The following is a 55,629-nucleotide window of genomic DNA, read 5'->3' as shown; positions in this document are numbered from 1 at the left end:
ATGTCGGGAAGTCGAAGGTCGGTGAGAACCACATCAAAAGGGTTTGCCTGCATCGCCTGAAAAAAGGGACTCGCTGCAAGAAAGGATTCCACTTGGTAGCCTTCCTTACTCAGGGCGTGCGTGATCCTCTTGCAAACCATGGACTCATCGTCAATGATGGCCAGGCGCCACGCCTTCTCCATGCAGGGAAACCTCGTTGTCCTGCGTTTCGGGATCCAGGGCTGGCAAAAAGACGGAAAAGGTCGTGCCGACCCCCACTTCGCTCTGGACCTCTATATACCCCCCGTGCTTTTGAATCAAGGAATAGGTAACGGAAAGGCCCAGGCCTGTGCCACGGCCGACCCCCTTGGTGGTGTAAAAGGGTTCGAAGATGTGTTCCAGGTTTTCTGGACAAATGCCTACGCCAGTATCGGTTACGTCGATGCGCACTAGCGTGCCTGAGGTTGACAACCGAATCCTGATTTCCCCGCCGTTGGGCATGGCCTGAATTGCATTGAGAAAAAGGTTCAGAAACACTTGCTCCAGGTTTCGTCGATGACCTTGAATAAGCGGAATGGAATTCTCGGTCTTCACCTCCGCATGGATTCCCGCCAAGAGCAGTTGGTTCTTCACAAGTTTCAGGGTTTGATGAATGACGGATGTAATGTCCAGTTTTTCCAATTTAGGCCGGTCTGTGCGCGAAAAATCGAGCAAGTTCTTGACAATCTCGGCAGCTCGTTCGGCCTGGTTGAGAATGTCAAGCACCAATTCGCGCGCTTCCGGTTCCAAGGAAGACCCATGGTCTTCAAGCAGGGCCTCGGCGGTCAGGTAGACATTGTTCAGAGGATTGTTTAATTCATGGGCAATGCCCGCCGTGAAGGTGCCCAAGGCAGCAATTTTGCGAGAATGCAGAAGAGCTTCCTGGTTGGCTTCCAGTTCCTGAGCCATGCTGTTAAACGCGTTGATGAGAAGAGAGATTTCATCCTCGGCCTTGCTTTCATATTCAATGGGACGAAAATCCCCCTGGGCGACGCGCGCCGTCGTCTCTCTCAGAATCGCCAGAGGCTTCAACAGCTGCGTGTTCACGAACCGAAAGACACCGACCAGAACCAGGGTGATCAGAACCAGCGTGGCCAGTGGAAAGCGATAGGCCTGTTTGAGGGCCTTATGAATGCTCTCACGTTTTTTGGTTAGCAACCGTTCGGTGAAGTCCACCAACAGCTTCCCATGGTTTCTGACTTCCTCGAGACCTTCTTTGTCAGCGGACGAGGGCGCGGCACTGTAGCGAGCGATCAGATCTTTGTAAGCCATAAATTCGCTCAGAAACCTACGGGAGGCCTCCTGTCCCATGACCTTTTGAATGGTCGGCCAAAGCGTTTTCATGGTCTGCTCGGCACGTTGCAGGTAAACGTGACCCTCCTCAAGGCTTGTGGGGTTCGAGTAGAGCAGAAAGTTTTTTTCGAAACGGCGAATCTCCAACATGTCATTAAAAAGATCTTCGAACTGCTCGCTTAAGATAAGTTTGTTACCGATTGTATTCATCCAATACCAGTAGTGCACGCCGAGACTGGCCACGAGAATCAGGCTGATGGCGGATATGGCCAGAATCCGAGCCTGGATGGTTTTCAACATGGTCGCATCCTCCCTGTTGCGGCACCGAGTGGCGTTCTGTTTGTTCAGGAATTACCGTTTCTTCATATGCAAGAGATGGGCCAGTTTGTTGGGCGTGGTTGATCAAAGCCTGCACCGTCGGAATGCGAAAACACAGGGGGATTTGTTCGAGAGACCATGTGCCGCAATGTTTTCCCGCGTCTTCTCACCCTGGGTTGATAACTGGACCAAGGTGAGGCACAATCGATGCGTTAGATCAACCCATTCGGTGCAGCGGCATTCGGCAGGTTTTGTGAGAGCCAACGGTTTTTTTGGAAAAGTTTTCACACGGAGAGAGAATGCAATGAGGGACACGTTTTATCCACCCAGAGGTGGGCACGGTGGGTGCGGACGCATGCACGACGGGGTTGCCGAAGGGCGCGGTGCCGTGAGCCTGAGGCCGGGCCTGGTTGCCTACAAAGGAATCGTTCCCACATTGGGCCAAGACGTTTATATCGCACCCGGAGCTTGGGTTGTGGGGGATGTGCACATCGGAGATCGGACAAGTATTTGGTTTAATACGGTCGTGCGCGGCGATGTGCACTTCATTCGCATCGGCAGCGACACCAACATTCAGGATAACGTCACCCTGCACGTGACCGGGAAAAGGTTTCCCCTACTCATTGGAAATGGCGTGACCGTGGGGCATCAGGCTGTGGTCCATGGCTGTGTTGTGGAAGACGACTGCCTTATTGGCATGGGAGCCATCGTCCTGGATGGGGCTCGGATCGGCAAAGGATCCCTTGTGGCGGCTGGCGCGGTGGTGAGTCCTGGGACCGAAGTGCCGCCGGGAAGCGTGGTCATGGGTATTCCGGCCGAGGTCAAGAAGACGCTCACCGAAGAGGAAAAGGAAAGAATTCGGGAAACGGCCGAACACTATGTCAAGCTGGCTCGGCGCTATCGGCACGACGAGGCCATGTCAAGGGATCGTCCCATTCGAGGATTTTTGAGATGACGCGTTCCTCAGGGCCTGCACTGCGTGATGCAATCCTAAGTCGATGATTCGTTCCGCGTCTCTCAACTCTTCCAAGGATTGAAAAGCGGAGCCGAGAGCCAGAAGTATGCGGTGATAAAACGATGGTTGCACTCCCCAGCGCTCGTAGGGAATCTGCAATTCTTCGTAATGATCCCCTATGAAAAGGTACTTTCCGAACCCGTCGCATCCCGGCCTGCAATAGGGCCAGCGAAGCTTCCATTGCCAGAGCCGTCGCAGCGCCCTTTGCACGGGCGGATGCGTGAGCATTCTGGGCTGCACGGCCTCGCCCAATCGGTCCGAAAGGGCTTGGTACACGCCTTTAACCAGATCGATGTCCGTGATGACAAGGCCGTAAAGATACCAGTCGTCCAGGGTTTTCACCACCAACGCCTGTTCGTTCATGGTCAGCTCATAGTAACTAGGGCAGAAATGCCCATCGCAGAGTTCCTGTCCGTAAAAGGAGCTGTGCCGGAGGTCTTTGCCCTTATGCCGCAGGGGATGGAGAAGGCAGCCGACACGCCGATGAGCCTCATCTAGAAACCCTACGAACTCACAGTTAAAGACCGCTTCAAACCTCTTGGCAAACCCGTTGTATCGGCTTCGCCACTTCTGACTGTGCAACGCGAGTGCGTCCGGCGTTACCTTGCGGCCTTCGTTGCCAAGAAGAACACGGTTGCGATGAAGCCTCAAGCTGACGGCTCGGCGCGAATTGTCTTTGAAGTTGTAAATGCCGCAGCAGGCCGCACAGGATTTGTGGTAATCCGGCTGGCACAAATGAATAGGAAAACGAGGCGACGGGGCCATCGAGCCATTGCTCACTTCAAATCCATTCGTGGGAAGGCTGCACCCAAAAGCGGCCTGATGATTCGCTTTCCATCTCGATGCGAAGAACTTTATGTCGCTCCAATTCCTTGGCAGCCGTCCACAGGGCGTCTTCCGAAGCGGTCCACTGGCCACGCACGGCCTCAAGGGTGGAATCCCGCCCTTCGTCCGCCAACGCACAAATCAAGATGTACAATGACACGGCATGTACGCTCATTCCAAGATCAAACACGGCACGGTCCATCTGCATCATCGCGTATCCTTTGCCTTATTAGGGCATGTGTCGATGATTTTCACGATTCTCCCTAAAGCTAACAGCCCTTGCCATGGGCGTCAATGAGCGGCTTTTCTCGGTCCTTCGTGTGGAGGCGTCCGCGAGCTTCGTGTGCAAGAGAAGGCTGTTTAGGACAAGTTGCTGAAGAGGCGGCTGGGAAGGGTGTATTGCAACAGCCTTGACATGGCTCGATCGTCCATTGCGTCACAGTTCCTGAACATGATAGGAACATGGGCGGCCATCGTCACTTCACGAAAAGGACCGAACTATGGACAAGAAAATCACCCTAGACGTGGAAGACTGGAAGGCTTTCTTGGAAAGGTCCTGGCGCGCTGTGCCCAAGGCGTTTCAATCGAACAAGGCTCTTCGCCGCACCCTTCAGTGCGCCCTTTACGCCAAACTCACTGCGGAAGGCTTGCTGGTCGTTGCCGATTACCAGCCTCCTCGAGCCGAGCGGCCCGTGGATTTGATTGTTGTGAGCGGCACACCACCGACCATTGCCTGCGCCATCTGCTTCGACGAGGTGGTGACCCTCTACGCCGTGAAGAGCCTCAGTTCCTTGGATGCCGGCGAAAAGCTGATTTTCACCACGGGACTGCTCAAGAAAAAGGTGGAGGAAAGCCGGTTCTTTTTGAAACCGGACATTCGCCACGTCCACCTGGAATGGTGATGGGAACCCACACCACCTTCAATGAGTGAGCCCAGAAAAATCGTCGGGAATGCTTTGTGCATTTCTTAACAATTTAAAAATAAAAACTTTTTTCTTGACCGCGCCCCAGGGGGTGTGGATAAAAAGACATAGAATTTGTGGAAGGTTTTTTGTGGGTCTTCAAAAGGAGGTGCAGGCAAATACCTTGACGAAAGGGGGTGAGGCACGAGAACGTAGTTTATTTCTGTTCATGCGCGTGGACCACGAATGTTCCCTCAGCCGTCCAGTGTCGTCGAAAATCGGTTGCCACGTCGTGGAGTGAGTCCTTTCCCCATTCGATGGTTTTTCTGCAGCAGTCTTCTCAGCGCCAGTATCGTGCTGCAAAGACATCCTCTCGTTAGAAGCGCGTTTCGCTAATTTCTCGGTCTTTTTTGTCATTTTTCTCGCGCATCCCGCGTCAGCTCCCTCTTTTTCGGCAGGAGCACGGGGGAGGGGTGAAGGGTCCGTTCTCAAACGGCGGCAATGCTCTTTGAGAACGGACGAAGGTCATGGCGTTGAACGACGAGAAGGAGATTAACCATGACAGCGCCGCAAGCAACCGTGGACAAGGTTCCAGGCAAGGCCTGGCAGGTGGTGGTGGCTGGGATCGTGGTGAATTTGTGTCTCGGCTGTCTTTATGCTTGGAGTGTCTGGGTAAAATATCTGACCGACAAGAATTTGATGGAATCGCAAGGTTGGGTGCCCCTTACGGCGGAACAAGCTTCCAACCCGGCGTCTTTGTGTATTCTGATCTTTGCATTGCTCATGATTCCCGGCGGGCGCATTCAGGACCGTTATGGCCCGACCATCGCCGCTTCCATCGGCGGCCTGGCCATTGGCTTGGGGCTTCTTGTGGCGGGCCTGATGAAAAGCTACACGGGAATCCTTTTGGGTTTCGGCATTGGCGGCGGCATTGGCATGGGTGTAGGTTACGCGGCCCCGACGCCAGCGGCACTCAAGTGGTTCGGCCCGCATAAACGAGGTCTCATAGCCGGTCTGGTGGTTAGCGGGTATGGGCTGGCCGCCTTTTATGTGGCGCCTTTGGCCAACTGGCTCATCACCACCTACAGTATGAGTGCTTCCTTTTATGTTCTTGGAGTAGCCTACTTGGTGGTGATCTTAGTTGCGGCTCAGTTCCTGGCGTGGCCGGAACCCGGCTATGTCCCTCCGCAGCCTTCTGTGGCGGCGGTAGCCGCCAAGGCCCCGACCCAGACGCGGGCAGATTGGACCGCTGCAGAAATGCTCAAGACCTGGCAGTTTTATGCCCTGGTCATTATGTTCTGCATCAACACGCAAGCGGGTCTTCTGCTCATCGGCCATGTGAACAAGATGATCGCAGGCATCATGAAAGCCGGATATCTTTTGGTGTCCTGGGGAGCCATCTTCAATTCCATCGGCCGAATCGGTACGGGGATCATTTCCGACAAGATCGGGCGCACCAATGGCCTCATCGTCAACTACATCGCTGCGGCTGTGATCATGTTCCTGCTACCCTATTTGTTTGGGATTAAAAACATCCCGCTTCTTTTTATCGCCTGTGCCGTGGGGTTCTGGTGCTACGGCGGCGGGTTGTCTTTGTTCCCATCCTTTACGGCGGACTTTTACGGTCCCAAGAACCTGGGGTTCAATTACGGCCTGGTGTTCATCGGCTGGGGCTTGGGCGCCTTTATGCCCAAATTGGCCGGGCGCATTTATGACAAGTACCAGTCCTACGATTATGCCTTCTACATTGCCGGAGTTTTGCTCATTGCGGGCATCATTCTGGCTCTTGTGACCAGGCGGCCGAGATATGCGACGGATTGAGGCAAACCACATGCCATGAGGCTTTCTATGGCCCATTGAGGATCTGAGAGGAGCAGGCCGCGACGCCTGCTCCTTTCTTATGTGCGCCGGCTCCCCTCCCGGCTGTGTGGCAGACCAAGGAGCGAGGTGCGGGGCCCACAAGGAAGAGGCGTGGTGTTGCGATCGGGAACAGTCTTGATTGTAGGCTGTCGAGAAGACGAGTTCGGGCTTCTCAAGGACATGATCGTTCAAGCGGACCCGACCCTGCTTGTTCAGCATCTCGGCGGGGCGAATGAGCAGGCCGTGCGCGGCAGTCCCGATCTGCGTCTGGTGATCGTGCGCGTGGGCCGACGCGACAGCCGACCGGATGTGGAGGTACAAAAATTGCGCAACCTGTTGGGCCGATCCGTGCCCCTCATGGTCCTGGTGCCTCAGGGCCGAGGGCAAAGAGTGCGGGACATTCTTCGTGCGGGTGCCGATGATTATTGGATTCTGCCTGTGGACGAGAGCGCCTTGCCCATTCGATTGCAGGTGTTGCTGGAATGGGGGCATCGCATTCGGGAAACCATGCGCACAACGAGTCCCGGGCACGACGGTGTGTGGCATCGCTTTGTCACGCGCCTTCGAGCCGCGTGGCATCGCCTTGTGGGGCGTGGGCGTGCTGCCGAAGAGTGGCAGCAAAAGGAATCGGTGGATACCGCACGTTTTCTCGACCGCTGGGAGAAGATACGGAGACTGGGTTTCGGCAGTTTTGGAGAGGTGTGGTTGCTTCGGGAAAAAAGTGGTCACCATCTGGCCGTGGCCAAAATCCCTCACGAAGAAAAACTCAACCGCAAATTCCTTGTGGAAGCGGCCATTCTCGGACGCCTCAAGGACCACCCCAACGCCGTGAAACTGCTGGATGTGGTCAAATCCGGCGGCAAGGTGGTTCTGATTCAAGAATATGTTTCGGGCAAATCTTTGCAAGAACTCCTGGACGAGGGCCTGGATGCCCTACGCAAGGAAAAATATTATTTGCAACTTTTGGATGTGGTGGCCTATGCTCATCGCCACCACATCATGCATCGCGACATCAAACCGGATAATATTGTGATTACCCCGGAAGGGGTCTTGAAGCTATTGGATTTCGGCACAGCAAAAGATGTGATGCGGCGGAGTATCAGCAGCACGGTCATCGGGTCCCGTCCTTATATGGCTCCCGAACAGATCATGGGACGCAGCCGCCTGGCCAGCGACGTTTGGGCTCTCGGTGTGATCCTCTACGCCTTAACCACCGAATTCTTGCCCTTTTACTCGGAAAACGAAAAGGAACTCATGGACCTCATTTTGGAATCCCCTCCACAGCCCCTTCGAGAACTGGTTTCCGAGGTTCCTGAGGCCTTGGAACACATCATCGGGCGCTGCTTGGAAAAGGACTGGAAAAATCGCTACCACAACGCCGGCGTGCTGCAACAGGCTTTACTGGAGGCCTTTCCGGAATTTGGAAGCGGCCACATTCTGCCCTGACGGAAGAATTCACAGGGGTTCCAGGGACTTGATGGTCCCCCATCGAGGGTCGTAGTAGGCGGTCACGTCGCAGACCATGATGAGAATGTCCACATTGCGTTGGTGAATGTCCTTGACCAACCCTTCGATGACCGCCTTGCAGCCGAATCCGGCGTTTCGAAAAGCGCGAATGGCTGCTGGGGAATCCAGAGGAATCTCGGCCCAGAGTTTTTCCAAGCCAATTTCGGATGCCAGGGCAACGAGTTCGTTGAGCATGAGGGTGGCAAGCCCTTTGTTCTGGTATTTGGGTGAGACGACGGTGCGCACTTCGCCGATGTGCCGTTTCCAGCCATGGGGAATCAGATGCAGTGTCACGTCGGCCACAATTTCGTTTTTAACCCAAGCTAGCAAAGGTAAAACGCGGCGGTAATCCAGATTGTTGACCCACTGTTGCACCACGTGAGGGTCCCGAACGTTATGGCGAACGTAGAGAAGCTCATCGTCGGTCAGATTGTGAAAGAACCGGTAGAGGGCGTCGCCGTCCTCTCGGGTCATCAAGCGGACGTTGACCGGCGTGCCGTCTTTGAGCAAAACCTCTTTCTTTCCAAACATCGTCTTTCCCCTCGCTCCATTGGGTCCTTCTTACCGGTTCCCTCTCTTTTTCACACACCGTCTTGCAGACGCAAGGCCAGGTACTCGGGAAGACCTGCTCGAAGAATTTTTTCCTGAGCTCGCTGCACATCGTAAGGTACGGCGCGGAAGTCGATGGCTTGAAGGTCGGTGTCAAAAATCAGGAATCGGGCTCGACTGTCGCGCTGTCTCGGTTGGCCCACACTTCCCGGGTTGATGAGGTAGAGGTTCTCGGTGCTGAGCCTAAAGGACGTGCTATTAGGGGTGTCCACGGTCATCACTTTGCCGCGTGGATCTTGTACCCAAATTTTCTGGTGGTGTGTGTGGCCGAAGAAGCACACGGAAATGTCGGGGAATCTTTTCCGCATGAGGTTAAAGATGCGCCGAGCCTGGTACAGGTTCAGGATGTAGGAATGGGGGGTCTCCGGGGTTCCGTGGCACAGCAGCGCCCCTTCCAGGGTGCGGCACAGAGGCAGAGCATGCAACTGGGCCAGGTGGCCGCTGTTGAGTTGTTGTATGGTGTAATGAATGGCTTCATAGGCAAGGATGTTAAAGGATTCGGCGATTTGAGGGTCCAGGGCCGCGAGATCGTGGTTGCCTTGCACGCCGCGCGCGCCGCATTCCCTCAGCATTTCCAGGCAAGCCGTGGGATCGGCATTGTAGCCCACCACGTCGCCAAGATGCCAGAAACCATCCACGCCTTCGGCCCGGGCGGCACGCACCACGCTTTTCAGAGCTTCCAGGTTGCCGTGAATGTCCGAAACAATGGCGACTCGAGCCATAAAGAGGCCTCGTGAACCCTTTCGCCCTGCCTACTCGCGCGGGTTATGGCACCAGAACAGGTTCCCGCAAAATGCTTTCGATGGCGTCGCGTGCCGAGGCGGCAAGACGCGGATGGGTTTCCGTCAACGATTCCACCTGTCGCAGGTGGTCCGCAGTTCTCAAGATCACCATGGTCAAGTCTCCCTCATCGATGGTCGTGAGGTTCTTGACCACGTTCCAGCTTTCGCCTCTGGCCCAGTGGTAAACCGTGACCACGGTCCAAAAAGGCAAAGGCGGCGTCTCAAAGCCCTCCGCATGCAGCCTTTGCCTCAAGGGGTGTAGCGTTTGCAGGACGTCAAAATACGGCCGGGCCAAATCGGGATATTTCCAGATGAGCGACGACAGCTGAGATTCTCCCGGCCGATCGCGATCTACCACAAAAGGCGCCATAAGCGCGGCCAGCATGGGCGGATCCGATTCCGGAAGGACCCTTTTGCGAATCACTTCGGAAACCAGGAGCGGTTGGTCCAGGCGCAGCTTGGACGCCCACAGGCCGTCTTCAGTGAGATGTCCCTGAGGGGTCACGTAACCCTCGTGCTGCAGAATTTTTAGATGCTGTACAAAAGATCGCCAAAGGGCTTCCTGCACGGTGAGAATGTGGGAACGATGGGTGAAGTACGTGTGCAAAAGCTTTGAAAAAGGGTGTTTGGAGCCTTTATGGCACGGCCCGTACAGTTGGCAGCGAGCGCACGGCAGGGCGTTTTTGGCAAGCGCACGCTGTGCCATGTCGTGGGCGATGGAGGTGAGGGTGTGCGGTTGATCGCCGTCATATTGAGGGCCGAACAGGGAAGGAAAAGGAGCTTCGCCCATGCGGCGTGCCAGCTTTTCCCAGGCCTGCCGATCGGACAGGGGTGGCAGCGGATCCAGCCTCTTGCCCAATTCTCGAATCTGGCGAACGCGCACCCAATGCGGCTTCAACCTTTGGTCGCTCCAGGCCAAGGGGAGTCGTAGCCGCGCTGCCAGAACCCGTTCGTCCCTTTTGTCAACCCGTTCCAGCACCACGTAGGGTGTGCCTCGACGGTTCAAAAACAATCGACCGCGCACCAAAAGGCCCTGCGTCACCCAGGCCAGGGCTTGATTTCGCGCGGCCCGATGCGCTCTTCTTTGTTCTTCTTCCATGCGCATGAACAAGGGCCGAATCTCGGCCACAGCATCCATGGAACCGCAGGCCATGAGGGGTTTCCATGGGGCCAGATCCTTTTGAAAGGCTTCCACCAAAGCCGCCACGGAGGCTTCCTTGCCCAGGTGCTGATAGGTGGCCAGACTGCGGGCAAAAAGGTCTCGAATTTCTTCGGGTTCATGGGACAAAAGCAGGTTCAGGACCATGGAAAAATTGACGCGAATCTGGCTCTCTATGGAATCCGGTGGCGACTTTAAAAGATCGTAAATCAATGGCACGTTCTGGTATCGGCCCGGTATGACGAGCACGAACCCAATTTTGTCCATGCCGCGCCGTCCTGCCCGGCCCGTCATTTGCAAAAGGTCCGTAGCGGTCAGGTCCACGAATTCTCGGCCGTTGAACCGATCGCTTTGAGGAATGACCACGGTGCGTGCGGGAAAATTAACTCCGGCGGCTACGGTGGATGTGGAAAAGATCGCTTCCAGCCAGCCATCCTGCATGAGGGTTTCCAGCAACAGCTTCCAGTGGGGTAGCTGCCCGGCATGGTGGGCGCCGACCCGGGAACGTTTCAGAATAGATAGATGCTTGTGGTCCCGAAGAAAAGGCCACTTGGTCAAGAGTTGTTCCAGGCGCGCCGCAAAGGCTTTGGCATCAAACCCCGGTGTTCGAGGAGCCTGCGGGCACAGGGTGATGGCCCGCTCACAGTCGGCTCGGGATTTGAGGAAAAAAATCGCCGGCAGAAGGTTTGCCGCTCGAAGCGCTTCCAAGATGTGGGCGACGTCGGGAAAGTCCTTGCGCGCAAACTGGCGGGGATCCAAATTTTTGATGGGACCGTACAAACCGCGGCGCCCTGCAAGAGGCGTGAGTTCTCCGGTTGGGAAGAGAAACAGGGGATAGAGCGGCACCGGGCGTTCCACGGCATTGACCCACAGGCAAGGGGCCTTACGCAGCCACTCGAGCCATTGGCACAGTTGCTGGGCGTTGCGAATGGTGGCGGAAAGCAGAAGCAGCCGCACGCGAGCGGGCAGATAAATGAGCACCTCTTCCCAGACCACACCCCGGTCCTGATCTCCCAAGTAATGCGCTTCATCCATGACCACCAGATTCACGGGAAGATCTTGGCCGCGGTGCATGGCGTCGTAAAGCTGATTTCGAAGAATTTCCGTGGTACCGACGAGGATCGGCGCATCGGGGTTTTCCTTGCGATCCCCGGTGAGAATCCCCACATTGCTCGGGCCAAAAGCCGTAGAAAACTCCTCCAGCTTGGCGTTGGACAAGGCCTTGAGAGGGGAGGCGTACCAGCTTCGGCCCCCTTTCAAAAACACTTCGCGAATGGCTTCGATGGCGATATAGGTCTTGCCGGACCCGGTGGGCGCCGTGACCAGCACATCGGTGGTGCGCACCTTTTCGATGGCCTCCCGCTGAAAAGGATCCGGCACAAATGGCTGAGGCTCGGGCACGCCGATCTGCCTAAGAACCTTGCGCACCGCCGGCGCCACCCGCAGGCGAAATTCCGGCCCTTGAGCTGTGACGACGTCACGGGGACTTTTGTCTAGAGTTTTTCTTCTTCGTGCAAAGGGTCTGGATTCGAGTCTCAATGAAGGGTCCGCCTTTGGAAAGCCGTCGTTATGGGATTTGACGATAGCGCTGCATTCCGATTATGGCTAACATGGCTCTGGAGGAACATCAAGGGAATGGATGAGCTTTTGAAGGAAAACCGTGGTGTTTGGAAAAAGGGCGGCACAAAGCGGAAACACCTCAATACCTTCTCGCGCCGAGGGCCTTGGTATGCCCATGGCCTGCGCGTGCCCTTGTTTGCCGTCGATCTGGGCCAGGGCGTGTACCATGGCAGCTATTTTCATCTTTTTGAATTGGGGCGAGAAGCCTTTTTTCGAGCCTTGGACTATCCCTATGCCCGCCTCACGGCTCAAGGTCTGCACTTGACTGTGGCGGCTCTGGAGTGCCAATATGCCAAATCCTTGCACTACGACGATCTGATCGAAGTGCAGACAGGCGTATGCCGTCTGGGACGGCGCAGTCTTTCCCTGCTGCATCGCGTTCAAAGGATCACTCAGGAACACTCGCCGGAAACCACCACCGAGGCCTTGATGCACTTCGTCTGCGTTAGAGATGGCGTGCCGATGCCCCTGCCAGAACCTCTCAGGGACAGCATCCTCTGGTGGATGGAGGGATTCGACCAAAAGCCGTGAAGGTTCTCGTGCCTTGACGATACGTCCCTATCGCCACGTGGCCAGTTCGTAGCGACGAATGTCGGGATCCGGTTTGATCTTGGAAACCACGGCGTACAAACGACCGCGGAGGCCAAGCTTTTCCGCAAGCTTTGCGGGAACCTCCACAGGCTGAACCGAGCAGGGTTGCCTTTGGACGATGCGGTCGTGTCCATCGTAGAGAATCAGCTCAAATCGCTTCTCGGGCACGTCTTCCGGAATGTTGACGAGGTATTTGACCAAAAGCACCGCCCCGTCTTTTTGCCCGCGCATCCATTGGGCCACATCCCCTTTGGGATAAAAGCTCGTGCGGTACAGCCGCACGGCGTGCCGAGGTTCCTGGGAAGGGGTGGTCGAGGTCAAAAGCTGGGCGAGCTCCTCAGGGGAAAGGGTCTCGGTGGATGTTTCCGGCGGTGTTCCTCTCAGGAGAGCGGCCCATGCTTTTTGCTGGTCGGGGTCCGTTGCGCCCGCCGTGCGCACGCGAGACCCGACGGTGTCGTAAGCGATTTCCGATCCCGCCACGATTTCCTGAATGCTTCGCACTTGGCCTTTGGGAAGACCCGCGACACCCCCAGGAACTTCAAAAAAGATGGTGTTCTTGGCTTCCCAACAATAAGGAACTTCAACCCGATTGCCATCGTTGAGGGTGATGCGAATTTTGGCCGCGGCGGCGCCTTGGATGCTCAAGAGCCAAAGGGTTGCGGTAACCGCCAGGATCGTCAGCCATCCGGTGATTTTCACCTCTTTTCGTGCCATGTGGGCCGCCTCCTTTCTCGGCTTTTTCAAAACATTTTCCATGGAATCGAAAAAAAATTCCCCAAACGCCTTCAAAATGTTGTTCTGTCATTTGCCGTGGCTTCGGCCTTTTGGTATAGACTCGAGGCGCCAAGGTCCCATTGAGTGTGCCAAGTTTTAACCCGAGGGCCAATAAGAATGTGGTGTGCTTGGCCTTTGCGTTGTGGAGGCATTTTTTATCGTGATCGAGGTTCTTAAGGATCTGTTCCAACGAATCCTTTGGTGGCGGCGCCGTGATCTGGAAAGGGTGCCTCACGAGGTTTCGCGCCTTGAACCGGACACGCCCGAACCGAGAAAAGCGCGCGAGGATTTGGCCGCCGGCATGGCCTTTGTCGATCTGGATCTTTCGCCTTTGGTGCTTCGGGGGCTGCATGAGGCCGGCTTTGTGCGGTGCACGCCGATTCAGGAGAAATCCCTGCCGATGACGCTCCAAGGCCAAGACATTGCGGCACAGGCCCAAACGGGATCGGGCAAGACCGCCGTATTTCTCATCACCATTTTTGAAAACCTGCTCAAAAAGCAGCCCTTGTCTTCCCAATGCCATGCTCTGGTCCTGGCCCCGACTCGAGAACTGGCTTTGCAAATTCAGGCCGACGGGCGAATGCTTGGACGGTATTGTCCTTTTCGTTTCGCGGCCATCTATGGCGGTGTCGGCTACGAAAAACAGATTCAGGCCCTTCGGCAGGGAGCTCATATTGTCATCGCCACTCCCGGCCGCCTCATCGACCTCATGAAGCAAGGCCACATCAATACCGACCACGTGTCTTTGCTGGTCATTGACGAAGCGGACCGCATGTTGGACATGGGCTTCGTCAAGGACCTTCAGTACATCCTCAAGCGTCTTCCCCCTTATCATTATCGGCAAAGTATGCTTTTTTCCGCAACACTTTCTCCGCGCGTTCTGGAAATTACCTACCCGTATATGAACGCTCCGGTCGAAACGGCCGTGGAGCCGGAAAGACTAGTGGTAAAGACGGTGAAGCAAGAACTGTTCCACGTGGCTGAAGCCGAAAAATTTTCACTGCTTCTCGGACTCTTGGAAAGAGAAAAGCCGAACCGCGTCCTCCTTTTTTGCAACACCAAAGTGCGAACATTGCGGCTTGCCGAAAGACTTACGGCCAATGGCTATGTCGCGCGAGGCATCACCGGGGATCTGCCTCAGAGTCGGCGTTTGCAATTGCTGGAGCGGTTCAAGGGAGGGAAAATCGCCATTTTGGTGGCCACCGATGTGGCGTCTCGAGGGCTTCACGTGGAGGATGTGACGCATGTCATCAATTACGACGTGCCGCAAGACCCCGAAGAATATGTCCACCGCATCGGCCGAACGGCCCGCGCCGGCAAGGAAGGCAAGGCCATCACCCTGTGCGGCGAAGACGATGTGTATGCGTTGGAAAACGTCGAAAAATTTCTGGGACAAAAGATTCCCGTCATCTGGCCCGAGGAAGACTGGTTTGTGCCGGATCGAGCCGACAAGGGCGCCCCGCGCCGGCCCTCTCGAGGACGAAGAGCGGAGGCGGCCAAAAGGGAAACTGTGAGGGCAAGGAACAGAGGGCCTCGAACCAAGAAGCGCGGCGGGCGTGGCAAGAAAAAAGCACCCTTCGCCGCCATGGGGACGAGCCCCAAAGAACGCTAACAAAGAATCGGCGGTAGAGGTCACCGTCTATCTCATTGCAGAGGAGAAACAACCGTGAACATCTACATTAGCGGATCGTTGGCCTACGATCGCATCATGACATTTCCAGGATATTTTGCGGACCACATACTGCCCAGCAAAATCCACGTGCTCAACGTGTGTTTCAACATCAACGGGCTAGTGGAAAAGTTTGGAGGGACGGCAGGCAACATAGCCTACACCTTGAGTTTGCTGCAGGAAAGCCCCTGGATTGTCGCAACGGCGGGGGACGATTTTGAACGTTACGAGCGGTGGCTGCGCCATCACGGGCTGCGCACGCAATGGATCAAGCGCATCGCCGGCGTGCTCACGGCCGGAGCCTACATCACCACGGATCAAAACGACAATCAGATCACCGCATTCAATCCCGGTGCCATGGCTTTTCCCGCGGATCTGCCGCCTCTGAACGATGGCGCGCACTCAACCCTGGTCCACATAGGCCCTGGCAATAAAACCGATATGTCGGAGTTGGCTCGGCGCTGCAGAAGTGGTGGTGTGCCCTTCGTATTCGATCCCGGACAAAGCCTGAACATTTGGAGTGGGGAAGAGATCGCCGAAGCCGTGGACGGCGCCCTGTGCTTCATCTCGAACGATTATGAGCTGAGCCATTTTCTCAAGCTCACCAACTGGCAGCTTTCGGACCTGGCGTCTCGAGTGGAGATGATCATCACCACCCAAGGGCCTGAGGGCAGCCTGCTTCAGGTACGTGAAGACAAGATTTTCATTCCGGCCGTCACGCCCACCGAGGTCGTGGATCCTACGGGAGCCGGAGATGCCTATCGCGCAGGGTTGCTCAAGGGACTGGCCATGAAGCAAGAGCCGACCGTTTGCTGCCATATGGGCAGTGTGGCCGCATCCTTTGCCGTGGAACACCACGGCACGCAGGAACATCATTTTCATTGGAAGGCCTTTTGCGATCGGTTCGAAAAGCACTTCGGCTACAAGGTTCCCGAAGGAGCGTAGCTGCCGGGGGTCAAATTTTGATTTGTGCCGCAGGAGTCATTCGTCAGTTTTCGGAGAAGCGGCCTCGAAGGAGTTTACGGGCTCGCGGGCTGTTGGCGTGTTTTCCAGGGCGGCACGGAGCGATAAGATCTCGAGGCTGACGCCGCTCCTAGAAAGGGTTTCTTAGAGAAAGCCAGAGCTTGAATAAAAGTTCGATTCGGCTGCTTTGGGACGCGCACGTGTAGGAAGGTGAAAGCAAAAAGGCCCAGATCCGCCTTTTCGGACAGCCTCCTACGTCATTAGAAGCTGTTCTTGACGCAAGCGCTTGATTTCGTCCCGAAAGGCGGCGGCCTTTTCAAATTCCAAGCGAGCCGCCGCTTCTTTCATCTTTTTTTCCAGATGATCAATGGTTTGATCCAAATCCGCCTTGGGAGCGGCCGTGTAGAAGGCGCGTACTTCCTGAACCACTTCCTCGGGAACAAAGCTTTCTTCCGAGGACCGGTAGGGAGCCAGAATGTCGGCGACGGATTTTTCTACGCTTTGTGGTGTGATGCCGTGGGTTGCATTGTAGGCTTGCTGCAGGGCCCGGCGCCGTTCGGTTTCTGCCACAGCTCGGCGAATGGAATCCGTCAGTTTGTCAGCATAGAGGATGACCGTGCCGTCCACGTTTCGGGCCGCACGCCCCGCCGTTTGAATGAGGGAACGCTCTGAACGCAAGAAGCCTTCATTGTCCGCATCCAGCACGGCCACCAAAGAAACCTCGGGAATATCCAATCCTTCTCGTAACAAGTTGATTCCCACAAGCACGTCGTATTCGCCCAGGCGCAGATCGCGCACCAACTCGATGCGCTCCAAGGTGTCCACGTCCGAATGCATGTAACGCACGCGAATCTTGAGTTCCGAAAGGTATTCGGTCAAATCCTCCGCCATGCGCTTGGTCAAGGTGGTCACCAGGACCCTTTGCCCGGCAGCGACCCTCTTACGAATTTCCCCGATCAGGTCATCCACCTGATGCTCGGCGGGTCGCACTTCCACCTTGGGATCCACCAGCCCCGTCGGGCGAATAATTTGTTCTACCACGTAGCCTCGAGTCCGCTCCAGCTCGTAAGGGCCCGGTGTGGCGGACACATAAATGACTTGGTGCACCTTGGCCTCAAATTCTTCAAAACACAAAGGTCGATTGTCCAGAGCCGAAGGCAGCCGAAACCCGTAGCGGACCAAAGTCTCCTTTCGCGATCGATCCCCTCGATACATGCCGCGAAGTTGTGGAATCGTGATGTGGCTTTCATCGATAAAGAGCAAAAAATCGTCGGGATAGTAGTCCAAGAGTGTCGGAGGCGGCTCGCCGGGACGACGGCCCGTGAGGTGGCGGGAGTAATTTTCAATGCCGGGACAATATCCCAGTTCCTGAAGCATTTCCAGATCCAGACGCGTGCGTTCCTCAAGGCGCTGGGCCTCCAGCAAAAGGCCCGCTCCCCGCAGTTCTTGCAGCCTTAACGTCAGTTCTTCCTTGATGCCTTCAATGGCTCGTTGCAGGGTGGCTTTGTCCGTGACGTAATGACTTCCGGGATAAATGGCCACGTCCGCGAGAGTGCGCAGTGTGCGGCCGGTCAAAGGGTCGAACTCTCGAATGGCGTCGATTTCATCCCCAAAAAATTCCAGACGAACCGCCCGGTCCTCCTCATGGGCCGGAAAGATTTCCACCACGTCCCCGCGGACACGAAAGGTGCCCCGATGAAAGTCCACATCGTTGCGCGTGTACTGAATTTCCACCAGTTTGCGCAAGACCACGTCCCGGTCCACTGCCATGCCGGTCTTGACCCACAAAAGCATGTCCCGGTAGGTTTCGGGAGCCCCAAGGCCGTAGATGCACGAAACGCTGGCCACAATGAGCACGTCGCGGCGCTCCAGCAAAGCCCTTGTGGCCGCGTGGCGCATCTTGTCGATGGTCTCGTTGATGGAGGCGTCCTTAGCAATGTAGGTATCCGTCTGCGGCACGTAGGCTTCCGGCTGATAGTAGTCGTAATAGGACACAAAATACTCGACGGCGTTTTCCGGAAAGAGGGCCTTGAATTCCCCATAGAGCTGGGCTGCCAGGGTCTTGTTGGGGGCGATGACCAATGTGGGCTTTTGGATTTGGGCAATCACATGGGCCATGGTGAAAGTCTTTCCAGACCCAGTGACCCCCAAAAGGGTTTGCTCCCGCACGCCCGCCCGAAGATTGGCAGTGAGCTTTGCAATGGCTTGAGGTTGGTCCCCTTGAGGATCCCATGGCGCATGAATCGTGAAACCATCCATCTTTGAACTTCTCCTCAGTGCAATACGGACATGCAGCTCATAACAGACTCCCGCCCGCCTCTGTCAAGGGGCCACAGCATGGCGCGAAACAAATGAGAGGGATCGTTTGTTTGTGAAAAAACAGATTTTGTCATGTGGATTAATGTGCGTTATGAATCGATAATATGGGAAAGGTGGCCGTGTGCAGAAGCCAATGGGCGACAAAGGAGGCGTTATGAAAGCCGCCATTCAACCGAGAGCGTGGCATCGTCGTTGGATTAATCAAGCGGTTCGAGCTGAAATCAATCTGTGTTTTACCTGCGGGTCCTGCGCGGTGGAATGCCCTGTGAATCGAGCCACCCGTGGGCTGGACCCCAGGCGGCTCGTGTGGATGGCCAATCTGGGTTTGATGGAGGATCTATTGCGGTTGCCTGATCTTTGGCAGTGTCTGGAATGCCGCAGGTGTACCCACGTGTGTCCCATGACGGTGAAGCCTTCGGTCCTCATCGCCTTCCTGCGCTGGGAAGCCGTGCGCGAAGGGGTGGTTTCTGGAGAATTGTTCGAAAAAAGGCGCCATCTCCAGGCGCGCTTTTATCGCGAGCGGGCCACTGTGGTGCGCAACATGCTTGATGAGACCACGCAGAGGATTGCGGGGAAACAGAGGGAAAAAACCGCCTCCGCCTCTCTTTCGTGGAAAAGCTTTACGCAATTTCACGGCCATGACACGCACCTGGCTTCCTGCTTTGCCTGTGGGGAATGCAGCAACGCCTGTCCCGTATGCGTTGACCGATCCGTGCTGGATCCTTTGGTGCTGGTTCGTTCTGCGCTTCTGGGCTATGGTGGAGAGGCCATGATGTCGCCAGCCCCATGGGTATGCCTTCAGTGCCAGAGTTGTTCTCGGGCTTGCAGCCATCGGGTGCAAGGGCACCTGGTGGCTCTGGCCTTGCGCGAGGAGGCCGAAACGCAGGGGTGTGTCGATGCGGAATTTCTCAAAGCGTGGCCCGAAAAAGACAAAGTCCTTTTTCAGGACCATGCGCACCGCGTAGCCGAGGCTCATCGCCTCTTGCTCAAAGAACCCTCGTCTTCTCAAGGCTTGTGACGTTCCTTTCCAAAAGCCGGCACGCCCAACCACGAGGCTCGATGCAGGGCGCGAGCCTGAGAAATTCCCCAGAGGTTACTTGAAGCGCCCTCCTTTTGAGTGTCTTTTTTGCCAAAGACGCCGGGGGGCCGATGACGCCCGCGCCATGCATGCTTAATTATAAGAGCAAGATAACGTCAGGTCCGAATGCGCTTTTTGGGGCCCAGGTACAGGGGTACAGGGTCGAAGCCGGGCCATTTGGGCATCGCGGTTTATGCGGTGCATTGAGGAGGGTGTCATGGAAAGGGAAGTCAAAAAATTTCTGCACACAGTGGACGAAAATGGATGCCCGACTCCCGTTGATAGTTCGGGCAGGCCCTACACGTGTCGAGAGCGGTCCTCGGTGCTGACCCATCGGGAACAGGCCGTGATGCAAAAAATTCTCGAGGTCAAAAAGGAAGCGGACGCGGTGAAGAGCCGCCTGCAGGCGCTTCGTGAAGGCGAGTCAAAGGACTCAGAGGCCGAAGAGGCTCTGACGCAGCGTCTTCATGAACTGAGAGAGCTACGGTACCGGCTGGAAAGGGAACGCGAAGAGGCCGCTCACGAACGGATGCGTTTGTTGGGGCACGTGGAGGCATGAAGCCTCTGCGCTTAAAGGCTTGCGTGGCTTTGTTCTGTCAGAAGCTTTGCACGCCAAAGGCTTTTTCCATTTCCACCATCAGCCGGAGAATCCAGGCCGCTTGGCGCGCCACCTAAGCCGAAGGCTATGCGGCAGAAATCCTTTTGAGGTAGGGGGGCATGGCCGCGTGCGAGGCGACAGTTTTCTGATCGATCTGAGGGGTTGTTTGAAAATGAGACGCGGGCCGAAGCGCCAACGTTAAAGAGGCAAGGTCCATCTGCGCCGTATTGACATAGATCTCCAAAATCCTTTTTTTCGGCCAGAGCGTTTCGATGCCGACGGTCAAAACGGCCTCAAAGAATTTTCGCACCCCACTTCGCCCCGGCCAGAGAAAAAGGTTCTTGGCGGTTTGTTCCGAGATCGTGCTGGCACCAGGCAAAGGCCTGCCCTTTTGATGGTCTTCCCAAGCCCTCTCGATGGATTCAATATCAAAGCCCCGGTGCTTAAGAAATCGTCGATCTTCCGCCGCCATGATCCCAAGAGCCACGTGAGCGCTCATATGCTGCCGCGAAACCCGCGCGTCATGGATGATACCACCTTCGTCCTTTTCCTAGAGGGCTTTCATCCTTTCGAGCATCATGAACAGGGTTGTGGGCGGAGGCAGCCATCGAAAAAAAAAGCCGCCAACCTACAGAACCCGTCGCATCAAGTGGTCTGGAAACCGGCCCTGCTTTCTGGCGGTAACATTTCTTTCGACGCGATCTATGGCCACGTCAGCCACCTCGAACAAGCTCGGGCGCAAATGAAGTGTTCACACCCATCTTTAACCACCTTTTGAGGGCGCCACAAATATAGCATTTATGGAAGAGTAGCCAAGAAAACTCTTGTTGTGTTCATGCAATTTATGTATCTATTTAATGAACAGCGAAGCTTTTAACTTTAAAAAAACGTGGAGGTGAGGCGCATGAGTAAAAGGCTCTGGGAAATGTGTGGACAGATCGTGGCAGCTCAAGCTTCGGCCGGCGTGATGTCCACAGAGGAAATCGAGGAATCTTTGAGAAGAATTTACAAAGTGCTTCAAGAGCTTGCTGCGGTGGAGGAGGTTGCCCCGGGAACGGAACAGGTGCAGGAGATGGCTAAGAGCATCGCTTCGAACAAGCCGGCGGCGTTGGGTAAAGGGCCGTATGAGTCCATCGGCGAAAACAGCGTGGTCTGCCTGGAATGCGGGGCTCAATTTCGTCAGATCACGGCCAACCATCTCAAAAGCCACGGCATGACACCGCGGGAATACAAGAAAAAATGGGGGTTCCGCCTGAAGGATTCCCTGGCTGCCAAAGTGGTGACGCGAGCTCGCAGCGAAGCGGCTAAAGTGCGAGGAATTCCTGAAAATCTAAAAATCTATCAGGAACGGCGAAGGAAGAAATCCTCCTAGGCCATTTCGTTCGGTGTAGAAAAGGCCTCAAGGAGCCATGGCATCATGGAGAGCGAAGCTCGGATCCAGGGCATCCTCCGTACACTGGAACGCCATTATCCCCATGCGTCCTTGGCTTTAAACTTTCGAAACCCCTTTGAGCTGCTCATTGCGGTGATCCTTTCGGCCCAGTGCACCGACGAGCGGGTCAATCAAGTGACTCGAACCCTGTTTGAGCGCTGCCCGACGCCGCAAGCTCTTGCGGCGGAACCTCTGGAAAGCCTGGAACAGATGGTTCGCTCAACGGGATACTACCGCAACAAGGCCAAGGCTGTTCGAGCGTGTGCTCAAGAGGTCGTGGAAAAGCACGGCGGGGAAGTGCCGCGAACCATGGAAGCCTTGGTGCGGCTTCCCGGCGTCGGGCGCAAGACGGCGGCCATGGTTTTGGGAAACGCTTACGGCATTCAGGAAGGCGTGGCCGTCGATACGCACGTGCTCAGAGTGTCCCAGCGGTTGGGCATCGTTGATGAAAAGACGCCCGAAGCCGTGGAAAGGCGGCTCATGGAAATGGTACCTCGCGCTCAATGGACCTGGTTCAGCAATGCCATGATCCAGCATGGACGCATGATCTGCACGGCGCGCAAACCTTTGTGCAGCCGGTGCCCCCTTGCCGATGACTGCGACTATGCTCAACAGACGGGGCGGGGAACTTGATTGGGCATGATGCAAAAGACAGTGACGGCAGCAATCCTTGAGCAGGACGGGTGCGTCCTTTTGGCCCAGAGGCCGTCCTCCGACGCGCTGGCCTTTCTGTGGGAATTTCCCGGGGGTACGGTGGAACCGGGGGAAACTTTAGAAGAATGCCTTTGCCGAGAAATTCTGGAAGAGCTGGGCATTCGAGTGGAAGTGGTGTCGTTTTTTGGTGAGAGTCGCCACTGCGACGGTCGCGCAGAAATTCGGCTCATGGCCTACAAGGTTCGCTGGATTTCCGGCCACATTTGTCCCTCGGTGCATGCCGATGTGCGATGGGTACCCATCGCTGATATGCGTCGTTACGCCTTGGCGCCGGCAGATCGCCCGTTCGCTCGTCGGCTTTTGGACGAACATGGCGGGCTGTAAAAGGGAGCAAGTCATGTGTTTGCATCAAAAGAGGCCGTGTGAGTGTGGGCGAGAAGAGGCTTATATCTTTCATCGGGACAGTATTCTGCCCGAAGAGGTCTTGGTGCATCTGTACTGCCCTCAATGCGCCGTCTCGGCTCCATGGGATGAGAGGAGCATGGTCAAAGACGGTGGTTGGATTCTAGAATACGACATGGAAGCGGCTCGGTTTTACTTGGGACAACGCCTCGGCCGAAAAGACTACTCGCCCGAAGAGATCTTCGACCAAGACTACTGCAGCTGGTACGGTCTGACGCCCAAAGACCTGGAATCCAGCACCCGCCTTCATGAAGAATTGGAACCGCTCAAGCGAACCGACCTCAAGGAATACATTCGCCAGATCGTGCGACGCCGCCAAGAAGAGGTGCTTATTCTAAAAGGGCAGGGATGGCGCAAAGCCGCTCGCACCTGAACGTGCTGCCATTCTTGAAGGGACTTGAATAGGCGCGGCGCCGGAAACGTCCTTGGCAAAAAAAGCTCACGATTTGTGCCCCTTGTGCCGACCTTTTGTATAGCGGACATGGAAGGAGAAGGCACCGCGCGCCTTCCGCCGAAGGGTTCGCGAGAAAGGAGGTGCGGCACATGAATCCCTATCAACTGGCCCTGTGGGCTATGGTGCGCCCACCGTATCGATGGTTCCTGGCTCCCCAGGTGAGCGGTGTGGAAAACGTTGCCAAGGCGGCAGGCAAGGCCAGGGAGGAGAATAAGGGCCTCCTTCTTGTGGCCAACCATATCAGCGCGTGGGATCCCATGTTTATATGTGCCGTTCTCGAATTTCACGTGTTGCGAGACCTGGGTACGGTGACTTTTCTCGGCAAGCGTGAACTCTTTGACCGCCCATGGAAGCGCTGGTTCATGAATCGCCTGGGATGTGTTAACATTCGCGAGCGTTCCGTGGTGCGCCGGGTGATTCGAGGTCTTCGCCAAGGCAATGTGTACTTTCTCTTTCCTGAAGGCTGCGTGTCCAGCGACGGGCGCATGGGGCAGGATCTGGGGGCTGTCCGGTTTTTTGCCAAACACGGCTCCTTCGTGGTGCTGCCCATTCGCCTTCACGGCATCTGGGGAGGTTTTCGAAAGGATTGGAGGAATATAGTGGCCGGCCGGCGCCGCCTTCGAGTGGCCTTTGGAGAGCCCGTTCTGGTGGAAAAAGGAGATCGCCGGCACCTAGACGCCATGGCTCTGATCCGAGATGTGACCTTTGGACCGGAATCCGCGCCGCAGTGGGTGCCCTTCGGGGCCACGCTCTGTCGGGGCGTGCCTTCATTCGTGGACCAAACTTAGCAGCAGCCCATGAATTTGCCCACAGGAGTGGAGATCATGGAGAGCGCAAAGGCCTTCCATGATCGGGCAGTGGCAGCGTTCCCCTTCGACCGCCTTGCCGCTGGATTCGGGATTGTTCTTTGTCATAAGCAAACTTATTGATTACGTAGTCGGCGCCATAGGCCAGCGCTCCCAGGCAAAGAAGAGGGATCAAGGCGCGGCGCACGACGGTGCCAAACCGAATCTTAGCGCGTATGCGTCGTGCCCACGAAAAAGGAGCCAGCCGCAGCGCTATAGCCCCGATGACCAAGGGCAGCACGATTTTGAACAAGAGCACCTTCGTGAACATGGTCACCTCTACGTTCCACCATGGAAAAGCCTTGCGAATCTTCACTATTTCACCATATCATATTATGAGCTCTTAAGCAGCCCGCAGTTTCGAACCGGAACCTCTTGCCAACAAGGGCCCGTTCATGACATCGCCTTGGCCGCGTGATCGGTTTGACGAAAGATTTCGGGAATTGGAAGCCCTCTACGACGCGTTTCAGAACACAGCGGCCTCCTTTGTGGCCGATGCGGCGTGCAAACCCGGCTGCGCCGACTGTTGCACCAATGTGGGTGAAATCTTTACCACGACCTTGGAGGCGTTGCGCATACGAGAAGCCATGGAGGCGCTTTCGATCTTTGAAGCGACCGATCTGCGGCAGCGGATTGCGGAAAACAGGGAGCAAAAGAAGCGATGTCTTCTTTTGCCTTGTCCCTTTCTCAATCCGGATAAACGCTGCCGGATTTATGCCGTTCGACCATTCAGTTGCCGCCGCCTGTATTCCGTCGAACCGTGCGGTTCGAAGGGGCCCGTGGTGCACCGAGACCTTTGGGCATTGGCCGAAGATTTCACTCGAGCCCTTCAGGCGTTGGATCCTTTGGGCTATTCCGGCCACGTCACGTATGTTCTGGCCCTTTTTGATGATCCACGTTTTACCGAAAACTACTTGGCCCAGAGGCCGTGCTCGAAGGCCTTGGAAGGGCTTGTGCGAACCTATGATCTCGTTGCCCACGCCATCTAATCTCGGACCTGCCCTAAAGTGGAGTGCTGAAGCGCGGGCATGCGGCTAAATGATAGAAGCTGTGCGGCGCTGGCAGGGATGGCCGAAAGGCGCTTTTACGACGCGGCGTCGGCAAAACATTTTTCGGCGGGTTGATTAGGGGGGCTCAACATGGCATGGCACGTCATCGTCTTTTGGAAGAGTTTCGGCACCGGCCCGTTGGGCTGGCATTGGAGAATCGCCAATGCGGAGGTGGGCCTTGAAGAAGAGGGTTCGGTGGATTCCGTGGAGCAGGCCATGGAGGCTGCGCGAGGGGCTCTTGGCCGACACGGCGTTGATCCCAAAGCCGTTCGTGTGGAGGTGTGGGACGAGGGTGTCTGGGAAAAGTGTTGATTCCTGGGAACGCAGCTCCAGGCGCACCACATCATGAGTTTCTACTGCTACCTCACGACGGCGCAGGCCATTGTGGTGGCCGCGGACAATAAGAAACAAGTGCTGAGCATTTCAACCGACCCGATGGGAATGATCCGCAGCGAAAAGGTCACCGCGTGGAATGCGCAAAAGATCCACGCCGTCGGGTTTGGGTGGTGGATGACTGGCATTGGGTTGTCCGCATTTCTTGACGAGGTAAGAAAACGGGTTCGGCATCTCATGGACGATGAGGCTCAAGGGGCCATGGCGGCCGCGAAGGTGATGGAGCGGCTGGTGGCCGAGTCTGGATGGTTGCAAAGCCTTTATGAGCATACCATTGCCGGTTTGATGGAAGATTTGGCGCCTGGGTTGACAAAACCCGAATGGCTTGAACAACTACAGGAAATCGTCTTTGCTGGTTTTGATGAGGCAGAACGTCCCGTGGTGATGCGGGCGCAAAGCGTGCAAGAGTTTGCCTTTGAGAAACGAACAGGGGCAGGTTACTTTGGGTTTGCCGGCGAAAACGCGGGATGGGACCCGGAGGTTCGCGAGGACATTGGCCGTTATCTGTCCGACGTGCTGGATGACTTGAGACGTCGGCCTGCGGCGGAGATGGCTCATCGAGTCTGGGACCTGCTGCCCCCACTCTTTCAGCGCATGGCGCGAGCCTTTCCTGAAAAGATCTCCGCAAGTGGCGATCTCGTCTACATGACCCCTACAGAACACCGTTGGTTGCTTTTCTAGCAGCCTCTTCATTTGCGTCACCGATAACGAACTCAAGGAATGGATCGTCCAGACTGTGGACCAAGTATTTCGCGACAGGACGGACAAGCTGTTTGTCAAAAAAGTCGCCGCTTTTGTGGCAGAAAACGAGCAGCGTGCCCGCGAACTCGCCCTCATGGAAAAGGTCGTTCGCGTGAAAACCGCTTTTTCAATGCTGGGTAATCTGGTGCTGCGGATGAAGCCGCTCCCACACGGGAGCCTTCTCGGTGCGCGCTAAGAGGCCAAGGTCAGGAAACTGCGGGCGTCTTCCATGGCTTCGATGATTTTTAGGAAATATCCGTCCAGACGCTCTTGGGTCAAACCCAGCTTTTGCAGGATTGCGTCGGAATCGGGTTGCAGAAAGTCTGCGGCGCTCGCGCCGATCCCCATGCTGTGGACGAGACGATTGGCGACATACAGGATGGCGGCCACATCCTGATGGTGCTTAGCGTCTAAAGGGTTGTGATGAAAACGAATGCCCACTTGCACCTCCGGAGGAAAATTCCACCGGTGGGCAATGAGGGCTCCCAGGTCCTGGTGGTTGATGCCGATGACCTCGCGTTCCGCTTCCAGGAAGGTGATTTGGCGTTCATGAACGAGGAGGTAGATGGTGTCAAAGTAGTCCGGAACCTGCCTGTCCAGCACCGTCTTGCCGATGTCATGCAGGAGGCCGGCGGTGTAGATGGTGAGCGCGCGCCGGCGCTGCAGATCTTCGGCCATGATCTGGGACAGAAGGGCTACGGCCACCGAATGGGCCCACAGTTCTCCTTCGCGCAGGTCGTAAGAGCGTAGTTGTCCTCGAAAATAATGGGCCGAGCAGGCCATAAGAATGATTTCCACAAGCTGGCGCTGACCGAGGAAAATGATGGCGTCGCGCAGGGATCGTATCTTGTAACGGCGCGCGTAAAAAGGCGATCGCGCGATGGAAAGCACGCGTGCTGTGATGGCCTGGTCGTAGCGAATCACCGCTTCAATCTCGGTGACAGGGGCCATGGCTCGAAGCAGCGGAATGACGCGGGTGACCACCTTGGGAAATGGCGGCAGCCGATCCACTGCCCTTAAGATCTCATCAAGGGCGGGTTTGGTGACGATGGTGGCCATGGGCCGTCTCGCTTTGTCGTTCGAGTCTCGCGTGCGCAGCCGCTAAAGCGGTGGAAGTAGCTTAAATTCTCGGCCGTAGCGCACGAGATCCATGTTCTCCAGTTGTTCTAAAAGCTGTTCTATCTCTGATGGGTTCTCCACCAAGTTTCGCGCTTTCTGCAGCAGATGGACGGCTGCCTGCAGGTATATGCCCGCCTTGGTGCGACGCACTTCGTCATCAGCGCCGATCCAGATGGTGAAGGACTTGTCGTCCTGTTCTACCGTAAAGCTGCCCACGCCCTTGGCGAAACGTCCCAGGGCCTGCAGAACGCCCACCACTTTCTTATGAGTCTGCGCCTCAAGGACGCCTTCCATGTCGATGCGGAATTTTCCCGTGTGCGGGTCGAAATCCACCACGGGCGCCACATCCGATTCATCCAAAGAGCGGGCCGTTTCCTTAAGGAACCGAAGCGGTGGCCCCAGATCCTTATCCTTGGTTGGATCCAAGAGCACGGAACCGTAATAGGACGCGTAAACCTCCATCGGCTGCTTCTCCCCCCAGATGTTGTCGGCTCTTTTTTGAAAAAACGTGAATTTTTTCTGCGCCTTTCGTCATCCTCCCTTGGCCGTCGCTCTTGTCGTTCTTAAGGTAAATACATGCGTTTCTATGAACGGAAGACGATCAGAGCGCAATCTTTTTTGAGAGGCGTTGCCATGATGGACGAAAAAGAGCTGAAGGCCCGCAAAGATCTCCTGGACGCTATCGACTGGGACATGACGCCCGAACGGGCCGTGGAGACGTACTTGGAATGGGGCACGGGATGGTCCCGCAAGGGGCAAGCCGCCACGGTGGTCGGCCAAGAATCCCTGTACTTCGTCGTCTACGCCTGGGAGGAACCAGCCCAGGCGACGTTGGTTCGAAGGAATTCTCAAGGCATGGACGAACTGGCAAAAATTCCCGTGCCGAAGCCCATGGTGCGGGAGATCGTCAACCGCGAAGGGCGAAAACCGGGCGTTGGCGTGTATGCCCTGAGCGACGAACTCAAAGAGTGGCTCAAGACTCGCCTGGGGCTGTGACGCGTGGGCTTCATCCCAAAGGGCCGCGATAAAAGGCGAGTCTTTTTGCATAGGGACGAAAGACGTCAAGCACCGCGCTTTGTTCCTCCCGGTCCATGGGCTGAAAAGGTCGAGCACATGAGGCCAGGGTACGCACGTGATGCGCACTGTGGCAGCCCACGACCACCAAAGTCACCGGCTGCGAGAGGGCAAAGCGAATCAGGGTTACGGCGTCAATGCCGGCGTTGGGAGCCAGATATTGACTGCCCCCCAGGACTTTCATGCCGATGACGGCCATACCCTTTTGCGCCGCTACCGAAGCCGTCTCGTTGAGGAAACCACCCAGAATGGCTTCCACGGGATTGACGGGCAAAAGGACCGCGTCCAGAGGCCAACGGGCGACCGCCTCGGTCAACACCCTGGGGTCGTGGTGTCCCGTGACCCCGATGTGCGCCGCCAGCCCCGAAGCCTTGGCTTCCAGAAAGGCATGCAAGGCGCCACCCGGTTTTTCCAGAGTATGCAGCTCTTCCATGCTGCGCACGTCGTGAATCTGCCATAGATCAAGACGAGAAAGGCCCATGCGGTGAAAAGTGCGCTCCAGATCGCGAAGGGCGCCATCCCGCGTGCGCTGCGCCGACTTACTCGCCTGAAATATGCCCTCCCGTCGCTGCGGATGTTTTTTCCATACGGCTCCGTAGTAGTCCTCACTGTCCGCATACGCTGGAGCGCTGTCAAAATACGAAATACCCTCATGCAGAGCCGTTTCAATGACCGAGACCGCCTCATCCAGGCGATGCCGCGTGCGAAGCACCCCTTCGCCGCCCAACCCGACCCGGGACACTCGGCAACCCGTTTGGCCAAAATCCACAAGATCCAAAGAATCCATGGGCATGGCTTTTCCTTTGCAACCCCCTCAGGAGGTGGTTCAAAAAACATTCTTGCCCACAAAAAAAGGCCAGACGGCGGGGCTGTACCGTCTGGCCTTTTTCGAGGAGGAAAGAGTTGGTTTCTTTCGCTCATCTGGCATAAGCAAGGGGTGTGCCACATGAAAGGCATCGGGCGCCAAGCCCCATGCCGCGCGCCGGCACAGGCTCGAACCCCACCCTTTAGATTTCCCCATGCGTCGATGAATCACGCCATAATCACGCCATTTGGGCCATAAACCCGCCATTATGACGCCATGGGCTGTGGGCCGAATGTTCTGGACCAGGGGCTCAAAAATCAACGGCGCCACAGGCGAGACCACCAGGGTTTTTTGAGTTGGGCCAGTTCGGCTTCCAGTTGGCCGAGGCGATGTTCCTTTTCCAGAAGCAACGCGTTTTTTTCGTAGGCCTCCGTTCGATAGAATTCGAGAAGTTGGCTTTGATAGCGCAATCGTCCCAGTTCTTCTAGAAGGGCTTCGTAGTGGCTGGCGGGAACGGAGACGGTGTTTTCTTGCACGGGACTTTGCTGGGAAGCCGTGTCCTTGGACGGCGACGCGTGCGAAGGCTGGGCCTGGCGTTTTTTTTCTTTTAGGAGCGCCTTGACTTCGTGGGAGGGAATAAAGACTCTTTTGCCTTGGCGGATGGCTTCCATCTTACCTGTGCGTTCCAGGTATTCTTCCAGAACATGTGGGGAAACGCCGAGGGCCTGGGCGGCCGTCCGAACTGTCATGCGTGCCATGGGATTCCCTCCTGGTGGTCACTTTCCCTTGGTTTGGCCATGTCTAGCACAAAACCCGAGCGTGCCCAAGAGCTTGTTTGCCATCCAGAAAGCCCTGTGTTTTACTGGAAAATGGAGTGGTTTCTGGGAAAGCCGTTGGTGAAGATCATGGAAAGGATGAAGGGTATGCAGCATGTGGTGGATCGGTTTCAAAGGGCGTTGGGGGTCAAAATTTCGCCGTGCTACGAAGCTTTGCTGAAGCATCATCATGAACAGCTGTCTTCGGACCCCTTATCCGAACCCGGGTGGATTCCGGGCCTAGGCAATGCGGATTTTGCCGTGGGCACCACCCAGACGTTTCGATCCATGTTTCCCGATTTTCCCAAGGACTGGGTCATCATCGGCATGGAAGGTCAGCGAACCATCGAAAAGATCGGGGAAGCCATTGATGTATACGTGGCCTTGGACATGCGAGACGACAGCGTCCATTTGGTGGATTCTCTTGGACAGTCCTGGAAGGGGGCGGATCATTTTCGAGACTGGCTGGCCCATAAACTGGCCCGTGCCCTGTGGGAACGCACCCATGACAGTCATCTGTTTGTCATCGGGGACACGTCGGAAGCCGTGGTGCAGAGGTTGCGTGAAGAGCTGGTGCTTTGGCATCGAAAAGGTGCGGCGCAGCTGGAGGGCATGCTCTTGCTCCATCGAGATCGCGAGGGGAAGCTCACCAGCAAGCATGTGGGGCATGTGGACGTCAAGGAAACGGCCGTGGGCGCCATTGCCGGACTCCTGGTGGGATCCTTGCTTTTGCACCCTGTGCTCGGCGCCGCTCTGGGTAGCCTCACGGGAGCTGCGGCGGGAAGTTCCCGGTTCAGTTTGTCCCATATGGGCCTTGACGATGAATTCATTCAGCAGCTTGCCTGTGCCGTGCTTCCCGGCACGTGGGCTTTGGTCGTGGTCGTGCGACATGCCAAGATTCGAGAACTGACGGAGACCCTGAAAAAAGTGGGCGGCACCGTGCTGGTAACGTCTTTGAGCAAGCGGGGTGAGGAGCGCCTTCGAGCCGCTCTGGCGGCATCGCCCTCCGACGGCTTCGCTGAATAGCCCATCTGAACAGGAGTCCACCCGGGGCTTTGATGCCGCGAGCGTAAGGGCCTTTAGGAGGAGCGGCGCAGAATGAGACGCCTTATCACGGTTCGATGGGCTCTTGTCGCATAAAGCCCAAGAGCGTCCTCGTCGAGCAGCTAAGGGATGGAAATTCCCCTTGAAAGCGCCGGGCCTGGAAGCCTTGGCTTGTTGCCGCCCTGTCCTCTCAAAACAGGCGCTCCCCAGCGTCTGACGAAGGTGTGTGTCCTGCTTGTGGCTCTGCGCGGCCGCTTTGCTCCGTTGCCCGATGAGTCATCATAGGGTCGGCGCTTCGTGCCGGATGCTTTGTGGGCTTCGTTTCCACGACAGAGCCGAGGGCCGGTGAGGCCTGGAATTTTGATCGAAAGGAAAGATCGACAATGGTCTTATCTTTTCCGGCACCGGGCGATATACAGGGCGCAGCTCGCCTTTTTGCCTCTATGTGAAGCCGGATTTTTCTTTTTTACGAGAGTTTTCGCACGAAATCGGCAGCTTCCAGCCCGGCCACGCAGCCCTCTCCGACGGCCTTGGCAATCTGCCATGGCGGACCGCAGATGTCCCCGGCGGCATAGACTCCAGGAATGTTGGTTTCCTGTTTCTTGTTGGTCACCACATATTGAAAGGATTCGGTATCCAGGCTAACGCCCAAAGCGGTGGCAATTTCCAAGGCGCCCTTGGCCCCTCGCTCAATGAAGACACCCTGAACCGGAATGCGAGTGCCGTCGTCCAACACGACGGCTTCCACGGCGCTCGAGCCAACAATTTCCAGCACCTTACGGCCTTCATGCAGTTTGACAGCGCTGTGGCGAAGTTTTTCGACAAGATTGTCGGCCACCTGAAGGGCTTCGCAGATGAGGTGCACGTGGTCTGTATAAAAGAGCAGGGTGAGGGCACCCGAGACAGCAGCGCTTTCACAACCCACGACAGCCACCGGAGCCCCTCGAAAAAAATTGGCGTCACACTCCACGCAATAACTAACCCCTTTGCCCAGCAATTCGCGCTCCCCGGGCACTCCCAGTTTTTTTCTCGAAATCCCCATCGCTAAGATCAAGGCCTTGGCCTCGATGCGGTCCCCACCTTCCAGGTCCAGCTCGAAGTGGCCGTCCACCCGTCGGGCTTGGACGACGTCTTGGTCAAAGAAGACGGCGCCGAACTTTTCCGCCTGGTGGCGTCCCTGAGCTAGCAGATCTTCTCCGGTGGCGTGGGGAATGCAACAAAAGTTTTCCACATGCGCCCGATAAGCGCTGCTCTTGGTCACTTTCCCCACCACGGCGACGGAGACCTTTTTTCGGGCGGCATGAATGGCGGCCTGTAATCCGGCCGGACCGGTTCCAAGAATGGCCACGTCACAGCTGTGCTTTTTCATTGTCGTGTGCTCCTTAGAGTCCCAGGTCTTCATTGATGAGCACCACGCAAATGCGCCCTTTGGGATAGGATTTTTCTGTAATTGTCCAGTGATTGCAGATTCTGTCGGGGCTGGAGCAGTCGTCACATCGGCCCGTGTGAAAACAAGGGGTTTTCTTGTCCAGGCGCATCACGTTGGTGGGAGCGGCGTACTCCTTGATGCGTATCATGGCCGATTCCAGATCCGGCACCACCTTGTTGCGCCCCACCAGCAAGACCACATGGCGGGGTCCAAAGGTGATGGCCGCCACACGGTTGCCGATCATGTCCAAATTGACCAACTGGCCGTCTTCCGTGATGGCGTTGGTTCCCGTAAAAAAGAGGTCCACCAGAAGGGAACGACGGCGGCGTTCCAGCATGTCCTCAAAGGCCAGGCCTTTTTCGTACGTGTCGAGGATTTCCAGATCCGTGCGGCTTTTCATGGCTTCGTAGAGGCCCGTGGCCACAAAGGTCATGGATCCTCCCCAGGAGACGGATTTCACGGATAGTGAAGGCACAATATCTTCGAGCACGATTCGTTTGGCGTCCTGAGCGTTCTTTGCCAGGACGACGGAAAAGTTGTTCTTTTCCAAAGCTTCCTGAACCCGCTTCAACCGAAGTTCCCAGTAATGTTCCACCGGCTGGTCCATGTTTTCCTCCTAGCCCCTGTCGGATTGATGATGTGCGGCTTTCACAAATCTCAAGAACATCCCTAGGACCTTTTAACAAATTCAATGCCGCTTCAAAAGAGCATGAGACATCGGGGGTAGATTTTGATGGATGGCACTGACGACGAATTTCGTATTCTCGGATGTGCGGCTACTAAAAGCAAGGGGAACGGTCATGCCGGTGATTTTTTCTGGAAGGTGCCTATGGGCAGAAAGGCTTCCACTTCTTGTGAAGAGGCAAAGCGATGGATCCTGTCCCTTGGAAACGATGCGCCGGGGCGCACAGCCCGTCGGCTGAGGGAGGATGCGGCCGAGAGCTGCCGATAAGTGCCCGATGGCTACGCCAAGAAAGGTGGTGATTCTTCAATCCGTTCCGAACCGGCTGTGCCCTCCCATGGTCGAGGGATGGGCGGCAGCAGGCTGGCTGACATTCTGAGAGCGCCAACCGCAGCGGAGCGGAACTGATCGTGCCATGCATGATCCCCTCGACCGAGGATACCAAAACAATTGACCCAGGCCAGGTGCTCGCATGTGGCGTCTCGGAAGATCAGCCCCTGCAGTCAGTCAAAGGGGTGGCGTCGCCGTAGACGTTGAGCAGCCCGATAGCCACGGCCTGCTTTTTGTGCCTGCATGTTCCCCAAAGGGGCTAGCGGTGCATGGCCTCCAGGGTGCGTTTCTGAGGCTCGTGAAACGTGTGGGCCCACTCCAATTCACCTTAAGGTCGGCCGGTCACGGGATACCGCATGGGATACCAGGTGGACACCCAGCCCTCCACGTTTTCCTCAAAGGCATTCCCCGCGGTGTCGGAATCCCGCTGATGAGCAATGGTGTCCCTGCACAGATGGGAGAGGGACCGGGCGGAATCCAAGAATTCTTCCAGTAAGGGATCTGGACGGCGGCTCATGGCACCGCCTTAGGGGCAAGTAAACGGGCGAGGAGTTCTTTCAGGAGCTTCGCCCCCAGGGCGGCCGTTACGCCCGACGCATCCCGTTCGGGGTTGATTTCCACTAGATCGGCTCCCACCAGCCGCCCTTCCAACCCATGAATGATGCGGATCACGTCGCGGGGGGAAAGGCCTCCGGGTTCTTGATGGGAGACGCCCGGTGCATGGGCTGGATCCAGGCAGTCCACGTCCAGGGAAACATACACGGGACCGTCGAATCGAAAACGACACTCCCCGGTCCAGCGATCCATGGGCAGAATTTCCACGCCGAAGCGTTCGGCCACCTTCCTCTGTGTTTCGTTCATGGTCCGAATACCCACCTGAACAAGCCTCTGAGCCAGGCCTTCTTCGAGGATGCGCGTAAACGCGGATCCGTGGCTCATGGGGTTTCCGTCCAGAGCAGGATAAAGGTCCGGGTGCGCATCCAGGTCTAGGATGTTCAAGGGGCCGTGGTGAGCCGCTAGGGCGCGCACCACAGGGACGGTGATGGAGTGGTCGCCTCCCACGGCGAGCACGGCACTTCCGGTCCTGAGAATCTTTTCCACGGCCTCTTGGACCTTGGTGACCATGCCATCCGTGCCAACGATACCGTCCAAGCGAGAAAAGGAAAGGTCGCCCGCGTCGGTCCATTCATCGCTTGCGCCCAAATCCAGTCCTGATTCGGCCGTCAGGTTCGTGGATCCTAAATAAAGCGCTTCACGAAGGCGCGCCGGCGCCAGGGCAGGACCTCGCCGGTACGATGCATTGGCGTCAAAGGGAATGCCCAGCACGGTGACGCGAGCGGCCAATTGCCGAAGCCGCTCGACCAGACGGTCCAATTGGCGGACCAGTTGAGGATACAGGCCACGGCGACGAAAGCAGCGGACAAGCGCTTTATAATACCAGAGAGTGCCCAGTTTGCCGGCCTGAAAGCGATCCCACACGCCGGGACCTTCCCGTTCCAAATCGGCCACAATGGTGCCGGCGTTATGGACCTTATCTGCCAGGCTGATGAGGACTGCGTCGTCCGATGCCGTTTTCAGGTGTTCCAGGTAAGCTTCTTTGCGTTCCTGCCAGGGAGGTTTGGGGGATTCAAGGCAATCCGAGCAGGACCGGACGAGATCCGCCACGCGGTCGCCGAACCGGCGACGAATGGCTTCCAGGGTGGCTTGCCCACCTTGATCTTCGGCGGCGTCATGCAACAGAGCCGCGATAGCGCTCGCTTCGTCCCCGCCGTTTTCCAGCACCATGGCCGCCACCGCCAACAGATGGGAAACGTAGGGGACCCGGGTCCCCTTTCGAAACTGTCGGCGATGGAGAGAAAAAGCCATCTCAAGGGCTTCTTGAAACGCTTCGGAGAGTCCATGGTCCAGCGCATCCATGGAATGATTTTCCTCTCTTGATGTCACTGTTTTTCTGGTAAACTTTTCTCTATTGTGAAGGCGAACCCTTTAAACATATCCCGTCGAGCCTTCTATCGGAGGGCAGCTCGTCTTCGTCAACACAAAAATAAAGAAAACAAAAAAGGACGCAGGCCGTATGGCTGCGTCCTCTGTTTTCTGGTAGCGGGGGGAGGATTTGAACCTCCGACCTTCGGGTTATGAGCCCGACGAGCTACCTAACTGCTCCACCCCGCGTCAGCGAGCTCCAGTGTATAGCCTATGGAGCATGAGAAGTCAAGGGGTCAATGGGGCGCTGGAATCCCAAATCCATCAACTATTGCCCGGCGGAGGTTGGCGCCCGCTTTTTTGAAGGTCATTTTTCCGTGCTGGCGTTTGCTACCCAGGGTTCCATGCCAACGGACGGCGATTTTGTCCAGTCCCGTAAAGTTATGAACCGATGTAACAAAAAGTTGATGCCATTTTCGCTCCCGTTTTTTCACTGCCTGCATCGGGGTTCTGGGACCGATGTTTTCTTAGGGATGCGCTCATTATAGCCCCCCTCCCCGGACTAAGTTGAATCTTCCTTGCGTTGGGCTGCAGATGGCACCGGCCCAGACGGTGGGTATGTCGGCTCTGATTTCAAAGAAGACCCGACGGCCGGCCTGATCCATGTCTCGGCGGAGGCACCAAGGCAGTCCGAAACGCGCCGCTAACCATTTGATCCATTTGCGGGTATCGACCGATAGGTCATCAACAGGGTGGTTGGCACCTTCAGTCCAAAACCTTTCCAATACGTTCTTTGATCGGCACACGCGTGCCGGGTAAAGTTTTGGGTCGCGTGCGCCGGTCTTCAGCCTGCCTCACCCCGAGCGGTCACTCCCCCGTAGGCGCGAGTCCATATCGTGCCGCCCCCGTCGTCACGCCCACACGAGCGGGAGTCCACTTTTCGGACCTGCGGCTAAAAAGTAAAGGTCTGACCCCATGTCGCTACAGCACACCCTTGGAACTGGGGACGGTTAAGCGACGCGGGTCCAGTGCCGTGGCTTCGTCCAGGGCTCGGCCAAAGGCTTTGAAGACCGCTTCCAGGATGTGATGGGTGTTGTCGCCGTAGGGGACGGCGATGTGCAGCGTCAGACCGCCGTGGTGGCACAGGGCGCGAAAGAATTCGGGCACCAGTTCCGTCTCAAAGGTGCCGACCCGCTCGGCCATGGCCGGCAAACGGCACACCAGGTAAGGGCGGTTGGACAGATCCAGACTCACCTGAGCCAGGGCCTCATCCATGGGAACGCAGGCGGTGCCGTAGCGTTGCAGGCCCTTGCGATCCCCGAGAGCCTTGGAAAGGGCCTGACCGAGGCAGATGCCCACGTCTTCTACGGTGTGATGGCCGTCTACGTCCAGATCCCCTTGGGCTCGAAGGGTGATATCGAAGAGACCGTGGACGGCCCACAGGGTGAGCATGTGGTCGAAAAAGGGAAGGCCCGTGTCCACCTCGGCCGTTCCCGTGCCGTCTAGAAGGATTTTGACGGCAATGGCGGTTTCCTGCGTTTTGCGTTCCACCATGGCTTGGCGCGGTTTCCTGTCCATGGGCTCTCCTTGGCATCGTGCAAAAAGCGGTCTAATGCCCTTCTGGCGCCTGCCCTTTGGCGCGAGGCGGGCTGCCCTGGGCCCGACAATTCTCTATAAAGGCTTTTGTATTTCATGTAAACGCTAGAACACACTGCCCGTTCAGGGCACCTTGTCTCACAAGGCGGCCCAAGGTAAGGTAAAAAAACAAGAGGGCCCCGAGGGGTGTGGGCATCGTGTTGGCGGGGCCTAAGCCATTCACAAGGCATACAGGGGGAGGAACCACCATGGCCGAAGAACAATTGCCTCGCTGGTACGCTGTAGTTCGGGAAAAACATCCGGGCGTCATGGCTGCTCTGGATGCCCTGGGCGTCGCCGTACGACGCGAAGGGCCTCTGGACCACAAGACCGCCCATCTGGTGCAACTGGCCGCCGCCGCCGCCATTCGTTCCGAAGGCGCCGTCCATAGTCACACGCGCCGAGCGCTCCGCGCAGGCGCAAGTCCTGAGGAAATTGTGCACGCGCTGCTGCTGCTGGTGAGCACCATCGGATTTCCGTCCGTGTCGGCAGCCTTGAGTTGGGCGCAGGATGAGTTGGAGAAGGCATCCTGAGCAAACCCCAAAAAATCACGCTCTTTCTTTTTGCCCTTGGCGTTTGTTTAGATAAGTCTCTCAGGGCATGTGTTCGAGCGAGGGTTCATGGATTCATACGGCGGGACCCTTGCGATGCCGCGTATCGTGCCGTTCGCGGCTCCCTTTGATTCCACGATCGGACAAGGCTCCATGCGGGGGGGGCGCTCAAGGGGGATGGCCGTCGTGGCGAGCGCCGGGCCTGCAGAATGCGGCCAAGAGGCCTCGGGGTGAAAAAATCGCGCGGGAAGGGGAACAGGTTGTGAGTGAAGGCGTGTGGCGTTTTTTCAGCGACTTTGATGTGTATCTCTGGAAACAGGGCAGTTATTACCGAGCTTGGGAGAAGATGGGGGCGCACCCGTGTCGCCTGAACGGTGAAGACGGCGTGCATTTTGCCGTGTGGGCGCCTAATGCGGAAAAGGTCTCGGTTGTCGGGGACTTTAACGACTGGAACGAAGCCTCCCATCCTCTGGAACCTTTTCAGGATACGGGCATCTGGAGAGGGTTCGTGCCCGGCATTGGCGTGGGGGCGACCTACAAATATGCCATCACGTCCCGAATCAACAGCTACCGGGTGCTCAAAGCGGACCCTTTTGCCTTTTTTTCGGAAAAACGGCCGGGAACGGCTTCCATCGTCTGGGACCTTGGCGGCTACGCCTGGCAAGACAAAGCGTGGATGCAGTCTCGACGGGAACGCAACACGCGCTCTTCTCCCATGACCATTTACGAAGTGCACCTGGGATCTTGGATGCGGGTTGTGGAGGAAGACAACCGATGGCTCACCTATCGCGAACTGGCTCCGCGCCTGGCCGCCTATGTGCAGGATATGGGTTTCACGCACGTGGAGCTGCTGCCCGTGACCGAACACCCCTTTGACGGATCGTGGGGTTATCAAACCACGGGGTATTTTGCCGCCACCAGCCGCTTTGGCACGCCGCAGGATTTCATGTTTTTTGTGGATACGCTGCATCAGCACGGCATCGGGGTCATCGTGGATTGGGTGCCCGCCCACTTTCCCACGGACGAACACGGCTTGGGCTTCTTTGACGGCACGCACCTTTATGAACACGCCGATCCCAGGCAAGGCTTTCATAACGATTGGAAATCCTTCATCTACAACTACGGGCGCAACGAGGTTCTTAATTTTCTCATCTCCAGCGCCCTGTTTTGGCTCGACGTCTACCACGTGGACGGTTTGCGTGTAGATGCTGTGGCCTCCATGCTTTATCTCGATTATTCCCGCCGCGACGGCGAATGGATTCCCAACCGCTACGGCGGCAATGAAAACCTGGAAGCCATTGCGTTTCTGCGCCGGTTCAACGAAATGGTCTACCGGGAACACCCCGACACCGTGACCGTTGCGGAAGAATCCACGGCCTGGCCCATGGTGTCGCGTCCCACTTACCTGGGCGGCCTTGGGTTCGGATTCAAATGGAACATGGGCTGGATGCACGACACTCTGCTCTACATGTGCAAGGATCCTGTCCATCGAAAATACCACCACAACCTTCTGACCTTCAGCCTGCTCTACGCCTATTCCGAAAATTTCATTCTGCCTTTTTCCCACGACGAAGTGGTCCACGGTAAAGGTTCCATGTTGGGCAAAATGCCGGGGGACCTGTGGCAAAAGTTTGCCAACCTGAGGCTGCTCTACGGCTACATGTACAGCCATCCGGGCAAAAAGTTGCTTTTTATGGGTTCGGAATTCGGCCAATGGAACGAGTGGAACCACGACGCCCAGCTGGATTGGGCTCTTCTGGACCACGACACCCACCGCGGCCTTCGGCAGTGGGTGCGAGACCTGAACCGCCTTGTGTGCCGCGAACCCGCCCTGTATGAGCTGGACAATGAACCGCAAGGGTTTGAGTGGATCGACTGCAACGACAGCGAGCAGAGCACTCTGGTGTTTTTGCGGCGCGGTAAAAAAGAGGAAGACGTTCTCGTGTGCGCTCTGAATTTCACGCCTGTGCCTCGGTTTCCCTACCGTATCGGCGTGCCCTTTGGCGGTTTTTGGCACGAGGTGCTTAACAGCGACGCTTCCGTTTACGGTGGAAGCGGCCAGGGCAATTTGGGGGGCGTGAATGCCGAAGATGTACCTTACCACGGCCGACCGTACTCGCTTGTCATCAACCTGCCTCCTTTGGCTGCTGTCATTTTCAAACCTGGGGACATTTCCGTTTGACTCCAAACATGCGACTGGTTAAAATGACGACGCTTTGTGCAATCCTTCACGAGTAGCGCGGATCTCAGCACATATGGGGGTAGGGCATGGTGAGAAGACTGCGAGCGAGGGTTGGTGTGTTTTTTTGGGTGGCCTTGGCGGGTGTGATGGCGACTCCCGCGTGGGCTCTGGCTTCAGAGGCGCAGGCGGCTTTGCCTGAAGCCAACAAGCCGTGGTGGTTCTGGCCTGTGGTTCTCTTATTCTTTTGCTTTATTCTCGGCATCATCGCGGTGTTGGCCGGTGTGGGCGGCGGCGTCTTGTATGTGCCCCTGGTGAGCGGCTTTTTTCCGTTTCATTTGGACTTTGTGCGCGGCGCCGGGCTTCTTGTGGCTCTGGCCGGAGCGCTGGCCGCAGGGCCCGGACTTTTGCGCCGAAACCTGGCCAACTTGCGCCTTGCTCTGCCCGTGGCCTTGATTGCTTCCGTCTGCGCCATCGCCGGAGCCTTTCTCGGGTTGGCGCTGCCGACCAATGTGGTGCAAATCTGCCTGGGCGCCACCATCGTCTTCATTGCCATCCTCTTGGCCGCATCCAAGAATGTGGAACGGCCTCAGGTCAAAGCGCAAGACGCCGTCGGGCGAGCGCTGGGGATGAACGGGGTCTATTACGAAGAATCGACGCGGGAGGTGGTGGAGTGGAAAACCCATCGGACGCTTCCCGGCCTGATTCTTTTCATCCTCATCGGCATCATGGCCGGTATGTTCGGGCTCGGAGCGGGATGGGCCAACGTCCCGGTGCTCAACCTGCTCATGGGCGCCCCGCTAAAGGTGGCCGTCGGGACCAGCAAGTTCCTTCTGTCCATCACGGACACTTCTGCCGCCTGGGTGTACCTCAACAAGGGCTGTGTCATTCCGCTCATGGCCATTCCCTCCATTGTGGGTTTGATGCTGGGATCCTTCGTGGGCGTGCGCATTCTGGCCGTGGCGAAACCGAAGGTTATTCGCTATCTGGTCATTGGCGTGCTGTTATTTTCCGGCATCAAAGCGCTGCTAAAGGGCTTGGGCATCGGCTAGCGTCTTTGAGGACCACGATATCTTAAAGCGATAAAGAAACGAGAGGTGCACCATGGTGACTAGAGATAGTGCAAAGGCATCTCCTGAGCAGCTGCTTTATGCCGATCTTCTCTTTTACGGATGTTGGGCCAGTATTTTGATCATGATGGTAACCTATGTGATTTACGTCGCCGGGTTGATGGGTCCGCATATTCCGTTGAATCAGTTGCCGCATCTGTGGCACCTTCCTGTGGGGGAATTTATGGAAAAATCCGGCGCCCCTCACGGCTGGGGTTGGGTTCCGCTGCTGGGCAAGGGCGACTATCTCAACTTTTTGGGCATCGCTCTTTTGGGAGCCATGACCATCATCGGTTTTATCACCTTAATTCCGGCGTATGTGCGTCAGAAGGATACCGCGTTTCTCGTCATCGTCTTTGTGGAAGTGGCTGCTCTCTTGCTGGCGGCTTCGGGCATTTTTGGAGCCGGCGCCCATTAGCGGCGGGCTGAAAGGTGGGAAGCCGAGCAGGGTGCCAGTTGCCTCCTCGTGGAACGAGAAGTATGGTTGACGGGACGAAGACAGCGTCCTTGGAACACACGAGAGGAAGGGACATATAGCCCCTACGGTTTCCCCGCTCATGACCGGACTCTTTGACCAGCCCATCGAATGCGACGCGGCCTTTAACGACCTTCCTGATGCCGTGGTTTTTTGTCCCCAAAGCGCAGGGTGCTTGTCCTTAATGGAGCGGCAGAGGTGCTCACGGGGCTGAGCCACGCGGAAGCGCCAGGACTTCCATGCCGCCATGCGATGCGCAGCAACCTCTGCCTTCTGGAATGCCCGCCGATGCAACCTTCGTGGGAAGGTGGGGCGCAGTGCCGAGAAGGGGACCTGATCAACAGGGATCGCCGGCGGGTTCCCGTGCGCATCAGCGATGTGGTCTTGAGGGATCTCCAGGGAAAGGTGGCCGGCTTCATGGAGGTTCTAGAAGATCTTCGGCCGTTTCAGGAATTGGAATCGCGCTCAGGGCAAGCATACCGATTCCACCGCATCATCGGAAGAAGCCCGGCTATGGTGCGCCTTTTTGCCATCCTTCCGGGAATCGCCCAGATGGACCCTTTGGTGCTCATCACCGGAGAGACGGGCACGGGCAAGGATCTTCTCGCCAAAGCCATCCATCAGTTGTCAAGCCGAGCCAAAGGGCCTTTCGTGAAGGTCAACTGCGGCGCTCTGCCCGAGACCCTTTTGGAATCCGAACTGTTCGGCCACCAGAAAGGGGCTTTTGCGGGGGCCGTGGAAACCAAGCCGGGCCGATTTCGCCTGGCACACAACGGCACGTTGTTCCTTGCCGAGATCGGGGACCTTCCCTAGCCCCTTCAGCTCAAACTGCTCACCTTTTTGGACGATCATGTCATCTATCCCTTGGGATCCACCAAAGGCATGCGCGTGGATGTGCGCATCATTGCGACCACCCACAGGGATCTTCAGGCCATGGTGCGGGAAGGCACATTTCGCCAGGATCTGCTGTATCGATTGAACGTGGTGCGCGTGCACATTCCGCCGCTTCGAGAACGGGGGGAAGATGTTCGGCTATTGCCAGATCATTTTCTTGCCGCCTTTGTGTCGGATTTTCACAAGCAGATTAAGGGATTTTCCACGGAGGCGCTGCGCTGCCTTATGGAATATCCCTATCCGGGAAACGTGCGCGAGCTCAAGAACATTGTGGAGTATGCGGTGAACGTGTGTCGGGAAGACACCATTCAGGTGCATCATTTGCCGTCGTATACCACCGAAACGCGCGTCAAGATCATCACGGACCTTTCGCAGACCTGGGAGTCGGCCCCTGCCGTACAAAAGGTTCCTGGTGAGATGCTTTATGAAGAGAAGAGCGCGAACTGGAGCGGCGCCTCATCGTGGAAGCGCTCATCAAGGCCAAGGAAAAGCGCCGTCGAGCGGTGGAAATTTTGGGCTGGGGCCGGTCCACGTTGTGGCGCAAGGTGAAGCACTACGGGTTGTTGTTGGCGGCGTCCACCGAGGCCGCGTCTAAGGAGGAAGGTTCCTAGCATGGCCCAGGTGATTATTCCCCCTTCACGGCATGGAGGTGGCTCCGCGGTTTGACTTGGTCTCCGAGGTCTGGGTCGGCGCGCAGGGACCGGACGGCCGTTTACTGAACGAACGCACCGTGGTCATGCCCCAGGCTTCCGCAGACCATCTGTGTCAGCTCATTCTTTCGGAAGGGACGGACCTGGTGGTCTGTGGGGGAGTGGAACAGGAATATTACAATTATCTGGTGTAGAAAAAGGTCACGGTCTATGACGACGTGATGGCGATCCTGGATGCGGTGAAAGAGGCACTGGAAGAAGGTCGCTTGCGGTCCGGCGCGGTGTTTTTATAGCGGTCCGTCGAGGAGTGAAAGCGTGTTTTGGGACCGGTGGCTTCACCGCGTGAAGACAACGTTCAGCTTTGAGGTGGATGAGAGCAGTGCCGACCGACACCGGATTCTTCGGCGCAAATTGATCGTCCTCATGGCCGCGGTGACCCTTGTCCCTCTGGTGCCCATGGCCGCCATCAACTACCACGAATATCGCAAGGTGCTCAGTCAGGAACCCGCCAACCCTCTGCGCACGCTCGTGAACAAGATGAAACACCCCCTTGAGCTCTTCATCGCCGACCGCACATCGGCCGAAGCCGCGCCATGCAGGAAGTCTATAAGGCCATCGGGCGTGTGGCCGGCACCGACGCCACGGTGCTCAATCGCGGTGAGTCTGGGACCGGCAAGGAACTGGTGGCTCGCGCCATCGACCAGCATAACCACAGGTCTTCCAGGCCGTTTCTGGTCATCAATTCTGTGGCCATTCCGGAGACGCTGCACGAAAGCGAACTGTTCGGCTATGAAAAGGGAGCTTTTACCGGGCGGTGGGTCGCCGCATGGGCAAGGTGGAACAGGCTCATCACGGTACATTGTTTCTGGACGAGATTGGCGACATGCCCGTGAGCATTCAGGCCAAGTTTCTGCAGCTGCTTCAGGAGCGTAGCACCGAACGCCTGGGCGGACGGCGCCCCATTCCTGTGGATGTGCGCATCATGCCGGCCACCAACAGAAACCTGGAAGAGGCGGTGGTCGAAGGGCGTTTTCGAGACGATCTTTATTGCCGGTTGAGTGTGGTCAACCTGACCCTTCCGCCTTTGCGGGTGCGAAGGGAGGATATTCCTCAGTTGGCGGAGTATTTTCTCAGCCGATGTGCCGCGGAAATGGGCGTTCCCGATCCCGGAATCACGCAAGACGCCGTGCAATGCCTGATGACCATGGATTGGCCGGGAAACGTTCGTCAGATGGCCAACGTGATCCGCAAAGCGCTCATTTTCAATTGCGGTTTTCCTCTGGAAAGCGTCGACCTGCGGCGGGCGGTGGGAGAAGAACCCAACGGCGTGGATTTGCCCAGAGGGGCCAGGGAAGCCGATGAGGCGACCGAACTGCTTGGACCAATGGATCCTTCACCAGTTGGGGCACGGTGTGGCCGAAAGGCTTTTTGATACCCTCGTGGACGATTTCAGTGCGCGGGCGATTCGCCTCGCCTTGGAGACGACCAAGGGCAACCGCACCCATGCCGCCAGACTCTTGGGTATTTCCCGCCCAACCCTCTTGGCCCGCATGGAAAAGTATGGCTCGTGTGGAAGCGACCGTGGCGTTCTAAGCCGTTTCGCAGGCTGCAGCCCTACGTTTTAGCGGGCTTAGGGCCATCCGACAACACCCTGCGCAGCACCTTTTCTAGATCTTCCATGCGGTAAGGTTTGGCGATGCCGGCCCGAAAGCCGTAGGCTTGGGGCTGGGACAAGACCGGGTCGTTGGAGTAACCAGTGGAGGCGACGGCGCGCACGTGAGGATCCAGGGCCTGCAGCTTTTCGACGACTTCCCGACCGCCGACGCCTCCCGGCACCGTTAAGTCCAAGATGACGCCATCAAAAGGTTTTCCTATGGCCAGGGCCTGCTGGTAGCGCGCAAGGGCCTCCATGCCTTCCACCGTCGCCTCGCTCTCAAAGCCCAAATGTTGCAGCATGGCCGAAAGCACATCTCGCACGATGGGATCATCGTCCATGATCAAAATGCGCCCGGTGCCCTGGAGAGGTTTGTGGTCTTCGAGGGCGACGCTCGCATCGGTCACCTTCTGGGATGCCGGAAGGTAAAAGGTCACGCGCGTTCCTTGGCCGAGGTGGGAGTGCACGGTCATGTGGCCATCGTGCCTCTTGACAATGGAATAGGCCGTGGGAAGTCCCAGGCCGCTGCCCTTTTTCTTGGTGGTGAAATAGGGATCGAAAATGGCTTCCATGTGTTCTTTGGGAATGCCGACCCCGTGATCTTGGACGGACACCGCCACATAGCGACCGGGACGCAACGGCATCTCCGGACCCGCTTCCACAAGAACGTTTTGCGCCTCCACGGTCACGGTGCCTCCGTGGGGCATGGCCTGATGAGCGTTGATGACCAGGTTTTGAAGGACCTGACCGATTTGGGTGGCATCGTAGTCCACCAGCCACAAGTCCTCAGGAAGATCAAACCGGGCTTGCGATGGCGTGCCTCGCAGGGAAAACTCCGTACAGTCCCGAATCAGATCCTGCAAGGACCCCGTTTTCTTGATGGGCGCGCCGCCCTTGGCAAAGGTGAGCAACTGGCGCGTGAGTTCCTGGGCTCTGACGCATGCTTTTTCCACGTGGTCCAAACGATCGCCAGTGCTGGTTTCGTTATCAATGAGGTGTTTGATGAGTGAGATGTGTCCGAGAATACCTGCGAGAATGTTGTTGAAATCGTGGGCGATGCCTCCCGCAAGAAGCCCCAAGGATTCCAGTTTCTGCGCTCGAAGCCGCTCCTGCTCCGCAAGCTTGCGGTCGCTCAAATCCTGAACGAAAGTCCAAATGGAATCGGGCGTGCCATCGGGGCTTCGATGCAGATACATGCGCACTTCCACGTCCAAAAGGGAGCCGTCTTTTCGAATGAGCTGTTTTTCAAATTTATCGGAAAAACCTCGATCCATGAGCTGTTGGCGCATGGCTCGCGAAATGGCGTCAAAGCGCTGCGGCGGCGTCATGTCCCGGCACGCCACGCCGAGAATTTCTTGGGGATCGTCGTATCCCAGCATGCGGGCAAAGGGGCGATTGCATTCCAAAATAACCCCGTGAAAGTCCGTGCGCACGTAGCCGTCTCGACTGCGTTCGTACAATTCCCTGTAGCGTCGTTCTGATTCCTCCAAACGGGCCTGCGCCTCTCGGCGCCGCTTGAGTTCTTCGTAAAGCCGAGCATTGGCTTCCTTGAGTTCCGCCGTTTTCCTAGCCACTTCCTCTTCCAGATGGCGTGCAGCCTGATCCACGATGGCATCGGCGCGTTGTTTTTGCACCATGGCACCCACAAGATGCGCCGCGGTCTTTAAGGCGTCGATTTCCGCGGGGGTCCATCGCCTCGCAAGGACACAGTCGTCAAAGCCCATAAACCCCCAAAGGGCTCCGTTGACGAAAATGGGGGCGGCGACCAAAGAGATGATGCCTTGGGCTTCCAGAACGGGGCGCTCCGAAGGGGGAAAGTCTTCAATGAGGCCGTGAATGGGTTCGCCTTGTAAAAAGGTTTCGAGCCATCGGGAAAACCCACCTTTCACGATGGGAAAGTTTTCCAAGTCGGGATTGCCTTTTTGCGAAGAGATGCCCTTCGCCGCCCATTCATACTTCTGGCTGGTAAGAAGCGTGCCGTCTTCGGCCAGGGAATTTTCAAAGACGTAGACGCGACTTGCCCGTGTGGCTTCGCCCAGTCTGCCCAAAACCGTCTCCATGGGCACGTCGCTACGGGACTGCCGAAGAAAGTATTCGGCGGCATAGGTGACGGCTTGCAGAATGGCGTCCCGGTTAACCTGGGATTGTTCGAGGGTCTTCCTTTCCGTGATGTCGTGAAGAATGCCGTGAAGCTTTCGTGTGCCATCGGTGCCGTGCACCACCCTGGCTTGGTCCAGGACCCAACGAACCTGGCCGTCGTGGCTGATGAGCCGATACTCACAAGACAGGGGCTGAGCCTCTTTCAGAGCGCGGCGTCGTTCGGCAAGCACCCTATCCCTGTCTTCGGGATGCAGGCACGCAGACCATGATTGTTGTGAAGGCTCAGGAACTGAATCCGGATCCGCCAACATCCAGTGTAACTGAGGGCTCATATAACAGGCGCCGTCCTCATCATCGAGGGTGTCGCAATAGACCACGGCGGGAATGTGCTCCACCAAGCCTTGATAGGAGAGCTCTTCTTTAGGGCTATCATGGTGAAAATCTTGTTTATTCGGTTCGCGCTGGTCCTTGATTGCCGTCCTTCGTCTCTGCATGAGCTCTTCCCTTCATGTCCACGCCCTCTGTGAACGGCCTCCTGAACGCCCTGCGCCGCCTACGTCATGGGGTCCCCGAGTCACGTGACCAAATTTGGCGAAATTCCACAACTTGTCAACCTCCATCGCACCGAGGGCGAGAAAAAAATGAAAAACTGTCAGGTTCTTTTACACTGCGTCAAAAGAACAAAGGGTTAGCCCCCGACTTGTCGAGGCGGCCTTTATGGCCGCCCAAGGTCCTTGAAGCGCAAAAACGCGGCCCTGTTCGCGGACCGAGAGCTGGCCCAGGGGCGCCTCCTCATCCTGGAGTTTCCTTGAATGGTGCGTTTCTTGCCTCATGAAAAGGCAAAGCTTGCCCCAAGCCAGGCAGCCGATTCCTTGCCACTCGAGGCCAAGGGCGCCTTGCGGACAAGCTTTGCAATGGGCCCGTTCGGTGAGTGAGCGGCACGAAACCGCTTTAAAAGCTTTCACGGAAGGAGGGCAGACAAGATGACCATCAACCAACTCAAAGCATGCCGTTTCTTCTTGGTTTTCGGCGATGCAGAACTGGAAAAATCACCCAGGTGACGCAGAAGAAAAGCTACAAAAAGGGGGATGTGGTCTACAGGAGCGGGGAAACGGCGGGAAAATTTTTCATCGTGGCCAGTGGAGTGGTGAGCCTTCGAGAATTCCAACCGGAAGACGCGGTGGGCATCGCCTTTGAAACTCGAGGTCCGGGGGAGCTTTTTGGCACGGCGTCCTTGATGCCCTCCAAAACCTTCACCCTGACGGCCGTATGCCAGGAAGATACCGAACTCTATGAGGTGGACGTGAAAGGCCTGGAAGAACTCATTCAATGGGCGTCATCCATCGGCCACATCCTCATGAAAGAAGTCGTCCCTATCTATTTTGATCGATAACGAATGTGTAAACAATAATTGTATGAAATGGTCCAGACGCCGACCTTGATTACGGCACTGCCCGGGTAGGGTATGAGGTTCAAGGAGTTCTCAGAGAGCCTTCTCCTGCGATCGTGGGACGCCCATGGAAGACAAGTACGCCAATCTTCGGCTGAAACTTTTGGCCTCCATGTTGAGTTTTTCCCTGATGCCGCTCTTTATCGTCGGGATCCGTCTGTACCATCAGTTCGATCAAGCCTAAACGCGTCGAGAGGAGGATCATCTTCGGGCCCTAATGGAGGATCGTCGGCACGCCTTGGATCTCTCCTTTGAAGAGCGCATCTCACAGCTCTACACCGTGGCCCATACGCACAGCTTTGAACAGATACGATCGCAGGAGAAACTATACGAAATCTTTGGCCTCTTGCAGCACCGCTCCAAGTATTTCGTGGCCCTTGGCGTCATTAACGACCAAGGCAACCACGTGGCCTATGCGGGCCCGTATGCCCTAAAGGGAATCAACTACAAGGATTCGGAATGGTTTCAATCGGTGCGGCTGCGCGGCATTTATATGAGTGATGTTTTTCTTGGAGTGCGCAATTTTCCGCATTTCGTCATTGCGGTGATGCGGCGAGAGGAGAAAAAATTTTGGATTCTCAGGGCGACAATGAACACGGATCTTTTTGAGTCCATGGTCAAGGTGGCCCAAGCGGGAGAGTTCGGCGACGCTTTTTTGGTCAATCAACGCAACGTGCTGCAGACCTCTTCGCGTTTTCTCAGCCGCGTCATGGAAAATCTGGGCATGCTTGCGTTGCCGTGGTTCGCGGGCACCCGCCTCATCACGCAAGACATCGGTCAACGCACCATGGTCGTCGGGGCCACCTGGCTCCAAACTGCCCATGGATGTTGGTGGTCATGGAAGATTCTCAGGAAGAGTATCTTCCCGTTCCTGCAGACGCGATCCTTGGCTCTGATCCTTTTGGCGGCCGGGGTTGCCGTGGTCGTGCTGGGCGCCGTCTTTATCGTTACCTTACCGTTGAACGTGCCCGGTGCATCCCCCGTCGGGTAGCTTTGGGTAAGAAGGCAAAACGTCCGTAGTGTGAGGAGGTCTGGTTCCATGAATCGCCCACCGTACCGCGTGTTGGTCGCGGACGACGAAGCCGATTTTCTGGAAACTCTTATGAGGCGCCTGGAAAAACGCCAGGTGGAAGCCATGGGTGTCTCTGGAGGACGAGAAGCCCTGGAAAAACTCTCGCAGCGCCCCGTGGATGTGGTGATCTTGGATGTTCGCATGCCCGGCATGGACGGCCTTGAAGTGCTTCAAGAGATCGAGAAGAGCTGGCCTCTCGTGGAAGTGATTTTGCTCACCGGGCATGCCTCCGTGGAATCCGGGCTTCAGGGCATGGAACTGGGAGCCTTTGACTACGCGATGAAACCTTGCAAGCTATTGGAAATGTTACCAAAGATTGAGCTGGCTTACGAACGCAAGCGCCTTGGCGAAAAGGCTGTTCAATGAAGCCACTCCGGTAAGCATGAGCAGGGCGTGAACGGCCAGGGTCAGCGCCCCGGCGCACACGGGGGTCAAGATCCACCCGAGGCCAATCTTAAGCACCACGCGTATGTTGATGGTCTGCAAACCCTTGGCAACTCCTATGCCCACGATGGCGCCCACCACGGCCTGCGAAGACGACACGGGGACTCCAATCTGTGTGAATAGATGCAACGTGACGGCTTCGGCAAACACCACAACCATGGCCGAAAAGGGATCCAGAGGAACGATGCCTTTGCCCACCGTCATCATGACGCGCCCGCTGTAGGTCAAAACCCCCAGGGCTATGCTCAGCCCACCGATGATCGCCCCCACATTGGTGTTCAAAAGTCCCGACGTGACATAAATCCCGGTGACGTTGGCCACACTGTTGGCCCCCAAGCCGTAGGCGGCGTAACAGCCCGTGAGCAGCACCGCCACGGAATAAAATCGGTTGCGAGCGGAAAAGGATGTGATCCTGTCCACGACGAGCTTTGCCAGAGCTCGATGCAGAAAGGCGCTGGAGAGAGAAGCGCTGATGGGGGTCAGAGTCCAGCACAGAACGATTCTGGTCAGCTGGGAAAAATCGGGGGACGCCTCCACGATGGACCATCCCAGAATGGCCCCCACGAGAGCTTGGGATGTGGATGCTGGTACGCCAGCTCGCGTCAGCATCGTCATGGTGACGGCGGTGGAAAGGGTGAGGATGAAGGCGGTGTCGGCATGCACAAGGGCTAACTTGCCGTAGGTGCTCATGCACTTGGCCCCTTCCATCACCGCGCCCAAAACCACATAGGCGGCGGTCAGCCAAAGGGCTTGGGAAAAGCGCACGAGGCCGCTGGCCACGGCCGTTCCAAAGATGTTTGCGGAGTGATTGGCCCCCAGACTCCATCCCAGAAACAGCCCACCAAGGATTCTCCACATGGCTTTCGCCTCGCTCCGTCAGGGATGCTCTAGCGGAAGCTCACGGTGAGCACATAAAGGGCATCACTGGCATCTTCGATGTGGTCACTGAAGGTGGTGAGGCTGTCCAGGAAGTCGGCGTAGAATTTGCCCTGCCAGAAGTCGCCGACGGGAATGTCATGGATTTTTTGGTTAATCTCCGCCTTGAGGTCGTCCACGCGTTTTTCCAAAATGCGAATGGCCAGCACCTGTTCTCGAATGTCTTCGCCGTGAATGGCCCGTTGAAAGGCGAGCCTGAGGATTTCGCACATCTCCTTGTTGAGCGACGTGATGGTGCGACATTCATCGGCGATGGCGTCATGCAAGGAAATCCGCTCAAAGAATCGTGCGGTGTCTTCCAAAGTATCAAAGGCCTGATCCACCAATTCCACGAATCGACACAGGCTCGGCCTCAGATATGGCAAGAACGCGCCTTCAAAAATGATGGACAGGGCGTGGCGTCTGGCCATGTCTCCTTCGCGTTCCAGGTCGTAGATGGTTTCTGCGCGGGAGGTTTCCTCGCGGCGAATGAGGTCGCCCAGGGCATCGTTGGCCATGCACATCAGCTGCAGATGCTCGTGCATGGCCTTCAGGGCGGCCTCTTCCTTGTCATACCCGCGCAGCCACCTTTTAAACATGAGCGTTCCTCGCCCGGTCGATGAGTGCGGCTTGCATGATGTCCATGAGGGCCACGACGCCGACGATCTTTTCCTGGTCGCAGATGAAGACACGTGCCACATTGGTCTGTTCCATCAGGGCGGCCACGTTTTGCACACTCTCATCCTTGGAAACGCATCGCAAAGGTCGACAGGCGATGTCGCCCACACGGACCTTGAGGGGATTGAGCCCCTTGACCAGGACCTTGAACACTACGTCCCGAGCCGTGACCACGCCATCCGTTTCCGCGTCATGGGAAGCGCGCACCAGGAGGGAGCGGATGCGTTTGCCCACCATTTTTTCCAGGGCTTCGTAGACGGTGGCGTCCGAGGAAATGGACTCCAGTTTGCGCGTCATGATCTCTTCCAGCTTCATAGCTTCCTCTGTTTGAGGTTTCCCCCCCAAAGGGTTTCAAGGATTTTGGGAAAAAGGCTCTGGTGCACCCTGCCCGGGAGTCTGCGGGGGTTGTCGATGGCGACAATGAAGGAGCCCTTCCCGCGCGGGCGTGGGGCCACATTTTCGGACATGTGCCCTATAGGCGTGAGGCGTAAAGGATTGAAGGAAGGCGCCCCGCCTGATCCAGGCGCGCCTGAGCGTGGTTGCGGCTTAACGATTCCACCTGGGCCAAACCCAGAACTCGACCATCCTGCGCCAACATCTTTACGGAATCTCCCGGTGCCAAGCCGTTGGCGCTGCCAAGTCCGAAAAAGAGCCTGCATGAGCGGTCCTTGTTCTGTAGAGCCCGGTACACGGGAGCGATGCCTTGGCCTCGCAGCGTCAGGTCCAGCCCGTCGTTGAATTTATAGGATAACCACAAACAAAAGACAAGAATGGGAAGAGCCATAGCGGCCCCAGCCCAAGGGCTCATACCCAGCGTGGGCAGCACAAGGGATTTTTTCAAGCCGTGGGAGGCCTGGCGATCCGCTAGAACACGCACCGTGTACAGAGGATTTGCCGCCGCGTCCTGGGCTTTTTCGCCGTGCAGAAAGAGGCGCAGCGATTTCAGCGCGCCACAGTCGGTCCTTGGCTTCCAAAAAGCGCACGGAAAGACCCGAAGCCGTGGTTTCGTACTTGAGCCAGCGCAGTTCGGGAATAGGCGCTTCGATTTTTACGAGCGACATGGGGTCAGACCTTTATTTTTTATTCGCTTGCCGCTCCGGCACAAGGAAACCTTCCGTTCCCCCCGGCGGGCCGATGGGCGCTCAGAGATTATCGACAGCACGGAATTGGCCGGTCGGCTCTCCGCTTTCGGCTCTTTGACCTTTAAGATGGTGCGCTGAAGTCCGGAGGAAGGATTTTGAGATTTGCTGATCGACCGCCATCATGATCTGGGCTCACCCTGGATCGTCGGTTCCTATCTCAAGGACCTGCCCTCTCTTGACGATCGTCTGGTGGCGTGCCTCGGCGGGGGCTCCGCCGCGTGGAAAGCGGCGGCCCGCGACCGGGTGATCAAATGGATTCACAAGCAGCGCAAAAAAAATCTCGCCTGATTGCTTAACAACGTGCGCTTCCTGATTTTGCCCTGGGTCAAAATCCCGCACCTGGCCTCCAAGGTTTTGGGCCTCAATATCCGGCAGTTGGCCGGTGACCGGTTTGCCTTCGAGCGGGAAGACTTTGTCTGCTGGAGACTTTTGCGGACACCCCCGTTTTCAGGGCACCTAGGCCGCCAACTGGATTCGGGTGGCTGAAACCAAAGGCCGTGGCTCATATGATCGTGACCACCAGGGAACTGAGGCGTTCAAGCCAGTGTTTCTTTATCTGCTCACTATGGATTTCCGGTCATAGCTTCGTGGCTGAACAGGGACCCATCACTCCGGATTATGAAGTAAGTGATGCCGACCTGGAGAGACCACCGCCCTTGGCACTGCGCCAGATAATCCGGCAGCTATTGGCCCATCTGGCGAGGCAGGATCAGCGAGCTGCTGATGATCGCAATGACCGTCGTTCGGTTCATCCTCTGTAAGACAAAGCGCACCGCCTGCGGGAAAACCGGCAAGGGCATTGTCCCTGAGAAAAAACGAAGCGTTTTTGGCCCCGCCTCTCAGCCCTAGTTGCCGAAATCGGCGGGATCCATGGCAACAGCTGGAAGACCGTCCAGAGCTTGTGCTGCTGGGTGCTGAATTTCCGAATCAGCCTCGAGGCCGTTGAGAAAGTCAAAGACCGGGCATCAAGGCCAATGGGTCCCATAACGTGGCGATTCGAGACAAGGCCCCCAGCATAAGAGTCAATCCTTTTAACGAAACCACCTGGAAAACAACGGCTAGCTGAACTGGCTCTGGGTGATGGCCAATCCGACGGTCGCCTTTTTCAGAGTCCGGCTCAAACGCTCTCAAGCAGCCTTTGAACCCCTGACCGGAGCATGGAGCGGCACTCTGGTCGGCGATGGCTATCGGCTTGACGGGAAATAGGTGCATGCGACGCCTTTCTTCGAACATTCCCTCGCGAGGACGCCCTTGCCTTCGGCTGATAACTTAAATACAAAAGGTGCGACCAGAGTTTACGTACAGGGAATTCCACCCCCACAGGATCGCGCTCTCGTCGGGCCTACAGAACCGCTGCAACTCGGACTGACAACCCTCGAGGACATAGAAACTTACATCTTGACACCCATTACTTCTGTTATGCCCACAAGGCTGGTCGTGCCAGCCTCAGGAACATAGGGGGATTATGGGTGGACCAAAGTTCGCTGGTGCTAAAGGTGATTCTTGTGATAATAGCTATCCCGGTCGGGTTGCTAGGGTCCGCACTGTCCTAAGACAGGTCAGAAGAACAGAAGGAGAATGCATAATGGGACAATGCATTTACTGCGGAAAACCTGCCGGTTTTTTGAAGAAAAAACACAAAAAGTGCGAACAACAGCACGAAAAAGGAAAATCCGAGATTATATCTCTTGTCGGCAAAATCGGAGCTGCAGGCGGTGACCTACATCAATTGGAGAGATCCATTGAGCGCGTTGCTTCAATGAGTTTTATCGATAAGAATACTCTGAAATCTCTACTGGTATCTGGCTGGGAAAGGGCCGTAAATATTGCTTTTGACGACGGACTACTTTCCGAGAAAGAAGAATCAGCACTCATTGAATTAAAGGAGCACTTTGCATTGCCAGAGGAGATTCTTGATAAGAATGGAGCGTATTCAAAGCTGGAAAAGGGTGCTGTTCTACGCGACATCATGAATGGAACCTTGCCGGAAAGAATAAAAATTGATGTAAGCTTACCGTTCAATTTTCAGAAAACAGAAAAAGTCGTATGGGTGTTCCAAGGCGTAAATTACTATGAAGAAAAGACTAGAACCCGTTATGTTGGTGGTTCTCAAGGTTTTAGCATTCGTATTGCAAAAGGACTGTATTATCGAACTGGTGCGTTTAAAGGTGAACGCGTACAGACGTCTGAAACCGTGTATGCAGATACGGGGTTGCTGGGTATCACAAATAAACACATTTACTTTGCCGGTTCAGTAAAACGATTCCGCATCGCTTACAACAAGATTGTTACCTTCGAGCCTTTTTCTGATGGCATTGGGATCCAAAGGGATGCACAAACAGTCAGGCCGCAGTTGTTCGAAACTGGTGATGGTTGGTTTACTTACAATCTCATCAGAAATTTGGCTCAGTTGTAATGGCTTCTAGCAATCGCATGCACTCGGACAGCATAAAGCGTCGCTCCTCTTTGCTCTGCTTTTTGCATCCGGTCATACGAACCTGAAATGATCAATTTAAGCGATTTGTATGCCATGTGGTGGCCAGAATCCGCGAACCTAATCGAGCCGACGCGGCCGTCATCGTCCGCATGGAAAGCGAACTTTTTCACAAGAAGCTTTTCGAGGCTTTAAAGATTTGAGCGTTGGCGACATCTTTGATGGCACACTGTATAAGCCGATCAAGGCATTTGTGGCCCAAAGCCAGAGGAACCAGGCCGCCTGGGGCCTCGACAAGAAAGGGAGCCAGGTCGGGCAATACCTGGAGCTTGGCACACGGTGCGGTCGGTGGACGTCGTTTTTTCGAGCGCTGTTTTGCCGTCCGCTCGATCAAGATGCCCAGATGGTGCTGCCCTTTTGCCCGGCCCGACACGGTGGTGGTCGCCAACCTGGGCATGGAACAGGCCATCGATGCAGCGCTCACCAAGGCTGGATGCGGTCAATGGCTTCAAGGGCAAGGGATCCTCGCCGGTTACCACGGCCGGGGCAGCGAGGAGCTGGTGCATCGAGCGCTGAAGGATTTCGGCTTCGAGCAACTGCCTTTCAAGCGCTTTGCCCCAATGCCGCCTTCTTCGACACGATGCTGGTGGCCTTTTTTCTCTACGAGAGCTTCAAGCAAGACGTCTGCGCGCCGGTGGACGAACCCGTTTGCTATGCCACCACGCTGCGCCGTAGGGTGATGGACATGGCCGCCAAGATCGTGCGTCACGGCCGCCGTGTGGTGCTGAAAGTGACGACGGCAACCTTTGAGGCCCTCCATTTCGAGAGGCTTTGGCACAAAAGCGGGGCGCCGCCCAGATATTGCTGGGGGGAAGGGAAATCCAGCACCGAAGAAATTACCTATAAGTAGAGAAGTGTCTCCAAAATCGCATAAACTTGACGGCATACTAAATATCAGAGCTCTTTCACGAAAAAATTCCACAGTCAGTACCTGAAAGATGGCCATCGGAGTGCCAGAATCGACACTTCGTTGCTCAGAGAGGCGATCGTCGCCTCTATCTTGCCCCAGAATCGCTCAAATTAGGTAAAAGAAACCT

The 55,629-nt window shown here is 56.5% G+C and carries 57 protein-coding genes, 1 tRNA gene and 2 pseudogenes (1 of these 60 cut by a window edge); 34 read left to right on the top strand and 26 right to left on the bottom strand.

The features are described from left to right. On the bottom strand, window positions 1-182 hold the 5' end (the start) of the coding sequence (locus EDC27_RS01195; RefSeq protein ID WP_123288791.1) for a sigma-54-dependent transcriptional regulator. The gene continues 1,195 nt to the left of window position 1, outside the view; 182 of the gene's 1,377 nt are visible here — the first part of the coding sequence; it begins with the start codon at window positions 180-182; its stop codon lies off the left edge, out of view. Next, window positions 151-1,611: a sensor histidine kinase gene (locus EDC27_RS01190; RefSeq protein WP_123288790.1), complete on the bottom strand. Its 1,461-nt coding sequence runs from the start codon at window positions 1,609-1,611 to the stop codon at window positions 151-153. The genes EDC27_RS01195 and EDC27_RS01190 overlap by 32 nt, the downstream gene beginning before the upstream one ends. Window positions 1,612-1,984: 373 nt before the next feature. On the opposite strand from EDC27_RS01190, the gene EDC27_RS01185 reads away from it, so the two are divergent. After that, window positions 1,985-2,584, top strand: coding sequence for a gamma carbonic anhydrase family protein (locus tag EDC27_RS01185; protein ID WP_123288789.1), 600 nt, complete (start codon window positions 1,985-1,987; stop codon window positions 2,582-2,584). Here EDC27_RS01185 and EDC27_RS01180 read toward each other — a convergent pair. After that, entirely contained in the window at window positions 2,549-3,409 is an 861-nt protein-coding gene (locus tag EDC27_RS01180; RefSeq protein WP_123288788.1) for a hypothetical protein, read from the bottom strand. The two genes, EDC27_RS01185 and EDC27_RS01180, sit on opposite strands and share 36 nt — an antisense overlap. Window positions 3,410-3,425: 16 nt before the next feature. Then, complete coding sequence (locus EDC27_RS01175; protein WP_123288787.1) at window positions 3,426-3,680, bottom strand: hypothetical protein; 255 nt, start codon at window positions 3,678-3,680, stop codon at window positions 3,426-3,428. Window positions 3,681-3,969: 289 nt separating this feature from the next. On the opposite strand from EDC27_RS01175, the gene EDC27_RS01170 reads away from it, so the two are divergent. From EDC27_RS01170 to EDC27_RS01160, 3 genes are all read left to right on the top strand, one after another. Then, entirely contained in the window at window positions 3,970-4,371 is a 402-nt protein-coding gene (locus EDC27_RS01170) for a hypothetical protein (protein ID WP_123288786.1), read from the top strand. 558 nt (window positions 4,372-4,929) lie between these two features. Next, a complete protein-coding gene (locus tag EDC27_RS01165; protein ID WP_123288785.1) occupies window positions 4,930-6,192 on the top strand; it encodes an L-lactate MFS transporter in 1,263 nt (420 codons plus the stop codon). A gap of 150 nt (window positions 6,193-6,342) precedes the next feature. Further along, window positions 6,343-7,677: a serine/threonine protein kinase gene (locus EDC27_RS01160; RefSeq protein ID WP_123288784.1), complete on the top strand. Its 1,335-nt coding sequence runs from the start codon at window positions 6,343-6,345 to the stop codon at window positions 7,675-7,677. Between the two features lie 9 nt (window positions 7,678-7,686). Here EDC27_RS01160 and EDC27_RS01155 read toward each other — a convergent pair whose 3' ends face one another. From EDC27_RS01155 to EDC27_RS01145, 3 genes are read right to left on the bottom strand one after another with little or no spacing between them, the layout of a single operon-like run. Then, entirely contained in the window at window positions 7,687-8,268 is a 582-nt protein-coding gene (locus EDC27_RS01155) for a GNAT family N-acetyltransferase (protein ID WP_123288783.1), read from the bottom strand. A 50-nt stretch (window positions 8,269-8,318) separates the two neighbouring features. Beyond that, window positions 8,319-9,068 (bottom strand): metallophosphoesterase family protein, encoded by a 750-nt coding sequence (locus tag EDC27_RS01150; protein ID WP_123288782.1) that lies wholly within the window; start codon window positions 9,066-9,068, stop codon window positions 8,319-8,321. A 43-nt stretch (window positions 9,069-9,111) separates the two neighbouring features. Continuing rightward, window positions 9,112-11,826 (bottom strand): DEAD/DEAH box helicase, encoded by a 2,715-nt coding sequence (locus EDC27_RS01145; RefSeq protein ID WP_123288781.1) that lies wholly within the window; start codon window positions 11,824-11,826, stop codon window positions 9,112-9,114. Window positions 11,827-11,922: 96 nt separating this feature from the next. Here EDC27_RS01145 and EDC27_RS01140 point away from each other — a divergent pair, with 96 nt between their 5' ends. Then, a complete protein-coding gene (locus EDC27_RS01140; protein ID WP_170161499.1) occupies window positions 11,923-12,438 on the top strand; it encodes an acyl-CoA thioesterase in 516 nt (171 codons plus the stop codon). Window positions 12,439-12,465: 27 nt separating this feature from the next. On the opposite strand, the gene EDC27_RS01135 is transcribed toward EDC27_RS01140, so the two are convergent. Beyond that, a complete protein-coding gene (locus EDC27_RS01135) occupies window positions 12,466-13,212 on the bottom strand; it encodes a hypothetical protein (protein WP_148045632.1) in 747 nt (248 codons plus the stop codon). Between the two features lie 220 nt (window positions 13,213-13,432). Between EDC27_RS01135 and EDC27_RS01130 the strand changes: the two genes are divergently transcribed. Continuing rightward, window positions 13,433-14,884 (top strand): DEAD/DEAH box helicase, encoded by a 1,452-nt coding sequence (locus EDC27_RS01130; RefSeq protein ID WP_211334730.1) that lies wholly within the window; start codon window positions 13,433-13,435, stop codon window positions 14,882-14,884. 54 nt (window positions 14,885-14,938) lie between these two features. After that, window positions 14,939-15,886 carry a carbohydrate kinase family protein gene (locus EDC27_RS01125; RefSeq protein ID WP_123288778.1) on the top strand — a complete coding sequence of 316 codons (948 nt, stop codon included), beginning with the start codon at window positions 14,939-14,941 and terminating at the stop codon, window positions 15,884-15,886. Between the two features lie 270 nt (window positions 15,887-16,156). Here the strand turns inward: EDC27_RS01125 and uvrB are convergent, their stop codons facing one another. Then, window positions 16,157-18,163 (bottom strand): excinuclease ABC subunit UvrB, encoded by a 2,007-nt coding sequence (gene uvrB / locus EDC27_RS01120; RefSeq protein WP_123288777.1) that lies wholly within the window; start codon window positions 18,161-18,163, stop codon window positions 16,157-16,159. A 214-nt stretch (window positions 18,164-18,377) separates the two neighbouring features. Here uvrB and EDC27_RS01115 point away from each other — a divergent pair, with 214 nt between their 5' ends. Together EDC27_RS01115 and EDC27_RS01110 are read left to right on the top strand one after the other, a co-directional pair. Beyond that, entirely contained in the window at window positions 18,378-19,241 is an 864-nt protein-coding gene (locus EDC27_RS01115; RefSeq protein ID WP_170161498.1) for a 4Fe-4S dicluster domain-containing protein, read from the top strand. 277 nt (window positions 19,242-19,518) lie between these two features. Next, complete coding sequence (locus tag EDC27_RS01110; protein WP_123288775.1) at window positions 19,519-19,860, top strand: hypothetical protein; 342 nt, start codon at window positions 19,519-19,521, stop codon at window positions 19,858-19,860. A 124-nt stretch (window positions 19,861-19,984) separates the two neighbouring features. Here the strand turns inward: EDC27_RS01110 and EDC27_RS01105 are convergent, their stop codons facing one another. Further along, window positions 19,985-20,428 carry a transglycosylase domain-containing protein gene (locus EDC27_RS01105; RefSeq protein ID WP_281273104.1) on the bottom strand — a complete coding sequence of 148 codons (444 nt, stop codon included), beginning with the start codon at window positions 20,426-20,428 and terminating at the stop codon, window positions 19,985-19,987. A 375-nt stretch (window positions 20,429-20,803) separates the two neighbouring features. On the opposite strand from EDC27_RS01105, the gene EDC27_RS01095 reads away from it, so the two are divergent. The 5 genes from EDC27_RS01095 to EDC27_RS01075 all read left to right on the top strand — a co-directional run bounded on the left by EDC27_RS01095 (window position 20,804) and on the right by EDC27_RS01075 (window position 23,689). After that, window positions 20,804-21,271, top strand: a complete 468-nt coding sequence (locus EDC27_RS01095) for a MucR family transcriptional regulator (RefSeq protein WP_123288772.1) — start codon at window positions 20,804-20,806, stop codon at window positions 21,269-21,271. Between the two features lie 45 nt (window positions 21,272-21,316). Then, entirely contained in the window at window positions 21,317-21,964 is a 648-nt protein-coding gene (nth, locus tag EDC27_RS01090) for an endonuclease III (RefSeq protein WP_123288771.1), read from the top strand. Between the two features lie 6 nt (window positions 21,965-21,970). Beyond that, complete coding sequence (locus EDC27_RS01085) at window positions 21,971-22,369, top strand: (deoxy)nucleoside triphosphate pyrophosphohydrolase (RefSeq protein ID WP_123288770.1); 399 nt, start codon at window positions 21,971-21,973, stop codon at window positions 22,367-22,369. 13 nt (window positions 22,370-22,382) lie between these two features. After that, window positions 22,383-22,820 (top strand): hypothetical protein, encoded by a 438-nt coding sequence (locus tag EDC27_RS01080; RefSeq protein ID WP_123288769.1) that lies wholly within the window; start codon window positions 22,383-22,385, stop codon window positions 22,818-22,820. Between the two features lie 170 nt (window positions 22,821-22,990). Continuing rightward, window positions 22,991-23,689, top strand: a complete 699-nt coding sequence (locus EDC27_RS01075) for a lysophospholipid acyltransferase family protein (RefSeq protein ID WP_123288768.1) — start codon at window positions 22,991-22,993, stop codon at window positions 23,687-23,689. Window positions 23,690-23,723: 34 nt separating this feature from the next. On the opposite strand, the gene EDC27_RS01070 is transcribed toward EDC27_RS01075, so the two are convergent. Then, window positions 23,724-24,062 carry a hypothetical protein gene (locus EDC27_RS01070; RefSeq protein WP_123288767.1) on the bottom strand — a complete coding sequence of 113 codons (339 nt, stop codon included), beginning with the start codon at window positions 24,060-24,062 and terminating at the stop codon, window positions 23,724-23,726. A 79-nt stretch (window positions 24,063-24,141) separates the two neighbouring features. Between EDC27_RS01070 and EDC27_RS01065 the strand changes: the two genes are divergently transcribed. From EDC27_RS01065 to EDC27_RS01050, 4 genes are all read left to right on the top strand, one after another. Further along, window positions 24,142-24,735, top strand: a complete 594-nt coding sequence (locus EDC27_RS01065; protein ID WP_123288766.1) for a YkgJ family cysteine cluster protein — start codon at window positions 24,142-24,144, stop codon at window positions 24,733-24,735. Between the two features lie 150 nt (window positions 24,736-24,885). Beyond that, window positions 24,886-25,107 carry a hypothetical protein gene (locus EDC27_RS01060; protein WP_123288765.1) on the top strand — a complete coding sequence of 74 codons (222 nt, stop codon included), beginning with the start codon at window positions 24,886-24,888 and terminating at the stop codon, window positions 25,105-25,107. 33 nt (window positions 25,108-25,140) lie between these two features. Continuing rightward, window positions 25,141-25,869, top strand: a complete 729-nt coding sequence (locus EDC27_RS01055) for a hypothetical protein (protein ID WP_123288764.1) — start codon at window positions 25,141-25,143, stop codon at window positions 25,867-25,869. Between the two features lie 55 nt (window positions 25,870-25,924). Then, window positions 25,925-26,125: a hypothetical protein gene (locus EDC27_RS01050; protein WP_123288763.1), complete on the top strand. Its 201-nt coding sequence runs from the start codon at window positions 25,925-25,927 to the stop codon at window positions 26,123-26,125. Here EDC27_RS01050 and EDC27_RS01045 read toward each other — a convergent pair. Further along, entirely contained in the window at window positions 26,122-26,988 is an 867-nt protein-coding gene (locus EDC27_RS01045; protein WP_123288762.1) for an HDOD domain-containing protein, read from the bottom strand. The two genes, EDC27_RS01050 and EDC27_RS01045, sit on opposite strands and share 4 nt — an antisense overlap. A gap of 42 nt (window positions 26,989-27,030) precedes the next feature. Further along, window positions 27,031-27,510, bottom strand: coding sequence for a hypothetical protein (locus EDC27_RS01040; RefSeq protein WP_123288761.1), 480 nt, complete (start codon window positions 27,508-27,510; stop codon window positions 27,031-27,033). 171 nt (window positions 27,511-27,681) lie between these two features. Here EDC27_RS01040 and EDC27_RS01035 point away from each other — a divergent pair, with 171 nt between their 5' ends. Further along, complete coding sequence (locus EDC27_RS01035) at window positions 27,682-28,044, top strand: DVU0772 family protein (RefSeq protein ID WP_148045629.1); 363 nt, start codon at window positions 27,682-27,684, stop codon at window positions 28,042-28,044. A 10-nt stretch (window positions 28,045-28,054) separates the two neighbouring features. On the opposite strand, the gene EDC27_RS01030 is transcribed toward EDC27_RS01035, so the two are convergent. After that, window positions 28,055-28,915, bottom strand: a complete 861-nt coding sequence (locus EDC27_RS01030) for an aldo/keto reductase (RefSeq protein WP_211334728.1) — start codon at window positions 28,913-28,915, stop codon at window positions 28,055-28,057. A gap of 329 nt (window positions 28,916-29,244) precedes the next feature. Then, window positions 29,245-29,685 carry a helix-turn-helix domain-containing protein gene (locus EDC27_RS01025; RefSeq protein WP_148045628.1) on the bottom strand — a complete coding sequence of 147 codons (441 nt, stop codon included), beginning with the start codon at window positions 29,683-29,685 and terminating at the stop codon, window positions 29,245-29,247. A 147-nt stretch (window positions 29,686-29,832) separates the two neighbouring features. Here EDC27_RS01025 and EDC27_RS01020 point away from each other — a divergent pair, with 147 nt between their 5' ends. Then, window positions 29,833-30,768 (top strand): DUF1269 domain-containing protein, encoded by a 936-nt coding sequence (locus tag EDC27_RS01020; protein WP_170161497.1) that lies wholly within the window; start codon window positions 29,833-29,835, stop codon window positions 30,766-30,768. Window positions 30,769-31,252: 484 nt separating this feature from the next. On the opposite strand, the gene EDC27_RS01015 is transcribed toward EDC27_RS01020, so the two are convergent. The 6 genes from EDC27_RS01015 to hisB form a co-directional block, all read right to left on the bottom strand. Beyond that, window positions 31,253-32,155, bottom strand: a complete 903-nt coding sequence (locus EDC27_RS01015; RefSeq protein WP_123288757.1) for an NAD(P)/FAD-dependent oxidoreductase — start codon at window positions 32,153-32,155, stop codon at window positions 31,253-31,255. A gap of 13 nt (window positions 32,156-32,168) precedes the next feature. Then, window positions 32,169-32,822 (bottom strand): lactate utilization protein, encoded by a 654-nt coding sequence (locus EDC27_RS01010; RefSeq protein ID WP_123288756.1) that lies wholly within the window; start codon window positions 32,820-32,822, stop codon window positions 32,169-32,171. A 733-nt stretch (window positions 32,823-33,555) separates the two neighbouring features. After that, window positions 33,556-33,744 carry a hypothetical protein gene (locus EDC27_RS01000; protein WP_123288754.1) on the bottom strand — a complete coding sequence of 63 codons (189 nt, stop codon included), beginning with the start codon at window positions 33,742-33,744 and terminating at the stop codon, window positions 33,556-33,558. Further along, window positions 33,741-35,144, bottom strand: coding sequence for an agmatinase (speB, locus tag EDC27_RS00995; RefSeq protein WP_123288753.1), 1,404 nt, complete (start codon window positions 35,142-35,144; stop codon window positions 33,741-33,743). The genes EDC27_RS01000 and speB overlap by 4 nt, the downstream gene beginning before the upstream one ends. Before the next feature lie 178 nt (window positions 35,145-35,322). After that, a tRNA-Met gene (locus tag EDC27_RS00990) sits at window positions 35,323-35,399 on the bottom strand. A gap of 732 nt (window positions 35,400-36,131) precedes the next feature. After that, window positions 36,132-36,728: an imidazoleglycerol-phosphate dehydratase HisB gene (gene hisB / locus EDC27_RS00980; protein WP_123288751.1), complete on the bottom strand. Its 597-nt coding sequence runs from the start codon at window positions 36,726-36,728 to the stop codon at window positions 36,132-36,134. A gap of 266 nt (window positions 36,729-36,994) precedes the next feature. On the opposite strand from hisB, the gene EDC27_RS00975 reads away from it, so the two are divergent. The 8 genes and pseudogenes from EDC27_RS00975 to EDC27_RS16850 form a co-directional block, all read left to right on the top strand. Further along, on the top strand, window positions 36,995-37,318 hold the full coding sequence (locus tag EDC27_RS00975) for a carboxymuconolactone decarboxylase family protein (protein WP_123288750.1): 324 nt from the start codon (window positions 36,995-36,997) through the stop codon (window positions 37,316-37,318). Between the two features lie 280 nt (window positions 37,319-37,598). Beyond that, window positions 37,599-39,518: a 1,4-alpha-glucan branching protein GlgB gene (gene glgB, locus EDC27_RS00970; RefSeq protein ID WP_245994142.1), complete on the top strand. Its 1,920-nt coding sequence runs from the start codon at window positions 37,599-37,601 to the stop codon at window positions 39,516-39,518. A gap of 146 nt (window positions 39,519-39,664) precedes the next feature. After that, window positions 39,665-40,567, top strand: coding sequence for a sulfite exporter TauE/SafE family protein (locus tag EDC27_RS00965; protein ID WP_211334755.1), 903 nt, complete (start codon window positions 39,665-39,667; stop codon window positions 40,565-40,567). A 52-nt stretch (window positions 40,568-40,619) separates the two neighbouring features. Beyond that, window positions 40,620-41,042, top strand: a complete 423-nt coding sequence (locus EDC27_RS00960) for a hypothetical protein (protein WP_211334726.1) — start codon at window positions 40,620-40,622, stop codon at window positions 41,040-41,042. A gap of 228 nt (window positions 41,043-41,270) precedes the next feature. Further along, window positions 41,271-42,281: pseudogene (locus tag EDC27_RS16860) on the top strand (sigma-54 interaction domain-containing protein); the annotation flags it as partial. 173 nt (window positions 42,282-42,454) lie between these two features. After that, entirely contained in the window at window positions 42,455-42,604 is a 150-nt protein-coding gene (locus tag EDC27_RS16855; RefSeq protein ID WP_342778615.1) for a hypothetical protein, read from the top strand. Window positions 42,605-42,642: 38 nt separating this feature from the next. Then, window positions 42,643-42,837, top strand: a complete 195-nt coding sequence (locus tag EDC27_RS00950) for a hypothetical protein (RefSeq protein WP_148045627.1) — start codon at window positions 42,643-42,645, stop codon at window positions 42,835-42,837. Window positions 42,838-43,218: 381 nt separating this feature from the next. Then, a pseudogene (locus tag EDC27_RS16850) lies at window positions 43,219-44,268 on the top strand (sigma-54 interaction domain-containing protein); the annotation flags it as partial. Here the strand turns inward: EDC27_RS16850 and EDC27_RS00940 are convergent. Further along, window positions 44,258-46,891: a hybrid sensor histidine kinase/response regulator gene (locus EDC27_RS00940; RefSeq protein ID WP_123288746.1), complete on the bottom strand. Its 2,634-nt coding sequence runs from the start codon at window positions 46,889-46,891 to the stop codon at window positions 44,258-44,260. The pseudogene EDC27_RS16850 and the gene EDC27_RS00940 overlap by 11 nt on opposite strands. Before the next feature lie 563 nt (window positions 46,892-47,454). On the opposite strand from EDC27_RS00940, the gene EDC27_RS00930 reads away from it, so the two are divergent. The 3 genes from EDC27_RS00930 (at window position 47,455) to EDC27_RS00920 (ending at window position 49,285) form a co-directional block, all read left to right on the top strand. After that, entirely contained in the window at window positions 47,455-47,790 is a 336-nt protein-coding gene (locus EDC27_RS00930; RefSeq protein WP_170161496.1) for a cyclic nucleotide-binding domain-containing protein, read from the top strand. A 295-nt stretch (window positions 47,791-48,085) separates the two neighbouring features. Further along, the gene (locus EDC27_RS00925) at window positions 48,086-48,838 is read left to right on the top strand and encodes a cache domain-containing protein (protein WP_148045626.1); all 753 of its coding nucleotides are present in this window, start codon (window positions 48,086-48,088) and stop codon (window positions 48,836-48,838) included. Window positions 48,839-48,886: 48 nt separating this feature from the next. Then, window positions 48,887-49,285 (top strand): response regulator, encoded by a 399-nt coding sequence (locus EDC27_RS00920; RefSeq protein ID WP_123288742.1) that lies wholly within the window; start codon window positions 48,887-48,889, stop codon window positions 49,283-49,285. Here the strand turns inward: EDC27_RS00920 and EDC27_RS00915 are convergent. The 4 genes from EDC27_RS00915 to EDC27_RS00900 form a co-directional block, all read right to left on the bottom strand. Continuing rightward, entirely contained in the window at window positions 49,226-50,221 is a 996-nt protein-coding gene (locus tag EDC27_RS00915; RefSeq protein WP_123288741.1) for an inorganic phosphate transporter, read from the bottom strand. The genes EDC27_RS00920 and EDC27_RS00915 overlap by 60 nt on opposite strands. Window positions 50,222-50,250: 29 nt before the next feature. Next, window positions 50,251-50,877: a DUF47 family protein gene (locus EDC27_RS00910; protein WP_170161495.1), complete on the bottom strand. Its 627-nt coding sequence runs from the start codon at window positions 50,875-50,877 to the stop codon at window positions 50,251-50,253. Beyond that, the gene (locus EDC27_RS00905) at window positions 50,870-51,271 is read right to left on the bottom strand and encodes a CBS domain-containing protein (RefSeq protein WP_123288739.1); all 402 of its coding nucleotides are present in this window, start codon (window positions 51,269-51,271) and stop codon (window positions 50,870-50,872) included. The genes EDC27_RS00910 and EDC27_RS00905 overlap by 8 nt, the downstream gene beginning before the upstream one ends. A gap of 157 nt (window positions 51,272-51,428) precedes the next feature. Next, entirely contained in the window at window positions 51,429-51,797 is a 369-nt protein-coding gene (locus EDC27_RS00900; RefSeq protein WP_148045625.1) for a hypothetical protein, read from the bottom strand. A gap of 403 nt (window positions 51,798-52,200) precedes the next feature. Between EDC27_RS00900 and EDC27_RS00895 the strand changes: the two genes are divergently transcribed. The 3 genes from EDC27_RS00895 to EDC27_RS15735 all read left to right on the top strand — a co-directional run bounded on the left by EDC27_RS00895 (window position 52,201) and on the right by EDC27_RS15735 (window position 55,442). Beyond that, complete coding sequence (locus tag EDC27_RS00895; protein ID WP_123288737.1) at window positions 52,201-52,386, top strand: Druantia anti-phage system protein DruA; 186 nt, start codon at window positions 52,201-52,203, stop codon at window positions 52,384-52,386. 1,297 nt (window positions 52,387-53,683) lie between these two features. After that, window positions 53,684-54,514: a hypothetical protein gene (locus EDC27_RS00880; protein WP_123288734.1), complete on the top strand. Its 831-nt coding sequence runs from the start codon at window positions 53,684-53,686 to the stop codon at window positions 54,512-54,514. Window positions 54,515-55,034: 520 nt separating this feature from the next. After that, a complete protein-coding gene (locus EDC27_RS15735; protein WP_148045624.1) occupies window positions 55,035-55,442 on the top strand; it encodes a hypothetical protein in 408 nt (135 codons plus the stop codon). Window positions 55,443-55,629 lie beyond the last annotated feature (187 nt).

The sequence above is a fragment of the Desulfosoma caldarium genome, assembly GCF_003751385.1.
Lineage (GTDB): Bacteria > Desulfobacterota > Syntrophobacteria > Syntrophobacterales > DSM-9756 > Desulfosoma > Desulfosoma caldarium.
The sequence above is the reverse complement of the archived record's forward strand: the minus strand, read 5'-3'. Positions and strand labels throughout refer to the sequence as shown.

What these genes read in the sequence shown, in the direction of transcription:
- EDC27_RS01040 (WP_123288761.1), bottom strand. Translation starts at nt 27,510, where the DNA reads ATGGAGGTTTACGCGTCCTATTACGGTTCCGTGCTCTTGGATCCAACC.
- EDC27_RS01065 (WP_123288766.1), top strand. Translation starts at nt 24,142, where the DNA reads ATGACATCGCCTTGGCCGCGTGATCGGTTTGACGAAAGATTTCGGGAA.
- uvrB (WP_123288777.1), bottom strand. Translation starts at nt 18,163, where the DNA reads ATGGATGGTTTCACGATTCATGCGCCATGGGATCCTCAAGGGGACCAA.
- EDC27_RS01155 (WP_123288783.1), bottom strand. Translation starts at nt 8,268, where the DNA reads ATGTTTGGAAAGAAAGAGGTTTTGCTCAAAGACGGCACGCCGGTCAAC.
- EDC27_RS01000 (WP_123288754.1), bottom strand. Translation starts at nt 33,744, where the DNA reads ATGAGCCGCCGTCCAGATCCCTTACTGGAAGAATTCTTGGATTCCGCC.
- EDC27_RS00905 (WP_123288739.1), bottom strand. Translation starts at nt 51,271, where the DNA reads ATGAAGCTGGAAGAGATCATGACGCGCAAACTGGAGTCCATTTCCTCG.
- nth (WP_123288771.1), top strand. Translation starts at nt 21,317, where the DNA reads ATGGAGAGCGAAGCTCGGATCCAGGGCATCCTCCGTACACTGGAACGC.
- EDC27_RS01085 (WP_123288770.1), top strand. Translation starts at nt 21,971, where the DNA reads ATGATGCAAAAGACAGTGACGGCAGCAATCCTTGAGCAGGACGGGTGC.
- EDC27_RS01095 (WP_123288772.1), top strand. Translation starts at nt 20,804, where the DNA reads ATGAGTAAAAGGCTCTGGGAAATGTGTGGACAGATCGTGGCAGCTCAA.
- EDC27_RS00920 (WP_123288742.1), top strand. Translation starts at nt 48,887, where the DNA reads ATGAATCGCCCACCGTACCGCGTGTTGGTCGCGGACGACGAAGCCGAT.
- EDC27_RS01020 (WP_170161497.1), top strand. Translation starts at nt 29,833, where the DNA reads ATGGAAAGGATGAAGGGTATGCAGCATGTGGTGGATCGGTTTCAAAGG.
- EDC27_RS00975 (WP_123288750.1), top strand. Translation starts at nt 36,995, where the DNA reads ATGGCCGAAGAACAATTGCCTCGCTGGTACGCTGTAGTTCGGGAAAAA.
- EDC27_RS00910 (WP_170161495.1), bottom strand. Translation starts at nt 50,877, where the DNA reads ATGTTTAAAAGGTGGCTGCGCGGGTATGACAAGGAAGAGGCCGCCCTG.
- EDC27_RS01170 (WP_123288786.1), top strand. Translation starts at nt 3,970, where the DNA reads ATGGACAAGAAAATCACCCTAGACGTGGAAGACTGGAAGGCTTTCTTG.
- EDC27_RS00915 (WP_123288741.1), bottom strand. Translation starts at nt 50,221, where the DNA reads ATGTGGAGAATCCTTGGTGGGCTGTTTCTGGGATGGAGTCTGGGGGCC.
- EDC27_RS00940 (WP_123288746.1), bottom strand. Translation starts at nt 46,891, where the DNA reads ATGCAGAGACGAAGGACGGCAATCAAGGACCAGCGCGAACCGAATAAA.
- EDC27_RS01165 (WP_123288785.1), top strand. Translation starts at nt 4,930, where the DNA reads ATGACAGCGCCGCAAGCAACCGTGGACAAGGTTCCAGGCAAGGCCTGG.
- EDC27_RS01080 (WP_123288769.1), top strand. Translation starts at nt 22,383, where the DNA reads ATGTGTTTGCATCAAAAGAGGCCGTGTGAGTGTGGGCGAGAAGAGGCT.
- EDC27_RS01010 (WP_123288756.1), bottom strand. Translation starts at nt 32,822, where the DNA reads ATGGACCAGCCGGTGGAACATTACTGGGAACTTCGGTTGAAGCGGGTT.
- EDC27_RS01030 (WP_211334728.1), bottom strand. Translation starts at nt 28,915, where the DNA reads ATGCCCATGGATTCTTTGGATCTTGTGGATTTTGGCCAAACGGGTTGC.
- hisB (WP_123288751.1), bottom strand. Translation starts at nt 36,728, where the DNA reads ATGGACAGGAAACCGCGCCAAGCCATGGTGGAACGCAAAACGCAGGAA.
- EDC27_RS01115 (WP_170161498.1), top strand. Translation starts at nt 18,378, where the DNA reads ATGAAAGCCGCCATTCAACCGAGAGCGTGGCATCGTCGTTGGATTAAT.
- EDC27_RS00965 (WP_211334755.1), top strand. Translation starts at nt 39,665, where the DNA reads ATGGCGACTCCCGCGTGGGCTCTGGCTTCAGAGGCGCAGGCGGCTTTG.
- EDC27_RS01180 (WP_123288788.1), bottom strand. Translation starts at nt 3,409, where the DNA reads ATGGCCCCGTCGCCTCGTTTTCCTATTCATTTGTGCCAGCCGGATTAC.
- EDC27_RS01015 (WP_123288757.1), bottom strand. Translation starts at nt 32,155, where the DNA reads ATGAAAAAGCACAGCTGTGACGTGGCCATTCTTGGAACCGGTCCGGCC.
- EDC27_RS01150 (WP_123288782.1), bottom strand. Translation starts at nt 9,068, where the DNA reads ATGGCTCGAGTCGCCATTGTTTCGGACATTCACGGCAACCTGGAAGCT.
- EDC27_RS01135 (WP_148045632.1), bottom strand. Translation starts at nt 13,212, where the DNA reads ATGGCACGAAAAGAGGTGAAAATCACCGGATGGCTGACGATCCTGGCG.
- EDC27_RS01045 (WP_123288762.1), bottom strand. Translation starts at nt 26,988, where the DNA reads ATGGCCACCATCGTCACCAAACCCGCCCTTGATGAGATCTTAAGGGCA.
- EDC27_RS01185 (WP_123288789.1), top strand. Translation starts at nt 1,985, where the DNA reads ATGCACGACGGGGTTGCCGAAGGGCGCGGTGCCGTGAGCCTGAGGCCG.
- speB (WP_123288753.1), bottom strand. Translation starts at nt 35,144, where the DNA reads ATGGATGCGCTGGACCATGGACTCTCCGAAGCGTTTCAAGAAGCCCTT.
- EDC27_RS01110 (WP_123288775.1), top strand. Translation starts at nt 19,519, where the DNA reads ATGGAAAGGGAAGTCAAAAAATTTCTGCACACAGTGGACGAAAATGGA.
- EDC27_RS01060 (WP_123288765.1), top strand. Translation starts at nt 24,886, where the DNA reads ATGGCATGGCACGTCATCGTCTTTTGGAAGAGTTTCGGCACCGGCCCG.
- EDC27_RS01190 (WP_123288790.1), bottom strand. Translation starts at nt 1,611, where the DNA reads ATGTTGAAAACCATCCAGGCTCGGATTCTGGCCATATCCGCCATCAGC.
- EDC27_RS01075 (WP_123288768.1), top strand. Translation starts at nt 22,991, where the DNA reads ATGAATCCCTATCAACTGGCCCTGTGGGCTATGGTGCGCCCACCGTAT.
- EDC27_RS01175 (WP_123288787.1), bottom strand. Translation starts at nt 3,680, where the DNA reads ATGATGCAGATGGACCGTGCCGTGTTTGATCTTGGAATGAGCGTACAT.
- EDC27_RS15735 (WP_148045624.1), top strand. Translation starts at nt 55,035, where the DNA reads ATGGCTTCAAGGGCAAGGGATCCTCGCCGGTTACCACGGCCGGGGCAG.
- EDC27_RS01025 (WP_148045628.1), bottom strand. Translation starts at nt 29,685, where the DNA reads ATGGCACGCATGACAGTTCGGACGGCCGCCCAGGCCCTCGGCGTTTCC.
- EDC27_RS01035 (WP_148045629.1), top strand. Translation starts at nt 27,682, where the DNA reads ATGATGGACGAAAAAGAGCTGAAGGCCCGCAAAGATCTCCTGGACGCT.
- EDC27_RS01140 (WP_170161499.1), top strand. Translation starts at nt 11,923, where the DNA reads ATGGATGAGCTTTTGAAGGAAAACCGTGGTGTTTGGAAAAAGGGCGGC.
- EDC27_RS01055 (WP_123288764.1), top strand. Translation starts at nt 25,141, where the DNA reads ATGAGTTTCTACTGCTACCTCACGACGGCGCAGGCCATTGTGGTGGCC.
- EDC27_RS00880 (WP_123288734.1), top strand. Translation starts at nt 53,684, where the DNA reads ATGGGACAATGCATTTACTGCGGAAAACCTGCCGGTTTTTTGAAGAAA.
- EDC27_RS00960 (WP_211334726.1), top strand. Translation starts at nt 40,620, where the DNA reads ATGGTGACTAGAGATAGTGCAAAGGCATCTCCTGAGCAGCTGCTTTAT.